The sequence below is a fragment of the Methylobacterium sp. ap11 genome (assembly GCF_900110515.1).
GTDB lineage: Bacteria > Pseudomonadota > Alphaproteobacteria > Rhizobiales > Beijerinckiaceae > Methylobacterium > Methylobacterium ajmalii.
This window is the reverse complement of sequence record NZ_FOEB01000015.1, coordinates 1-54,752: the sequence shown is the minus strand read 5'-3', so window position 1 is coordinate 54,752 and position 54,752 is coordinate 1. Positions and strand designations below refer to the sequence as shown.

55 protein-coding genes and 1 tRNA gene (1 of these 56 running past the window's edge) are annotated in these 54,752 nt (G+C 71.5%); 28 read left to right on the top strand and 28 right to left on the bottom strand.

Going from position 1 to position 54,752, the window contains the following annotated elements; all coding sequences use genetic code 11:
- A protein-coding gene (putA, locus tag BMX97_RS20620; RefSeq protein ID WP_091753156.1) for a bifunctional proline dehydrogenase/L-glutamate gamma-semialdehyde dehydrogenase PutA crosses the window boundary here: on the bottom strand, positions 1-794 show its 5' end (the start). The gene continues 2,296 nt to the left of window position 1, outside the view; the window shows 794 of its 3,090 coding nt (coding positions 1-794); the start codon lies at positions 792-794; its stop codon lies off the left edge, out of view.
- Positions 795-917: 123 nt separating this feature from the next.
- Between putA and BMX97_RS20615 the strand changes: the two genes are divergently transcribed.
- Complete coding sequence (locus tag BMX97_RS20615; RefSeq protein WP_091753155.1) at positions 918-1,382, top strand: Lrp/AsnC ligand binding domain-containing protein; 465 nt, start codon at positions 918-920, stop codon at positions 1,380-1,382.
- Between the two features lie 197 nt (positions 1,383-1,579).
- Here the strand turns inward: BMX97_RS20615 and BMX97_RS20610 are convergent, their stop codons facing one another.
- From BMX97_RS20610 to BMX97_RS20595, 4 genes are read right to left on the bottom strand one after another with little or no spacing between them, the layout of a single operon-like run.
- Positions 1,580-2,422, bottom strand: coding sequence for a class I SAM-dependent methyltransferase (locus tag BMX97_RS20610; RefSeq protein WP_091753154.1), 843 nt, complete (start codon positions 2,420-2,422; stop codon positions 1,580-1,582).
- Complete coding sequence (locus BMX97_RS20605; protein ID WP_091753153.1) at positions 2,419-3,459, bottom strand: glycosyltransferase family 4 protein; 1,041 nt, start codon at positions 3,457-3,459, stop codon at positions 2,419-2,421. The genes BMX97_RS20610 and BMX97_RS20605 overlap by 4 nt, the downstream gene beginning before the upstream one ends.
- Positions 3,459-3,860 (bottom strand): 6-pyruvoyl trahydropterin synthase family protein, encoded by a 402-nt coding sequence (locus BMX97_RS20600; RefSeq protein WP_091753152.1) that lies wholly within the window; start codon positions 3,858-3,860, stop codon positions 3,459-3,461. Before BMX97_RS20600 ends, BMX97_RS20605 begins: the two co-directional genes overlap by 1 nt.
- A 36-nt stretch (positions 3,861-3,896) precedes the next feature.
- The gene (locus BMX97_RS20595; protein WP_091753227.1) at positions 3,897-4,748 is read right to left on the bottom strand and encodes a zinc-dependent alcohol dehydrogenase; all 852 of its coding nucleotides are present in this window, start codon (positions 4,746-4,748) and stop codon (positions 3,897-3,899) included.
- A 126-nt stretch (positions 4,749-4,874) separates the two neighbouring features.
- Here BMX97_RS20595 and mdoH point away from each other — a divergent pair, with 126 nt between their 5' ends.
- The 4 genes from mdoH to BMX97_RS20575 all read left to right on the top strand — a co-directional run bounded on the left by mdoH (position 4,875) and on the right by BMX97_RS20575 (position 10,270).
- Positions 4,875-6,659, top strand: coding sequence for a glucans biosynthesis glucosyltransferase MdoH (gene mdoH, locus BMX97_RS20590; RefSeq protein ID WP_091753151.1), 1,785 nt, complete (start codon positions 4,875-4,877; stop codon positions 6,657-6,659).
- A gap of 81 nt (positions 6,660-6,740) precedes the next feature.
- On the top strand, positions 6,741-8,060 hold the full coding sequence (gene rlmN / locus BMX97_RS20585; RefSeq protein ID WP_091753150.1) for a dual-specificity RNA methyltransferase RlmN: 1,320 nt from the start codon (positions 6,741-6,743) through the stop codon (positions 8,058-8,060).
- Positions 8,061-8,073: 13 nt separating this feature from the next.
- A complete protein-coding gene (locus tag BMX97_RS20580; RefSeq protein ID WP_091753149.1) occupies positions 8,074-8,571 on the top strand; it encodes a hypothetical protein in 498 nt (165 codons plus the stop codon).
- A gap of 175 nt (positions 8,572-8,746) precedes the next feature.
- Positions 8,747-10,270 carry a sensor domain-containing diguanylate cyclase gene (locus BMX97_RS20575; RefSeq protein ID WP_091753148.1) on the top strand — a complete coding sequence of 508 codons (1,524 nt, stop codon included), beginning with the start codon at positions 8,747-8,749 and terminating at the stop codon, positions 10,268-10,270.
- 4 nt (positions 10,271-10,274) lie between these two features.
- Here the strand turns inward: BMX97_RS20575 and BMX97_RS20570 are convergent, their stop codons facing one another.
- The 3 genes from BMX97_RS20570 to BMX97_RS20560 form a co-directional block, all read right to left on the bottom strand.
- On the bottom strand, positions 10,275-10,910 hold the full coding sequence (locus BMX97_RS20570) for a LysE family translocator (protein ID WP_060848158.1): 636 nt from the start codon (positions 10,908-10,910) through the stop codon (positions 10,275-10,277).
- Positions 10,911-11,043: 133 nt separating this feature from the next.
- Entirely contained in the window at positions 11,044-12,306 is a 1,263-nt protein-coding gene (locus BMX97_RS20565; RefSeq protein ID WP_091753147.1) for a porin, read from the bottom strand.
- 280 nt (positions 12,307-12,586) lie between these two features.
- Complete coding sequence (locus tag BMX97_RS20560; RefSeq protein WP_091753146.1) at positions 12,587-13,465, bottom strand: LysR substrate-binding domain-containing protein; 879 nt, start codon at positions 13,463-13,465, stop codon at positions 12,587-12,589.
- Between the two features lie 104 nt (positions 13,466-13,569).
- On the opposite strand from BMX97_RS20560, the gene BMX97_RS20555 reads away from it, so the two are divergent.
- The 4 genes from BMX97_RS20555 (at position 13,570) to BMX97_RS20540 (ending at position 16,689) form a co-directional block, all read left to right on the top strand.
- Positions 13,570-13,836: a DUF1127 domain-containing protein gene (locus BMX97_RS20555; RefSeq protein ID WP_244538550.1), complete on the top strand. Its 267-nt coding sequence runs from the start codon at positions 13,570-13,572 to the stop codon at positions 13,834-13,836.
- A 124-nt stretch (positions 13,837-13,960) separates the two neighbouring features.
- Positions 13,961-15,091: a zinc-dependent alcohol dehydrogenase family protein gene (locus BMX97_RS20550; protein ID WP_177202294.1), complete on the top strand. Its 1,131-nt coding sequence runs from the start codon at positions 13,961-13,963 to the stop codon at positions 15,089-15,091.
- A gap of 223 nt (positions 15,092-15,314) precedes the next feature.
- Positions 15,315-15,752 carry a tellurite resistance TerB family protein gene (locus tag BMX97_RS20545; RefSeq protein ID WP_060848154.1) on the top strand — a complete coding sequence of 146 codons (438 nt, stop codon included), beginning with the start codon at positions 15,315-15,317 and terminating at the stop codon, positions 15,750-15,752.
- 61 nt (positions 15,753-15,813) lie between these two features.
- Positions 15,814-16,689 (top strand): NAD(P)-dependent oxidoreductase, encoded by an 876-nt coding sequence (locus tag BMX97_RS20540; protein WP_091753144.1) that lies wholly within the window; start codon positions 15,814-15,816, stop codon positions 16,687-16,689.
- Positions 16,690-16,816: 127 nt separating this feature from the next.
- Here the strand turns inward: BMX97_RS20540 and BMX97_RS33820 are convergent, their stop codons facing one another.
- Positions 16,817-17,683: a hypothetical protein gene (locus BMX97_RS33820; protein WP_244538549.1), complete on the bottom strand. Its 867-nt coding sequence runs from the start codon at positions 17,681-17,683 to the stop codon at positions 16,817-16,819.
- 235 nt (positions 17,684-17,918) lie between these two features.
- Here BMX97_RS33820 and BMX97_RS20525 point away from each other — a divergent pair, with 235 nt between their 5' ends.
- Both BMX97_RS20525 and BMX97_RS32955 read left to right on the top strand, forming a co-directional pair.
- Positions 17,919-18,293 carry a hypothetical protein gene (locus BMX97_RS20525; protein WP_244538548.1) on the top strand — a complete coding sequence of 125 codons (375 nt, stop codon included), beginning with the start codon at positions 17,919-17,921 and terminating at the stop codon, positions 18,291-18,293.
- Between the two features lie 193 nt (positions 18,294-18,486).
- Entirely contained in the window at positions 18,487-18,663 is a 177-nt protein-coding gene (locus BMX97_RS32955) for a hypothetical protein (protein WP_177202293.1), read from the top strand.
- 112 nt (positions 18,664-18,775) lie between these two features.
- Here the strand turns inward: BMX97_RS32955 and BMX97_RS20520 are convergent, their stop codons facing one another.
- Both BMX97_RS20520 and BMX97_RS20515 read right to left on the bottom strand, forming a co-directional pair.
- The gene (locus BMX97_RS20520) at positions 18,776-19,804 is read right to left on the bottom strand and encodes a Hint domain-containing protein (protein ID WP_177202292.1); all 1,029 of its coding nucleotides are present in this window, start codon (positions 19,802-19,804) and stop codon (positions 18,776-18,778) included.
- 568 nt (positions 19,805-20,372) lie between these two features.
- On the bottom strand, positions 20,373-20,627 hold the full coding sequence (locus tag BMX97_RS20515) for a hypothetical protein (RefSeq protein WP_091753140.1): 255 nt from the start codon (positions 20,625-20,627) through the stop codon (positions 20,373-20,375).
- 77 nt (positions 20,628-20,704) lie between these two features.
- Between BMX97_RS20515 and BMX97_RS20510 the strand changes: the two genes are divergently transcribed.
- Both BMX97_RS20510 and BMX97_RS32220 read left to right on the top strand, forming a co-directional pair.
- Complete coding sequence (locus BMX97_RS20510; protein WP_244538547.1) at positions 20,705-20,872, top strand: DUF4113 domain-containing protein; 168 nt, start codon at positions 20,705-20,707, stop codon at positions 20,870-20,872.
- Positions 20,873-21,079: 207 nt separating this feature from the next.
- Complete coding sequence (locus BMX97_RS32220; protein ID WP_143074666.1) at positions 21,080-21,565, top strand: hypothetical protein; 486 nt, start codon at positions 21,080-21,082, stop codon at positions 21,563-21,565.
- Between the two features lie 859 nt (positions 21,566-22,424).
- Here the strand turns inward: BMX97_RS32220 and BMX97_RS32215 are convergent.
- The 5 genes from BMX97_RS32215 to BMX97_RS20495 form a co-directional block, all read right to left on the bottom strand.
- The gene (locus BMX97_RS32215) at positions 22,425-23,030 is read right to left on the bottom strand and encodes a hypothetical protein (RefSeq protein ID WP_143074665.1); all 606 of its coding nucleotides are present in this window, start codon (positions 23,028-23,030) and stop codon (positions 22,425-22,427) included.
- Positions 23,005-23,187: a hypothetical protein gene (locus BMX97_RS32210; RefSeq protein ID WP_143074664.1), complete on the bottom strand. Its 183-nt coding sequence runs from the start codon at positions 23,185-23,187 to the stop codon at positions 23,005-23,007. The genes BMX97_RS32215 and BMX97_RS32210 overlap by 26 nt, the downstream gene beginning before the upstream one ends.
- A gap of 32 nt (positions 23,188-23,219) precedes the next feature.
- Complete coding sequence (locus BMX97_RS20505) at positions 23,220-23,525, bottom strand: hypothetical protein (protein ID WP_091753139.1); 306 nt, start codon at positions 23,523-23,525, stop codon at positions 23,220-23,222.
- A gap of 62 nt (positions 23,526-23,587) precedes the next feature.
- Positions 23,588-23,947 (bottom strand): hypothetical protein, encoded by a 360-nt coding sequence (locus tag BMX97_RS33345; RefSeq protein ID WP_091753138.1) that lies wholly within the window; start codon positions 23,945-23,947, stop codon positions 23,588-23,590.
- A 90-nt stretch (positions 23,948-24,037) separates the two neighbouring features.
- A tRNA-Gln gene (locus tag BMX97_RS20495) sits at positions 24,038-24,112 on the bottom strand.
- Between the two features lie 200 nt (positions 24,113-24,312).
- Between BMX97_RS20495 and BMX97_RS20490 the strand changes: the two genes are divergently transcribed.
- Positions 24,313-25,068, top strand: a complete 756-nt coding sequence (locus BMX97_RS20490; RefSeq protein ID WP_091753137.1) for an SDR family oxidoreductase — start codon at positions 24,313-24,315, stop codon at positions 25,066-25,068.
- Positions 25,069-25,282: 214 nt separating this feature from the next.
- Positions 25,283-26,896 carry a peptide chain release factor 3 gene (locus BMX97_RS20485; protein ID WP_091753136.1) on the top strand — a complete coding sequence of 538 codons (1,614 nt, stop codon included), beginning with the start codon at positions 25,283-25,285 and terminating at the stop codon, positions 26,894-26,896.
- A 42-nt stretch (positions 26,897-26,938) separates the two neighbouring features.
- Here the strand turns inward: BMX97_RS20485 and BMX97_RS20480 are convergent, their stop codons facing one another.
- Both BMX97_RS20480 and BMX97_RS20475 read right to left on the bottom strand, forming a co-directional pair.
- Positions 26,939-27,391, bottom strand: a complete 453-nt coding sequence (locus BMX97_RS20480; protein ID WP_091753135.1) for a response regulator — start codon at positions 27,389-27,391, stop codon at positions 26,939-26,941.
- 57 nt (positions 27,392-27,448) lie between these two features.
- Complete coding sequence (locus BMX97_RS20475; protein WP_091753134.1) at positions 27,449-27,919, bottom strand: BLUF domain-containing protein; 471 nt, start codon at positions 27,917-27,919, stop codon at positions 27,449-27,451.
- Positions 27,920-28,152: 233 nt separating this feature from the next.
- Between BMX97_RS20475 and BMX97_RS20470 the strand changes: the two genes are divergently transcribed.
- The 3 genes from BMX97_RS20470 to BMX97_RS20460 all read left to right on the top strand — a co-directional run bounded on the left by BMX97_RS20470 (position 28,153) and on the right by BMX97_RS20460 (position 33,364).
- Entirely contained in the window at positions 28,153-29,526 is a 1,374-nt protein-coding gene (locus BMX97_RS20470; RefSeq protein WP_091753133.1) for a flagellar hook protein FlgE, read from the top strand.
- A 142-nt stretch (positions 29,527-29,668) separates the two neighbouring features.
- Positions 29,669-31,540 carry a flagellar hook-associated protein FlgK gene (gene flgK, locus BMX97_RS20465; protein WP_091753132.1) on the top strand — a complete coding sequence of 624 codons (1,872 nt, stop codon included), beginning with the start codon at positions 29,669-29,671 and terminating at the stop codon, positions 31,538-31,540.
- 15 nt (positions 31,541-31,555) lie between these two features.
- Positions 31,556-33,364, top strand: a complete 1,809-nt coding sequence (locus tag BMX97_RS20460; protein ID WP_091753131.1) for a hypothetical protein — start codon at positions 31,556-31,558, stop codon at positions 33,362-33,364.
- 597 nt (positions 33,365-33,961) lie between these two features.
- Here BMX97_RS20460 and BMX97_RS20455 read toward each other — a convergent pair.
- From BMX97_RS20455 to BMX97_RS20440, 4 genes are all read right to left on the bottom strand, one after another.
- Complete coding sequence (locus BMX97_RS20455; protein WP_348273128.1) at positions 33,962-34,126, bottom strand: hypothetical protein; 165 nt, start codon at positions 34,124-34,126, stop codon at positions 33,962-33,964.
- 112 nt (positions 34,127-34,238) lie between these two features.
- A complete protein-coding gene (locus BMX97_RS20450) occupies positions 34,239-35,147 on the bottom strand; it encodes a LysR substrate-binding domain-containing protein (protein ID WP_177202291.1) in 909 nt (302 codons plus the stop codon).
- A gap of 110 nt (positions 35,148-35,257) precedes the next feature.
- Positions 35,258-35,848: a glutathione S-transferase family protein gene (locus tag BMX97_RS20445; RefSeq protein WP_091753129.1), complete on the bottom strand. Its 591-nt coding sequence runs from the start codon at positions 35,846-35,848 to the stop codon at positions 35,258-35,260.
- A 15-nt stretch (positions 35,849-35,863) separates the two neighbouring features.
- Positions 35,864-37,087 (bottom strand): ABC transporter substrate-binding protein, encoded by a 1,224-nt coding sequence (locus tag BMX97_RS20440; RefSeq protein WP_091753128.1) that lies wholly within the window; start codon positions 37,085-37,087, stop codon positions 35,864-35,866.
- A 300-nt stretch (positions 37,088-37,387) separates the two neighbouring features.
- Here BMX97_RS20440 and BMX97_RS20435 point away from each other — a divergent pair, with 300 nt between their 5' ends.
- A complete protein-coding gene (locus tag BMX97_RS20435) occupies positions 37,388-38,593 on the top strand; it encodes an iron-containing alcohol dehydrogenase (RefSeq protein ID WP_091753127.1) in 1,206 nt (401 codons plus the stop codon).
- Positions 38,594-39,072: 479 nt separating this feature from the next.
- Positions 39,073-39,411 carry a porin gene (locus BMX97_RS20430; protein ID WP_244538546.1) on the top strand — a complete coding sequence of 113 codons (339 nt, stop codon included), beginning with the start codon at positions 39,073-39,075 and terminating at the stop codon, positions 39,409-39,411.
- A 7-nt stretch (positions 39,412-39,418) separates the two neighbouring features.
- On the opposite strand, the gene BMX97_RS20425 is transcribed toward BMX97_RS20430, so the two are convergent.
- Genes BMX97_RS20425 through BMX97_RS20415 form a run of 3 tightly spaced genes read right to left on the bottom strand, consistent with a single transcriptional unit; the run spans position 39,419 to position 41,420 of the window.
- Positions 39,419-39,895: a hypothetical protein gene (locus BMX97_RS20425; protein ID WP_091753125.1), complete on the bottom strand. Its 477-nt coding sequence runs from the start codon at positions 39,893-39,895 to the stop codon at positions 39,419-39,421.
- The gene (locus tag BMX97_RS20420; protein ID WP_091753124.1) at positions 39,888-40,247 is read right to left on the bottom strand and encodes a rod-binding protein; all 360 of its coding nucleotides are present in this window, start codon (positions 40,245-40,247) and stop codon (positions 39,888-39,890) included. Before BMX97_RS20420 ends, BMX97_RS20425 begins: the two co-directional genes overlap by 8 nt.
- Before the next feature lie 54 nt (positions 40,248-40,301).
- Positions 40,302-41,420: a flagellar basal body P-ring protein FlgI gene (locus BMX97_RS20415; protein WP_091753123.1), complete on the bottom strand. Its 1,119-nt coding sequence runs from the start codon at positions 41,418-41,420 to the stop codon at positions 40,302-40,304.
- Positions 41,421-41,654: 234 nt separating this feature from the next.
- On the opposite strand from BMX97_RS20415, the gene BMX97_RS20410 reads away from it, so the two are divergent.
- From BMX97_RS20410 to dksA, 5 genes are all read left to right on the top strand, one after another.
- Positions 41,655-42,071, top strand: coding sequence for a flagellar assembly protein FliX (locus tag BMX97_RS20410; protein WP_091753122.1), 417 nt, complete (start codon positions 41,655-41,657; stop codon positions 42,069-42,071).
- 433 nt (positions 42,072-42,504) lie between these two features.
- Entirely contained in the window at positions 42,505-44,184 is a 1,680-nt protein-coding gene (locus BMX97_RS20405) for a methyl-accepting chemotaxis protein (protein ID WP_091753121.1), read from the top strand.
- Positions 44,185-44,297: 113 nt separating this feature from the next.
- Complete coding sequence (locus BMX97_RS20400; protein ID WP_091753120.1) at positions 44,298-45,674, top strand: MBOAT family O-acyltransferase; 1,377 nt, start codon at positions 44,298-44,300, stop codon at positions 45,672-45,674.
- A gap of 12 nt (positions 45,675-45,686) precedes the next feature.
- A complete protein-coding gene (locus tag BMX97_RS20395) occupies positions 45,687-46,724 on the top strand; it encodes a hypothetical protein (protein WP_091753119.1) in 1,038 nt (345 codons plus the stop codon).
- Positions 46,725-46,884: 160 nt separating this feature from the next.
- Positions 46,885-47,304: an RNA polymerase-binding protein DksA gene (gene dksA, locus BMX97_RS20390; protein ID WP_060847286.1), complete on the top strand. Its 420-nt coding sequence runs from the start codon at positions 46,885-46,887 to the stop codon at positions 47,302-47,304.
- Positions 47,305-47,617: 313 nt separating this feature from the next.
- On the opposite strand, the gene BMX97_RS20385 is transcribed toward dksA, so the two are convergent.
- The 3 genes from BMX97_RS20385 to BMX97_RS20375 form a co-directional block, all read right to left on the bottom strand.
- Positions 47,618-48,676: an alpha/beta hydrolase gene (locus BMX97_RS20385; protein WP_091753118.1), complete on the bottom strand. Its 1,059-nt coding sequence runs from the start codon at positions 48,674-48,676 to the stop codon at positions 47,618-47,620.
- A 193-nt stretch (positions 48,677-48,869) separates the two neighbouring features.
- Positions 48,870-51,032 carry an OmpA family protein gene (locus BMX97_RS20380; protein WP_091753117.1) on the bottom strand — a complete coding sequence of 721 codons (2,163 nt, stop codon included), beginning with the start codon at positions 51,030-51,032 and terminating at the stop codon, positions 48,870-48,872.
- A 287-nt stretch (positions 51,033-51,319) separates the two neighbouring features.
- The gene (locus BMX97_RS20375) at positions 51,320-52,345 is read right to left on the bottom strand and encodes a DUF2865 domain-containing protein (protein ID WP_091753116.1); all 1,026 of its coding nucleotides are present in this window, start codon (positions 52,343-52,345) and stop codon (positions 51,320-51,322) included.
- Between the two features lie 224 nt (positions 52,346-52,569).
- On the opposite strand from BMX97_RS20375, the gene BMX97_RS20370 reads away from it, so the two are divergent.
- The 3 genes from BMX97_RS20370 to minD form a co-directional block, all read left to right on the top strand.
- Positions 52,570-53,112, top strand: coding sequence for a CreA family protein (locus BMX97_RS20370; protein ID WP_091753115.1), 543 nt, complete (start codon positions 52,570-52,572; stop codon positions 53,110-53,112).
- A 208-nt stretch (positions 53,113-53,320) separates the two neighbouring features.
- Positions 53,321-54,118 (top strand): septum site-determining protein MinC, encoded by a 798-nt coding sequence (minC, locus tag BMX97_RS20365; protein WP_091753225.1) that lies wholly within the window; start codon positions 53,321-53,323, stop codon positions 54,116-54,118.
- Positions 54,119-54,253: 135 nt separating this feature from the next.
- The coding region (minD, locus tag BMX97_RS20360; protein WP_091753224.1) for a septum site-determining protein MinD at positions 54,254-54,752 on the top strand (499 nt) is incomplete at its 3' end.

Here is a 54,752-nt window from a genome sequence, read left to right as displayed (position 1 = left end):
GCGAGGTCGAGGAGCACCGGCACCAATTCGGCCATCACCCGCTCGCGGCCGACCGCCTCGTAGCGCGGATGCAGCGCCGAGAGCTTGACCGAGATGCCCGGCCGGTCGGGCAGCGGGTTGTTGCCGGCGGCGCGCCCGATCGCCTCGATGGCGGCGGCATAGGACTCCCGGTAGGCCCGGGCGTCCTCGGCGGTGCGGGCGCCCTCGCCCAGCATGTCGAAGGAGTAGCGGTAGAGCCGGCCCTGTCCGCTCGCCGAGCGCTTGAGCGCCGCCTCGATCGTCTCGCCGAGGACGAAATGCCCGCCCATCACCCTCATCGCCTGGCGGGCGGCCTGGCGCACGGCGGGAAGCCCCAGCCGCTTGGCGAGGCCGGCCAGGATGCCCTCCGGGGTGTCGCCGGGCTGGATGATCCGGGCCGAGAGGCCGAGCGCCCAGGCCGAGGAGCGCACCAGCAGGGCGTCCGAGCGGGTGGCGTGCTGCTCGAACCCGCCGAAGCGCAGCTTGTCCTCGATCAGCCGGTCGGCGGTGGCGGCGTCGGGCACCCGCAGCAGGGCCTCGGCCAGCACCATCAGGGCCAGCCCCTCCTTGGTCGAGAGCGAGTATTCGCGCAGCATCGCCTCGACGCCGCCGAGACCCCCGGTCTCCTGTCGGATCGCCCCGACGAGGTCGCGGGCGAGCGCGTCGACCTTCGCCTCGCGCTCCGGCGGCAGGCTCGCCCGCTCCAGGAAGGTGCGGGCCAGGGCGGCATCGTCGGCAGCGTAGGGGGCGTGGAAGACGGGGAGCGCGGCGGGCATCGGGGCGGTTCCGGCGGGGCGGCTGAACGATCCCCAGCGTATTCGCCCTTTCGCCGCGCTTCGATGGCGCTTATCGGGGCTTTGCCGCAGGATCGGCGGTAAAACCGGGCTTTGGCGGAGAGAATGACGGACGGGCTCGACCGGGTCGATCGGCAGATCCTGAGGATCCTCCAGCGCGAGGGGCGAATCCCGAACGTCGAGCTCGCCGAGCGGGTCGGGCTGTCGCCCACCGCCACCGGCGAGCGGCTGCGCCGGCTGCAGAAGGACGGGGTGATCACGGGTTTCGGCGCGCGGCTCGACCCGCAGCGCCTCGGCCTGAGCCTGCTCGTCTTCGTCGAGGTCTCCCTCGACAAGACCACGCCCGACGCCTTCGCCCGCTTCGCCGCCGCGGTGCGCCGCGCCCCGGAGGTCCTGGAATGCCACATGGTCGGCGGCGGGTTCGACTACCTGGTCAAAGCCAGGGTCGCCGACATGCCGGCCTATCGCCGCTTCCTCGGCGAGGGGCTCTTGTCGCTGCCCGGCGTCAACAACACCCGGACCTACGCGGTGATGGAGGAGGTGAAGAGCGACGGGGTGCTGCCCCTGTGACGCGATCTCGGTGCGATCTATCCGGATAACGATGACGGATGTCTCCCCTCTCCCGTCCGGGTAAGACGGTCGGGGGAAACCCGCGCTCGGCTCGTCTCGCGAGGGGTTCACACCCGTCCGATCAGTCCCGGACCGCACAGCCGGGACCGGCACGGCACCACGGATGGCCTCGCTGCTCGATCCGCTCCGACGGCCCGTCAGGCCGACGGCGGCACCGCCAGCAGGTCCCGGTGTCCGATCACCGCCCCCGTCCCGGGCGCCCGCCGGGCCTCGCGCCACGCCTCGGCGGCCTCCGCTGTGACCCGTCCGGTCTCGGCCGCCGCCCGGGCGGTGCCCTCGGCGAGCTGGTGCAGCAGGGCGGCCTCGCCCGGTCCGAGGCGCCAGGGGCTGCTCGCGGTCTCGACCGCGTAGCCGTGGGCCTGGAAGGTCCGGGCCAGGGCCTCGGTCGCGGCCGGGCCGAGCGAGGGCCCGAAGCCCTTGTCGCCGCCCTGGTGGGCGAGGAAGGCGGCGTGGATCGCGGCGTCGGCCGGGTGGGGCGGCGTCCAGTGCTCCGCCCCGTCATAGGTGAGCGCGGTGTAGAAGACGGCGCCCGCCGTCGCGACCGCCCGCGCCAGGGCGGCGATCCAGGCCTCCGACACGAGGTCGAACAACGCCGCCGCGGTGACGAGGTGCGGCGCCTCCGCGAGCGCCGCCTCCGGACCGGCGGCGAGGTCGAGGGCCCGGAACCGGACGGCGATCCGGGCGCCACCCCGGTGCAGGACCAGCCCGTCGCCGGCCGCCTCCGCCCGCTCGGCCCAGGCCGCGAGTCGGGACCGGGCGGCGATGAGCAGGGCCGGATCGTGGTCGACCAGCACCCAGTCCTGGTCCGGGCCGAGATGCGGCGCCAGCGCCCGCAGGTTCGAGCCGCTGCCGCAGCCGAGATCGACCGCCCGCACCGGCCCCCGGAGCACCCGGGCGAGCGCGGCGACGAGGCCCGGATCGCGGGCGGCGTGGTCGGCGGGCTCGCGCAGGGCGAGCCAGTCGGGGCTGAAGCCGCTCATGGTGTCCTCAGGGCTGCGGCGATGGCGGCCGCGGTGTCGGGCCAGTCCGGCAGGCGCTGCCCGGCCGCCCAGGACGCGGCGGCGGCCTCGGCCCGACGGGCGGGATCGGCGATGAGGTCGCGCAGCGCCGCCGCGAGGGCAGGGGCGTCCCCGGGCGGCACCGTGCGGCCGGCGCCCGCCGGCACCGTCTCGGCGGCGGCCCCCCCGGTGGTGGCGACGAGGGGCAGGCCCCGGGCCAGCGCCTCCGTCAGCGCCATGCCGTAGCCCTCGAACAGCGAGGCCGAGACCGCGATGTCGGCCCCGGCATGGAGGGCGTCGAGGGTCTCCGGCGCCACCGCGCCGGCGAGCGTGATACGCCCGGCGAGGCCCGCCGCGGCGATCTGCGCGCGCAGGGACGCGGCGCTCTCCGGCGCCCGGTCGAGGCTGCCCGCGACGGTGAGCGACCAGTCGAGGTCGGCGAGCGTCGCGAGCGCCCGCACCAGGACGTCGTAGCCCTTGCGCGGGCTCACGGTCCCGACGGCGAGCAACCGGACGGACGCGCCGGTGCGCGGCGCCACACGAGCGGCCGGAGCGGTGCCGGGCTCCGCCACGGTGATCCGCTCCGGTGCCACGCCGAACTCGGCGGTGAGCAGCCGGGCGGTGTAGCGGCTCGTCGCGACGACGCGGCTCGCCAGCGCCAGCGCCGCCCGCTCGCCCGCCACCAGGGCAGCGGTGCGCTCGGGTGCCAGCCCGGTCTCGTAGCCGAGGGGGTGGTGGACCAAAGCCGCCATCGGCCGCCCGACGGCGCGGATCAGCTCCGGCGGCAGCGCGCCGTAGGCCAGCCCGTCGACGAGGAGCGCGGCCTGTGCCGGAACCTCCGCCAGCGCGGCCCGCGTGCGGGCGAGGTCGTCGGCGCCCGGATCCGGGAAGCCGTCCGGCAGCCGCAACGGCTCGGCCGCGACGTCGAGGGCCGGCAGATGCCGGAGGATCCGGCGCGCATAGGCGTAGCCCCCGGTCGGGGCCGCCAGGTCGCCCGGGACGGCGAGGACGAGGCGCATCAGCCGAGCGGCGCCTCGAACCAGGCCCGCGCGAGGTGGGATTCGTGCAGGGTCACGCGGATGCGGCTCACCCCCTCGCCGCCGGGGCCGAGGTCGCCGGCCCGGGCGGCGGCGGCCATCGCCCGGTGGATGTGGCCGCTCAGGAACTCGGTGGTGGTGTTCTCTCCGGCGAATTCCGGCACCTCGTCGAGGTTGCGGTAGTTGAGCGGCGCCAGCACCGTCTTCAGCGCCTCGCTCGCCCGGCCGATATCGACCACCACCCCGTCCGGGGTCAGGCTCTCGCGGAAGAACGCCACGTCGACCACGAAGGTCGCCCCGTGCAGGGCCTGCGCCGGCCCGAACAGATCGCCCCGGAAGCTGTGGGCGATCATCACGTGGTCGCGGACTTCGACGGCGTACATGGGCGGGTTCCTCAGGAGCGGATCACGGGTAGCGGATCACGGGTAGCGGATCACCGTGCACAGGCCCGGCGCGCCGGGCTTGAGCAGGCGGGGGAGGGCGGCGGGCAGGTCGGCGAAGGCGACCTCCTCGGTGAGGAGGGCGTCGAGGCGCTCGTCGCGCAGCAGGTCGAGGGCCTTGAGCAGGCGCCGCCGGTGGCTCCAGCGCGGGCGGCGCGAGGCCGCCACCGCCCCGACCTGGCTGCCGACGAGGCGCAGGCGCCGGGCGTGGAAGGCGAGGCCGAGAGGGGCCGCGACCGGCTCGGTGCCGTACCAGCTCAGTTCGACCACCGCCGCCTCGTCGCCGGCGAGCGAGAGGGCGAGGTCGAGGCCGGCCGCGCTGGCGCTGGCATGGACCACGAGGTCGGCCTCCGGCCGGGCCGCCCCGGGCAGGGCGAAGGCGAGACCCAGCGCCCGGGCCGTCGCCGCGCGGGCGGGATCGCGGTCGATCAGCTCGACCTCCGCCCCCGGCAGGCCGGCGCAGAGATGGGCGACGAGGAGCCCGACCACGCCGCCGCCGACCACCGCGATCCGGTCGCCCGGTCCGGCGCCCGAATCCCACACCGCGTTCAGCGCCGTCTCCATGTTGGCGGCGAGCACCGCGCGGCGCGGCGGCAGATCCGGGGGCAGCGGGCAGAGCGTCGCCCGGGGGGCGACGAACCCCTCCTGGTGCGGCTGGAGCGCGAAGACGTGACCGCCCTCCTGCGTCTCGCCGACCGCGCAATAGCCGTACTTGACCGGGAACGGGAACTCGCCGCCTTGCGCCGGGGCGCGCATCCGCCCGGCCACCGCCGCGGGCACCCGGCCCTCGAAGACCAGCCGCTCGGTGCCGCGGCTCAGCGCCGTCCACAGGGTGCGCACGCGCACCTCGTCGGGATCGGGCGCCGGCAGGCGCTCGTGTCGCAGCTCCGCTTGCCCGGCCGCGCTATACCAGAGCGCCCGCACGGTCTCCGCCGTGCCGCCCTCGGATGCCTGACGATGCCGCAAACCGACTCCTCGGTGCTCGCCCGCGCGGAGAGTTCCGCCCGCGCTCCTCTCACGACGCCGACGGGCCTGCAAGCCTGCACCACCCTGCGCCGCCGCCGTCTCGCGGTGCTCGGGCTGACCCTCGTCACCGGCCTCGCCTTCGCGGCCGCGCTGGCCGCGGTGCTGGCCCAGGACGGGTTCGACGGGCTCGACCTCGCGCTGCTGGCCTGCGGGATCGCCACCCTGCCCTGGACGGTGCTCGGCGTCTGGAACGCCGCGATCGGCTACCTGCTGCTGCGGGCCGGCCGGGCCGGCCTGCTTGCCGCCGCGCCCCACGCCGCGGCCGGGGAGGCGCAGACGCCGCTCCACCTGACGACTGCCGTGGTGATGACCCTGCGCAACGAGGACCCGGCCCGGGCGCTGTCGCGCCTCGCCCTGGTGCGCGAGAGCCTGGAGCGTACCGGGGAGGGGGCGGCGTTCCGCTACCACGTGCTGAGCGACAGCGACCGGCCCGAGGTGGCGCAAGCGGAGGAGGACTGGGTCGCGGCCTGGCGCGCCGGCCTGCCCGAGGCGGAGGCCGCCCGCATCCGCTACCGGCGCCGCGCCGACAACGCGGGCTACAAGGCCGGCAACCTGCAGGAGTTCTGCGCCGGCAGCGACGCCGACCTGATGCTGCCCCTCGACGCCGACAGCCTGATGACCGGCCCGGCGATCCTGCGCCTCGTGCGGATCATGCAGGCCCATCCGCGCCTCGGCATCCTCCAGAGCCTCGCGGTCGGTGCTCCCGCCGCCAGCGCCTTCGCGCGGCTGTTCCAGTTCGGCATGCGCCACGGCATGCTGCCCTACACGCTCGGCGCCGCCTGGTGGGGGGCGGAATGCGGCCCGTTCTGGGGCCACAACGCGGTGGTGCGCATCGCCCCCTTCGCGGCGCATTGCCGGCTGCCCGCCTTGCGCGGCGGCGGCGCGGTGCTGTCGCACGACCAGGTCGAGGCGGTGCTGATGCGCCGGGCCGGCTACGAGGTCCGGGTGCTGCCGATCGAGGAGGGCAGCTTTGAGGACAACCCGCCGACGCTCCTCGACCACCTCGCCCGCGACGCCCGCTGGTGCCGGGGCAACCTGCAGTACCTGCGCCTGCCGCCGATGCCGGGCCTCCTGCCGATGAGCCGGTTCCAGCTCGTCTGGGCGGTGCTGATGTTCCTCAACCCGCCGGCCCTGACCCTGGCGCTCCTGCTCCTGCCGTGGCGCGCCGCGACCCATGACGGCCCGGCCGCGGGCGCGGCCGCGCTCTACCTCGTCTGGCTCCTGCTCTCGCTCGCCCCCAAGCTCGCCGGCTATGCCGCCGTGCTGGCCGACCGGGAGGCCCGTGCGGCCCATGGCGGCGGCGCCCGCTTCCTCGCCGGGATGCTGGCCGAGGTCGCGGCCTCGTTCCTGCTGCTCGGCGCCTCGTCGGTGCGGCTCACCGGCGCGATGATCGGGCTCGCGCTCGGCCGGGCCGGGAGCTGGAGCGCCCAGGACCGGGACGCGCGGGGCCTGCGCTGGGGCGAGGGATTGGCCGCCCTGCCCGGCGTCACGCTGTTCGGGCTCCTCGTCTGCGGCGCGCTCGCCCTCGTCTCGCCGGCGCTGCTCGCCTGGAGCCTGCCGCTGACGCTCGGCAGCCTCCTGGCGGTGCCGTTCTGCGTCCTCACGGCGGCGCCGGAGGCGGGGCGCGCCATGGTGCGGGCGGGCCTCTGCGCCACCCGGGAGGAGATCGCGCCGCCCTGGGAGATCGCCCGGCTCGGCGAGGGGCGGGCGGCGTGATTGCCCGCGGGCCATCGCGTTTCGGCCCGATTGCCCTTATATGCCCGGTTCAATCCGTTTCATCCGAAGGTCAGAAGTATCATGGCGACGGCGTCGTTCGACTCCGCCCGGCGCGGGAATGGCGCTGGTCCCACCGAGGCCCATCCCGGTCCGGCTCCCGCGATCGAGAAGACCCCCGAGATCCGTCCCGAGGCGCTGGAGGCCACCGGCCCGACCTCGCTCGTCGGCCTCACCCGCGAGGCCCTGAAGGGCCGGCTCGCCGCCATCGGCGTGCCCGAGCGCGAGCAGCGCATGCGCGCCGGCCAGCTCTGGCACTGGATCAACGTGCGGGGGGCCGCGTCCTTCGACGAGATGACCAACGTCAGCAAGGTGCTGAAAGGGCAGCTCGCCGGCATCCACACCCTCGACCGGCCCGAGGTGGTGAGCGAGCAGGTGTCGCGCGACGGCACCCGCAAGTGGCTGATCCGCATGCCGCCGACCGGCAAGCACGACCACAACCGCGGCGCCGAGATCGAGTGCGTCTACATCCCGGCCAACGACCGCGGCACGCTCTGCGTCTCGTCGCAGGTCGGCTGCACCCTGACCTGCTCGTTCTGCCACACCGGCACGCAGCGCCTGGTGCGCAACCTGTCGTGCCAGGAGATCGTCTCGCAGCTCGTCGTGGCCCGCGACCGCCTCGGCGACTGGCCGGGTAGGACGCCACCGAAGGGCGCCTTCGTGCCGGTCGACGGCTCGCGCTTCGTCTCGAACATCGTCTTCATGGGCATGGGCGAGCCGCTCTACAACGTCGACAACGTCATCGACGCGGTCGGCGTGATGAGCGACCACGAGGGGCTCGGCCTCTCGCGCCGGCGCATCACCGTCTCGACCTCCGGCGTGGTGCCGCAATTCGAGCGCCTCGGCATTGAGGCCAACGCCATGCTGGCGATCTCGCTCCACGCCGTGCGCGACGAGTTGCGCAACGAACTGGTGCCGCTCAACCGCAAGTACCCGATCCGCGACCTGCTCCAGGCCTGCCGCGACTATCCGGGCGTGTCGAACGCGCGCCGCATCACCTTCGAGTACGTGATGCTGAAGGGCGTCAACGATTCCGACGGCGACGCGCGCGAACTGGTGCGCCTGCTCAAGGGCATTCCGGCCAAGATCAACCTGATCCCGTTCAACCCCTGGCCCGGCTCGAAGTACGAGTGCTCGGACTGGGAGCGGATCGAGCGCTTCTCCGAGATCGTGTTCAACGCCGGCTACGCCTCGCCGGTGCGCACGCCGCGGGGCCGCGACATCCTGGCGGCCTGCGGCCAGCTCAAGAGCGAGACCGAGAAGCTGCGCGCCCGCGCCCGGATGATGCTGGAAGAGGGCATCGGCGCCGAGGGCGTCTATGCCGGCGCCCACGACGACGACTGAGCGGGCCCAAGGCATGTCCCTCGGGCGCCTCCTCGCGGTCGCGACCGCGCTCCTGATGGCGATCGCCTGCGGCGGCCTCGCCCTCGGGATCGGCGTCGTGCTCGATCCGGTCCTGCGCGACCTCCTCGGCACCCTCGGCCTGTCGGGGCTCGAGGCGGTGCTCTCCGACCTCGCCGAGGGCTACGCCCCCGATCCCGGCATGGTCGAGGGTGCGGTCAATCTCGGCCGGGCGATCCTGCTCCTCGTCGCGGTGCCCCCCGCCCTCAACGCCGTCGTCGGCGAGGTGCTGCGGTTCCGCTCGCTCGCCTGGTACGGCGGCGCCACCGGCCTCCTCACCGCGCTCCTGCCCTGGCTGATGCGGGGCGGGGCCGGACCCGCCGGGGCCGGGGAGGGGCGGGTGACGGCGATCCTGTTCTGCGCCGGCGGGGTGGCCGGCCTCGTCTACTGGCTCGCCGCCGGGCGCTTCGCCGGGCGCGGCGCCCCCACGATGTGGGCCGCCCCGCGGCGCTGACCCCCGATCGGGTCGATCGTCCGGTTGCTCTTGTCGAAATGGTAACCGCGTGCGCGAAAGTCGCTCGCGGTCCATGCAACCAATCGGGGCGCCCGTGACGGGCGTGAAAGTCCTGTTTAGAGTTGCGGGCGCGAAGTCGCATCCCGCAGGACGCCTACCCGAGAGACCGTCATCCATGTCGCTGCCGCGTCGCCTCCTCGCCGGCCCGCAGGCCGTCCGGGTCAGCATCGTGCTCGGCCTGCTGGCGCCCCTCGGGATGCTCGTCGTGTCCGGCTTCATGCTCTACGAGATGCGGCGGGACATGTGGCAGCGGGCCGAGGAGACGTCCCGCAGCCTGCTGGAGGTGGTCGAGCGCGACATCGCCCGCAACATCGAGATCACCGACCTGGCGCTGCAGGGCCTCATCGCGAAGGTCGAGAACCCCGCCGTTGCTGGGGCGCCGGAGGACTTGCGGCGGCTGGTGCTGTTCGACCGCGTCGTGACCGCCGACGGCTTCGGCATCCTGGTGCTGTTCGACGAGCACGGCACCGGGATCCTGAACTCGCGCTACCCCTCGAGGGCCGGCGGCACCTTCGAGGACCGCGACTACTTCCAGGTCCACCGGCGCGATCCGGATGCCGGGCTCTACGTCAGCAAGCCCTACCTGTCGCGGCTGTCCGGGGCCTACACGGTGGCGTTCAGCCGGCGCATCGCGAAGCCGGACGGCTCGTTCGGCGGCGTCGCGGTCGCGACGCTGAAGCTGTCCCACTTCACGCAGATCCTCGAGAAGCTCGATCTCGGACGCGACAGCAGCATCAACCTCGTGCGCGAGGACGGCATCCGCATCGTGCGCTTCCCCTACGACGTGCGGGACGTCGGCAGCGACCTCTCGGCGATGCCGAACTTCCAGCGCGTCCTGCGCGAGCGCACCGGCAGCTTCGCCGACTGGGCCGCGCGCGATCGCGTGCACCGGCTCTTCACCTTCAAGCCGGTCGGCAACCTGCCGCTGCTGCTCGCCCTCGGGGTCAGCACCCAGGAGATCGAGGCCGGCTGGCGCGCCAAGGCCCTGGTCATCGGCGGCACGCTGCTCGCGCTCTTCTGCGTCGCGCTGCTGCTCGCCCTGTTGTGCGGTCGCGAGCTGCGCCGCCGCGGCGCCGTCGAGGCCGAGCTCGCCCGCCTCTCCCTCACCGACGGCCTGACCGGGCTGCCGAACCGGCGCCGCTTCGACGGGGCCCTCGACGCGGCCTGGCGGGAGGCCGCCCGCTCCGGCCGGCCGCTGTCGCTGCTGATCGTCGACGCCGACCACTTCAAGCGGATCAACGACCGCCACGGCCACGCCGTCGGCGACGAGGTCCTGCGCGGGCTGGCGCGCTGCCTGTCGGCGGCCATCCACCGGCCGCACGACCTCGTTTGCCGGATCGGCGGCGAGGAATTCGCCCTCCTCCTGCCGGACACCGACGAGGAGGGGGCGGCCCGGGTCGCGGAGCGCCTGCGCGCCGGGGTGGCGACGCTCGCGGTCGACCAGGCGGGCATCCCGGCCGGGACGGTGACGGTGAGCGTCGGCCTCGCCCCGTCCGCGTCCGCCGACACGCCGGCCGACCTGTACCGGGCGGCGGATGCGGCGCTCTACGAGGCCAAGGCGGCCGGCCGCGACCGCGTCTGCCGGGCCTCCGGCCGCCCGGTGCCGACGCATCTGCGCCTCGTCGCCTCCTCCGCGTGAGCGGTCAGCGCACCGTCAGGAGGATGCGGGCCGCGAAGGTCCCGAACAGCCCGGCGAACAGCCAGTCGATTCCCCGCATCAGCCGCGGCCGAGCCTGGAGCGCCCCGGTGACCCGGGCGGCGCCGAGCACCATCAGGATGCCGAGCGGCAGGGCCAGGCCGACGAAGGCGAGGCCCAGGAAGGCGAGCTGGCCGGTCGGGTTCGGCGAATCGGCGCGCACGAATTGCGGCAGGAAGGTCAGGAAGAACAGCACCACCTTGGGATTGGTGAGGTTCACCCCGAGCCCGAGGCAGAAGGTCCGCCACAGGCCGCCCCGCACCGTCTCGGCCCGCACGGTGAGCGCCGAGCCGTGGCGCAGCGCGTCGATGGCGAGCCAGGCGAGGTAGAGCGCGCCGACCACCTTCAGCACCGTGAAGGCGGTGGCCGAGGCGGCGATCAGCGCCGAGATGCCGAGCACCGCGGCGAGCGTGTGGATCAGGGTGCCGAGGCTCGTGCCCAGGACCGTCACGATGCCGGCCCGGCGCCCCGAGCCGATGGTGCGGGCGAGCGTCAGGCTCATGTCGGGCCCGGGGGTGACGAACAGCACCAGGCAGGCGGCGAGGTAGGCGACCAGGGTCGGGGTGTCGGGCAGGACGCTCATCGGGCGGCTTCCGCGGGTGATGCCCGGTCTGTAGCGGTCCGTGCGCCCGGCGCAACTCCCGCACGAACGGGAACGCCCGCCCGGGAGGTCCCGGGCGGGCGCGGAAGGACGGACCCGACGGTCGGGCGGGCGATCAGAAGGTGATGCCGCCCTCGATCATGTAGCGGTCCTGCGAGGTGCGGTTGCCGGTGCGGCCGAAGCCGGTGCCGAGCGTGCCGAAGGCGAGGTCGCCGCGGCTGATGTCGTAGAGCTGCACCCGCGAGTACTCGCCGCGCACGAAGTAGCGGTCGAAGGTGAAGGTCGGGGTGACGGTGAAGGACAGGGCCGAGCTGCCCGCGCCGTAGAGCAGGCTGGTGCCGCCGGCGAAGCGGTCGCCGGTCTGGGCGATGTACTCGACGCGGCCGGCGAGCGCGAAGTTGTCGTTGAAGGCGTAGCTCGCGAGAACCGCGCCGCCGTAGGTCGAGGCGCCCTCGGCTATGCCGATCTTGAAGTCGCGCGCGACGTTCGTGTACTGGAAGTAGGGCGTGATCGTCCACGGCCCGTTCGAGTACGTGTAGTTGATCGACAGGATGCCGCTGTTCTGCTGGAACAGCGGGGTCGCGTAGGAGTAGCGCAGGCTGCGCGACAGCACGTCGGTGCGGTCGAGGTTGAGGCCGCCGTTGATGCCGAAGGTGTTGTTGTCGTCGAGCTTGTAGGTGACGGCGCCGGTCAGCCAGCTGATGTTGCCGGAGAAGAACCCGTCGGTGCCGGCGACCGAGGCCGACCACGGCCCGTCGCTGTAGTTCACCTGCACGCCGTGATTGATGATGTTCTCCTGGTTGAACAGGAGGCCGCGCGAGATGTTCAGGTTCTGGAAGGTGAACGGCGCCTCGGTGCCGATCAGGGTCGGCATGCGGCCGCCCTGGATCGACCAGTTGTCGTTGAAGACGTACTTGCCGAAGGCGACCGGCAGCGGCGTGAACAGCAGGTCGGTCTGGTCGAGGGCGCTGTAGTTCAGGAAGCCGAGCGCCGGGATCGCGTAGGCGCCGGCCTGGACGTAGAACTGGAACGGGCCGTCGGCCTTCTGGATCCAGCCCTGGATGTTGGTGAAGTCGACCCGGGCCGCCCGGTCGCTCGGCAGCGGCGCGGCCGAGAACGGGAACGGGTTGGTCTGGGTGTAGGCGTAGCCGGTGATCGCGCCGCCGACATAGATGTCGCCGAAGCCGCCCAGGGTGAAGCAGGACGGGTTCGGGTTCGGCTTGATCACGCCGCCATAGGCCGGCAGCGACAGGGTCGCCTTGCAGTGCTCGACAACCGCCACCGGGGCAGGGGCCGGGGCGGCCAGGTCGGCGGCCAGGGCGGAGCCGGTCGACAGCAGGGCGACGGTCAGGCTGCTGAGGGTGAAGCGCATTGCCACGGTGAGGAGTCCATCTGGGGCCGGTGACGGCCGGGCCAACTGCGGTCAAGCTGGCAGTATGGCGGGAACGTGGCAAAACCGAATGTTGTGCATCTGCTCAAAAAATATGCAAAATTAGCCATGTTGAGTTCGGGTCTGTTGCTGCGTGTCTTTCCCGCAACGCAACGGCATACTTGCCGCCTGTGTCGACCGCCGAGACCTGGTGACCGTCGGCTCCGTGACGGACGCACCGCCGGACTGGTGAAAGGATTCGGTAACGTGTGACGGCGCGGCGTCGGCCTCACGCCTCCTCGGCCAGCATCCGGCGCAGCCAGTCGAGGAAGGCCGCGGCCTCCGGCGAGAGCGGACGGTCGGGCGCCGGCAGGGCCGCGAAGCCGTTCGCGAAACGGTGGAAGCCTGCGGGCGCGACGAGGCGCCCGGCCGCGAGGTCGTCGCGCACCAGCATCTGCTCGACCAGGGCGACGCCGAGGCCCGACAGCGCCGCCTCGATGCACAGGCCGTTATGCGGAAAGGCGATGTCGCGCGCGGCCGCGAGCTCGCGGCCGGTCGCCGCCTCCCAGGCCGGCCAGGAATGCGGCGTGTGCTCGTGCCGGATCCGGGTCTCGGCGCAGAGGCGCCCGCCCTCCGCCCGGACCGGGTAGGCCGGGGCGCAGACGATGCCGAAGGCGACGTCGCCGAGGCGGATCGCCCGCGCCTCGTCGCGAATCGGCCGGGCGAGCCGGTCCCAGCTCAGCATCAGGTCGGCGCCGTCGTCCCGGGGCGCCCGCGCCGAGGTCATCGAGAGCCGGACCTCCACGGTCGGCCGCTCGCGGTAGAAGCCCGACAGCCGCGGCACCAGCCAGCGCATCGCGAAGGTCGCCCCGCAGGCGAGGTGGACGGTGGCCCCGCGCCCGGCATCGCGCAGCCGCTGGTAGCCCCGCTCCAGCTCGTCGAGCACGCCCGCCACCACGCCACGAAACGCCTCGCCGGCCGGCGTCAGCCGCAGGCCGGTCCCGGCCTTCTCGAACAGGGCGGTGCCGGCCTGCTCCTGCAGCGCCCGCACCTGGCGCGACACCGCCCCGTGGGTGCGACCGAGCTCGTCCGCCGCCTTGGTGACCGAGCCGAGGCGCGCCGTGGCCTCGAAGGCGCGCAGGGAGGCGAGCGGCGGCAGCTGGCGCATGGGGTCCATCCGTGAGCTTTGTGCACGAAGCGCGTGGAAGAACTCAATATACGGCGAGGATCCGCGCGGGTAGGGATGGAGGCGAGACAAGAAGGAGATCCGCCGTGGCCGCCACCGTCATCCCGTTCCCGATGCACCGCCTCGCCGGCGCTCCGCGGACGCTGACCGTGAGCCGCGTGCACGAACCGCGCCTGGCCGGCGTGGCGATCCTGCGGGGCTGGTTGCGCCGCTGGTCGGCCCGACGCGCCCTCTCCCGCGACCTGCCCCGCATGACCGACGCGATGCTCGCCGATGTCGGCCTGAGCCGCCGGGAGGCCGTCGCCGAATCCCGCCGCCCGTTCTGGCGGGCCGGCGCGCACGACGCGGCGTGAGCCGCCCCGGGCCGGCTCCCTCCGGGGCGGCATGCGTCGCGGCCGGTTGACCGCCGGCGGGGCCGCTGCCAGCCTGATCCCGCCGGGGCCCGCATCAAGACGCGTCCCGTCGGGAGGATGAATCGTGCCCCTACGCGTTCGCGCCGCCGTGCTGCACCACGCCCCCGTGGCGCGGCCCTATGCCGAGACCCGGCCGCTGACCATCGAGGCCATCGAGCTCGACCCGCCCGGGCCCGACGAGGTGCTGGTCAAGATCGCGGGCGCGGGGCTGTGCCATTCCGACCTCTCGGTCATCAACGGCGACCGGATCCGGCCGGTGCCGGTGGCGCTCGGCCACGAGGCGTCGGGGGTCGTCGAGGAGCTCGGCCCCGGCGTCACCGATCTCAAGCGCGGCGACCACGTGGTGATGTCGTTCGTGCCGACCTGCGGCGGCTGCGCGCCCTGCCGCGAGGGACGCGGGGCCCTGTGCGAGCCCGGCAACGCCGCCAACGGCCGCGGCACGCTGTTGTCGGGGGCCAAGCGCATCCGCTGCGACGGGGTGGAGGTGAGCCACCACAGCGGCGTCTCGGCCTTCGGCGAGTACGCGGTGATCTCGCGCCGCTCGATCGTGCGGATCGATCCCGACATCCCCCTCGTCGAGGCGGCCCTGTTCGGCTGCGCGGTGATGACCGGCGTCGGCGCGGTGGTGAACACCTGCCGGGTGCAGATGGGCCAGAGCGTCGCGGTGGTGGGCCTGGGCGGCGTCGGCCTCTCGGCGCTGATCGGGGCGGTGGCCAGCGGCGCCGGCCGGGTCGTCGCGGTCGATCTCTCGCAGGACAAGCTCCGGATCGCCCGCGAACTCGGCGCCACCGATGCGTTCCTGGCCTCCGATCCCGATGCGGTCGCGGCGATCCGGGACGCCACCGACGGCGGCGTCGACTACGCCCTGGAGATGGCGGGCTCGGTCAAGGCCTTCGACACCGCCTACCGGATCACCCGCCGGGGCGGCACCACGGCGACCGCCGGCCTCGCCAACCCGAACCACAGCTTCACCCTGCCGCCGGTCGGCCTCGTCGGCGAGGAGCGGGTGGTGCGCGGCAGTTACATGGGCTCCTGCGTCCCGGCCCGCGACATCCCGCGCTACATCGCCATGTACCGCCAGGGCCGCCTGCCGGTGGACAAGCTGATGACCGGCACCCTGACCCTCGACCAGATCAACGAGGGCTTCGACCGGCTCGACCGCGGCGAGGCGATCCGGCAGGTCATCGCCATGTAGGGTCGCCGCCATGTAGAGGGGCCTCGCGCGCGTGTCGGGCGGGGCACGCCGGCGGTTTTTCGTAGGCTGGAGCGCCGTCCTCGGCACTCCGCCGCGCCGCGCGGGCCGGTGCCGCCCTTGCCGGCGGGCGCGGGCGCATGCATCCATCGGCGACCGCGCGCCCGGAGAGGCGCGGGGAGGGCCGCCCGCGGCCGGCCGAGGGACCTTGACCGAAGGACGTGCCATGGGGCTGTTTCAGGATGCCTTCACCCGGGTCGGCCGGGTCGTCATGTCCTATGCGGGCGACACCGCCTTCCTGCACGCCGCCTGCTCGGCGGCCGCCGCCGTGATCCTGGCCGACCAGGAGATCGACGAGCAGGAGATCGAGACGGCGCTCGCCGACCTCAGCAACAACCCGATCCTGCACAAGTCCTACGGCGTGCTGAAGCTCGAGCAGGAGCTGCACGAGGCGATCGCCCGGGCCAAGAGCCGGGCCGGGCGGCTCGAGAACCTGCGCTTCGTCGGCGGCATCGCCGACCGGCCGCTGGAGCAGCGCCAGGACGTCTTCCTCATCGCCGCCGACGTCGCCGACCAGGGCGGCATCAGCGAGCTGGAGCACAAGGCGCTGGACGAGATCGCCGAGGTGCTGTCCGTCGACAAGGCGGCGCTCCTCGGGCTGTGAGGCCCTGACGTCGGGCGATTCCGCCTTATCTCCCGCGCGACGACGCGGGAGACGGATCGCGATGGATGTCGGATTTCTCGGGCTCGGCCGGATGGGCCGGCCGATGGCGCTCAACCTGGTCAAGGCCGGCCACCGGGTCCGGGTGTGGAACCGTTCTCCCGGTGCCGCCGAAGCGCTGCGCGCCCACGGCGCCGAGCCGGTGGCGACACCGGCCGAGGCGTTCCGCGGCGACGCGGCGGTGACGATGCTGGCCGACGACGCCGCGCTGCGCGCCGTCCTCATTGAGGGCGGCCTGCTCGACCAGGCCGAGCGGCCCGGGCTCCACCTCGGCACCAGCACCATCTCGGTCGCGCTCGCCGAGGAACTGGCGGCGGTCCACGGCCGGGCCGGCGTGCCTTATGTTTCCGCCCCGGTCTTCGGCCGGCCGGACGTGGCGGAGGCGGGCAAGCTCAACATCCTGGCCGCCGGCCCCGAGACGGCGATCGCCGCGGCGCAGCCGCTCCTCGACGCGATGGGGGCGAAGACCTGGCGCTTCGGCGAGGCGCCGGCCCGGGCGAACGCCGTCAAGCTCGCCGGCAACATGATGATCGTCGCGGCGATCGAGGCGATGGGCGAGGCCGCGGCGCTCGGCGAGGCCCACGGCGTGCCGGCGGCCGACCTCCTCGACCTCCTGACGAACACCATCTTTTCCGCCCCGGTCTACAGGAACTACGGCGCCTCGATCGCGGCTGCCCGCTACGAGCCGCCGGGCTTCGGGCTGGCGCTCGGCGCCAAGGACGTGCGCCTGGCGCTCGCCGCCGCCGAGGCCGCCCGGGTGCCGATGCCGCTCGCCAGCGTGCTCCGCGACAGCCTGCTCGACGCGCTCGCCCACGGCGACGGCGAGAAGGACCTGGCGGCGCTGGCGACCGTGTCGGCGCGGCGGGCCGGGCGGGGGTAGGGGCGACGCCGCAGGGGACGGCCGATCGGACCCCAGCCCCGGCCGGCGGATCGCGCGGCCGCGACGGCATCACCATCGGAGCGCGCGCTTCTGCGTGAGCGCGGGCCTCGGTGGCCTGGAGCGGCCTTCATCGTTCGCGTGCGGCGACTTGCTTGCTAGAGCGCTTCACGATCGCGTTGCAATCGCGAAGCTCTCTAGGTTTTTGATTTTGCCGCATTTTCGTCGACGAACCGGCATCCACTTCGTCGGAAAATGCTCTAGCATTACAGTTCTTCGGGCTCGGCCCGAGCAGCGTCACGGCGTGATCGCGCGTACTGGCGAGCAACAAGTCTGCATCGACGTAGCCGGCATCGACGAGATGGGTGTCGGGGAGAAGATCGTGGGCCGGCAGGTCGGCATGGATCGACCCGAGTGCGTCGCGGTCGGCGATCGGGGCCAGCGTGGTCGCCACGTGGGTGATCAGGCGTGGGCGATCCGCATCACAGGTCTCGGTGAGGTGGACCCTGTAGCCGATCCATGTCGTGGAACGCTTCTTGGCGTAGTGGGTCTCTGGATCATAGGGCGAGGCGATCATCGGCAGTGACGGTGGAATGCCTTCCGAGGATGTTCGCCCGACAACGCGCGTGGTCTTGGGGCTTGGATGACCCGTGTCGTCTTTCGTGCCAGTCTCGTCATCGACCGAGACGATCTGGACGTTCTGCACCCAGACCCGGTCGAGCAGGATCACGGCCGGGATCTCGCGCAGCCAGGCCGGTGCGTCGGGTAAGAACACGGCCGCCAGGAGCGTGTGTCCGTCGCGGCCGATCTGTTCGGCGTGAGCCCGACGGGCCGCCTCGCCTTGCGGGACGTACGGATCGTCCATAGGTTTGGCGTAACGCTCGCTCCAACTCTCCGCGGCGTGAGCACGCAGCCACCCGGGGGCCGCGACGGCGAGGGCATTGAGGGCGGCACGCAGGGTCTCGGTGGCGCAGCCGAGGCGGTTGAGGCTGCGCACGGCCCCAAGGACGTGCGTGCTGTCGGTGCGCTGACGGCCTCGCGCCACCAGGAGCCGGCGCTCACGGCACAGGGCCAGGAGCGTGTCGAGCAGGAGGGCTCGGGGTGACCGGCCACGAGGCGGGAGCGGAACTCGCTGAGTACCGAGGCATCGAAGCCCGGGGCGGTGAGATCGAGGCCCGGCAGGTCCTTGCAGTCGATGCGGCCACAGGCCGCCTCGGCCGCGCGGCGATCCGATGGAACGCGCGTCGCTGGAGCCGCTCGCCGAGCACGGGTTCAGCGAGGGCAACATGGCCTTCTTCCCCGGGGCGGTGGGCGTGCTGCGCGTCACAGCGTTCTGGCTGAACGGCCACATCGACAACGGCATCACGAAGCCGAACGGCGCCAACGTCCGGGCCGTGTGCTCGGCGCTCGGCGCCCTGGTGATGGGCCAGCTGACCCTCGCCCTGGTGGTCGACGCCTTCACGGGCGAGGCGCCGTCCTTCGTCATCCCGGTCTTCGGGACCCTGACCAACTTCGAGGCGATCTCATGCTACGTCGCGCGCCTCGACGCGGTGGACCGCCGGTCCCGGCTCGGCCGGGCCCTCGCGGCGTTGGAGCGCATGAAGTAGATGGAGCACCTGATCGCACGGCTCCCCCTGCTCTCGTCGATGCCGGCGTTGCAGGTCTTCGTCGGCGGCGTGGTGGCCGTCACCTGCGTCGCCGTGGTGCTGCGCGCCAACAAGGACAAGCGCGAGGTGCCGGCTCCGGCGCCCGGCTCGGTGGGCGATGCCATGGCCATGGTGCATCTGCAAGGGCCGGCCCGTGCTGACGATCCTACGCGACCTGCGGGAGAGCAGTCGGCAGCAGGTCGAGCACCTGGCGCGGATCGCGGAGTGCGTTCGGGTCACGCGCGAGGAGGCGGAGGCCCAGACTGACCTGCTGCGCAGCATCGACCGGGAACAGGTCATCCACAACCGGACCGTCGACCGGCACGAGTAGCACCACGGAACCCGCCCCTTCGTCGAGCCGTTGCTCCGGCGGATTTCCAGACCCGAGACCCCGCCTTCAGCCCCGCCGGCAGCCGCCGAGCGGGGCGTTTTTCGTTTCCGGCCTACGCGGCTCGGTCCTCCGCCTCAGTCGCCGCCGCATCAGGCGTTTCCCAGCGCGGCAGGGATGGCCCGCGCAAGTCCAGTCTCAGGCGCACCGTGCCGATCAGGCCGGCCCACAGGTCCGATGGCAGGCGCGCCCGCCCGCCCGTCCAGCGGTGATCCACCTCGGCGATGTGGAAGCCCTCCGTCAGGCAGGCATCGTCGAGCGCGACATCGCGCGCGGCGTGAAGCCCGTCGTCGAGTGTGAGCCGGCTCAGCGACAGTCCGAGCTGTCGCTGATCCAGGCCAACGGCAGCGTTCCGCGGCGTGTTGGTCGGGGTGACCAGCCACACCTCCTGCGCCGTCGCGGGCAGGAGGAAACAGCCACTCAGTCCCAAACGGACGGGCTGCACGACACGGCCGTCCACCATCAGGTGCGTATCCGCGAACGGCTCGGGCGTCTCGAGGCGCCAGCCCAGCGCCTCGGCGCGTCGGCGGAGCTGGGCACGGGCGGCATCGACGAGGACACCATCCTCGTGGAAGGGCCGGCAGAACTCGGCATGGACGGGCCGATCATCGGGCGCGAGGGCGAGGCCGACGACATCGCTCTCGGCGAAGAAGGCGCGGTTGCCGGCGTCGAGGTAGCTCTCGGCGGGCAGACCCTCGGCGAGCAGGATGTCGTGGCTGTCGAGCTCGACGTGCCAGTAGGTGATGGTATCGACCGTGTCGCGGACGATGGTGGCGCCGTTGACGAGGGCGCTTGCCGGGACGAGCACCTCGCCGAGGAGGTCGAGGCAGACGGCGTGGCCCGGGGAGAGAACGAGGTCGCGGGACGGCCGGTTGTCGCCGAGCGCGTGGGCGCGGATGCGCACGGGCTGGACGCTGTCTGACTGGGGGTGGCGCGCGCAATCAATGGTCCGGTGGCCGAGCCAGACGACCGGTCGCTGGGCGCCGGAGGCGGTGACGGCCTGATCGCCGATCCGCAGATCTTCTACGGCGACCTCGCCGCGGGCGGTCCGGATCAGGGTACCGGCGGTGAAGCAGACGGCCACGACAGACACAGGCACTGAACCCTGTTCAGCTTGCGTGAAGGTCGATTTCGAGGGAAATACTGTGTTGTCTCTGAAGCTCCTCAAATAGGTTACACCAGTAAATGATGAGACCTGTTGAGAGCTGTAATAAAAATTCACATAATTATTATCGTTAGAAAATGGCTAGTAGCTTAGTTGTACTTCGTATCCGACAGAGCCATCGGGATTGCCGGATTGTAATACGAAGCCAGAGACAAAATTAAAAATATTTGCCGTAACGCTAACATTCGAGAATTTCAAAGTGTTATAATCGACGGTGAAAGACCCGCTCACAGGTATTGCGGCTCCACCACCTTGCCGCGCAAGCTGCGTCCCAAATGTGTATGAGTAAACATCTGCCACAGCGTCCTCCCCAGAGGACTCAAATTTCATATTATAGATTTCGCAGGTTGCAATCTGCCCTGAATCATTCCACTCCAGGGTAGCGAACAAACAACAAAAATTAGACCAAACGCAGAACACGACTTGCGCATAAGTCACCCCGCCTTCCACCCGTCCGGCCACGGCACGTTCCTGCCGATGACGAGGGTCATCCGCCGCTCACTTGCTCGGCGAAAACCTCCGGCACCTCACCGAACTGGCCGAGGATCGTCGTGCTCTCCAGTTCGCCCGTCTCGTCGTCTGCCATCATCCGCAGCGCCGCCGCCCCCGGCATCCGGCCGGCGATCGCCTCCGCCCGCTTCAGCGCATCGTTCTCCGTCGGCGCCACGTCCCGGTTGCCCGGCCGCAGCCGCTTTCGGTGGATCTCGAACGTCTGCACCATGAACGTCATCCGCATTCCCATCGCGATCTCCTGATCCTGCCGTCCCCACTCCGCACCGGCCTGAAACTCGACCTAAACCGGGAGAAGTCGGGAAGCTGATGGCGGCGATGGATGCCTGCAACAGCGGTTTCGGTCGCAGCGCCGGGGTGCCGGCGCGGGCGGGGCTCGTCGAGAAGCACACTTGGTCGACGAAGTTCGAGATGCGCTCGCCGCGGTTCACGACCAGACTTAACGAAGTGCCGACAGTGAGCGCGATCGGGGTGTGAGACGCGCCGCGCCCTTTCCGAGGCGAGCAGACGCTCGCGCCGGTCCGCACCCGCCCATCGGACGCTTGAGACTGAGAAAATAAGAACGAAACAAGACTGTGAGCTGAAATCGTTGGAAATACGGCTTTCGACCTAAAATGTGACCAGATAGCGTTTGACTCTGAAACGCTGGCTGATGAAAGTCCGCCACCACTTCGGGAGGTCGGCGTGAAACTGTCTTGCATTGTAGTTGCCTTGGTTCTTTCGTTCGCAGCGCCTGCATGGGCGAAGAATTTCGCATTTCCGCAAAATAATCCGACTGCAACGGTAACAATCCCCGATAAATGGAAAACTAAATCTGTCGAATATGGCTTCGAAGCCAAATCACCAGACAATGATGTTTATTTTTCAATCGAAACTGCTTCTGCTAAATCCATGAAGAAGATGCTGTCCGACAATGTTGCATGGATGAAAACCAACAACATCGTCACGACTGGCAAGCCAAAAGAAAATGATGTTAATCTAGGCGGACTTCAAGGCAAAATGCAGATCATTCCTGCAAAAGACGACAACGGGGCCACTCAAATCATTCTCGTCTACGCCGAGTCGGGCGATCAATTGATATTCATGACATTGTGGGCTTCTGAAGAGGAGCAGAAGGCGAACGATAAGGACATTAACGCTATAATGGGCAGCATCAAGACAATTCAATAAATATTGAGATTGCGTGGCAAGTCGTAAGCCATTGCTGGATCGGGCCTTAGCAGCGTTGCTGGGTTGCCCGGTTCCAAGCGTATGACCGCTAAGCAGATTTCGCCGAAGTGGTTACCAGTTCGGCGCCGAAAATCTGCGACGAAACAAGAACCTAAGCGGGCGAAGCGTTGGCCTGCCAACGCGAGTCTGCTTAGAAGCGAGCCGGCCGCGGTCCCATGACGCGACAACGCCAGCTTCCTCCGCAACAAGGGATCGGCAGCGATCCCCGCCCTGTGCAAACTCTACAGCTCCACCCGCTCCCAGGACGAGATCCGGCACACCTTCGCGGTCGATCGCGACGAGACTGGTAGCCTTCCGCCGCTGCTTCTCACCACCGAGGAGGAGTGGCCCACATGCCTCAAGGCACCGGCCGACGAGGCGCTGCAGCTCCGGCGGCCGCTCCGAGACGAGGTAATGGCCGAGGCGGCGCGAGACGAGCGCTAGAACGGGGTCTGAGCGTCAGGCGGTCGATCATCGACCGGCGGCGCGATCTCGCGCCCTTGCTCGTCGTAGGCGCGGCGCGGATTGCGGCCGCGCCTCACCCCGCATCCCCGCCGTGCATCTCCACGAAGGCCCGGGCCCGATCATAGGCCGACCGGATCAGCCTCGCCTCGAACGGGTCGGTCATGGCGAGATCTTCCCATGCCGGCCACCATGTCACCCGCTGCCGGGCGTGCTCGTGCAGCTCGCTGGCGGCGACGTCGAGGGGCTGGGGATCGGCGGGAGGGTGGGCTATCAACAAGCTTGCCCCGTACGGAAAACGGCGCCTAAGTAATTATCTCAGGCGCCGCTTGGCACTCATCGCTCAATCATTAACGAGTCAAACACATACTGCTTTTGGCGCGTCCCAGCATGCATCAAACTCGGACCCCCCCCCTTTATTTGCAGCCTTCGGATGCTTGAATGGTCTGTGTAAACACAGAACAAGCTCCTCATCGACATCATAACAGGCGACGGGCTTTACATCGTCAAAAAGCCTATCGAGCGCATCTTCAAGTTTGATTCGCTTCTCTTCCGACTTCATACACGACAGCTTAAGCGCTGTCTTGAACATGAACAGCCGAAGAAGCTTTTCAGACGCAGGAGAAATAATGATATTATTATTCTCTAGGCGGGACATGTGTTCGGATGTGACCCCAATCTTTTTGCAAAGCTCTTTGGCTTTCAATCCAATGCACTTGCGCAAAAACTTGATGTCGGCCCCAGAAAGCTTGAGCGAGTGGAGCGCTCTGTTGAGAACAATAGCCCGCAGCAGGCCGTCATAGTCGGGGATATGATAGTCCTCGATTTCGCCCGTCTTATGATTATAGATAATCTGAACGGAATTCCGCAAAATTGCCTTGAAGGGGGCGCCGACAATGTCCGCGTTGAACTCATCAACAGCACGGGTATTTGGCTGCCTAATCCCATGCTGCACAAAGTTCATAACTTCTTCCTTCCTGCTGCTTTTCCACCCCGATGATCCTCACGCGGTACTCTGACGAGACAACGGTCAGGCTGACATTGAGGCCGACGTTTTCGGTTGTTTTCCCGCGCACATCCCACAGGCCGCCCCCCTCGTCGCGGAAGTCGCTGTGGTACACGTGCCCGGTCCTCAAAACATAGTTCACGTCCGTCAGATCGACCCCAGCGGAGCGCATCTGCTCACCGGCTCGAACCGTCCACGAGATGCCATACTCGTGGTCCTGCACGAAGGCGTTGCCGTCCTGACCGCATTCCGCCGCTGCGGCCCGGTCACGCCCTCCCGTCCCAGCACCTCGACGGCGTAGGCGTGCGCCAGGACGGCCGCGGCGACGTCGATGCGGCCCGTCCCCACTTCGACCACCACCGGCTTCGACGGATCCGAGAGATAGGCCGCGACCGCCGCGTCGAGCGCGTCCTCGCCGAGGAGCTTCTGCTTGTAGGCCTCGCCGCCGGTCATCGCTTGGTCTCCCAGGTCGGGATCATGCCCGGCATCTTGAAGGGCTCGTGCCGGTAGGCGGTTCACCTCCCGAGCTTGATCCACTCTGGCGTCACCTCGTGGATGTCGACCGAGAGCGTCACGAGGATCCCGCAGAAATCGCAGCGGATCGTGCCGAGCTCCGGGTGGATCCCGATTAGCCGCAGCGTGTCCCAGCCGGCCTCGTGCGCCTGGACGCCCCACTGGTCGATGAAGGCGCAGAGACGCCCATGCGTCTCGCGCCACTCGTCGGGTCGGAGCCCGCGGCACGGGACGACACCCAGGGAGAGAAGCTGGCGAGACCGCGAGACCAGGTGAGGGTCGTTGCAGGGAGGGGAGAGGAGGCGAGGTCGCCCATGCTGATTCGCGGGGCTCGGGCCGGGGGAGGGGAGCGCCCAGCACATGTGCCGGCTTTTGTGCGTCGGCCATTCACGCTCTGTTCGCAGATGTCCGCATCGTCCGCGGAAGCAAGTGCTGAAGAACAGAGCGGAGAATGGCTGGGGCGCCAGGATTCGAACCTGGGAATGGCGGTACCAAAAACCGCTGCCTTACCGCTTGGCGACGCCCCAACGCGCGGCTGGCGCTTCCATAGCCGGGTGGGCTCGCGCTGGCAACCGGGGCGGCGGGCGGTTCGGGCGTTGCCGTCACGGTGCCGCTCGGCGGTCGGCGCGGGGGAGGGCCTGTCGGGCTCACGTCCGCTCGTGTATGCCGGCAGGAGCGCACAGGCCGGCGAAACGGCGGGCGCGACGAGCGGGGGAGGAGAGGCGCGATGAGCACGCAGAAGGTCGCCCTGGTGACCGGGGCCGGGTCGGGGGTGGGGCGCGCGGTGGCGCTCGGGCTGGCGGAGGCCGGCTACGACGTGGTGCTATCGGGGCGCCGGCCCGAGCCGCTGCAGGCGGTGGCGGGCGAGATCGAGGCCAAGGGCCGGCGCGCGCTGGCGCAGCCGACCGACATCGGCGACGAGGCCTCGGTGGCCGCGCTGTTCGTCCGCGTCGAGGAGATGTTCGGCCGTCTCGACGTGCTGTTCAACAACGCCGGCATCGGCGCGCCGCCGGTCGAGCTCGACGAACTGCCGGTCGCGACCTGGAAGGCGGTGGTCGACACCAACCTCACCGGCGCCTTCCTGTGCACCCAGGGCGCGTTCCGGCTGATGAAGAAGCAGCAGCCGCGCGGCGGCCGCATCATCAACAACGGCTCGATCTCGGCCCACGTGCCGCGGCCGTTCTCGGCGCCCTACACCGCCACCAAGCACGCCATCACGGGCCTCACCCGCTCGACCTCCCTCGACGGGCGCGCCCACGACATCGCCTGCGGCCAGGTCGACATCGGCAACGCCGCCACCGACATGACCGTGCGCATGCAGGCCGGCGTGCCCCAGCCCGACGGCTCGACCCGGCCGGAGCCGACCATGGATGCCAAGCACGTCGCCGACGCGGTGGTCTACATGGCGAGCCTGCCGCTCGACGCCAACGTGCAGTTCATGACCGTGATGGCGACCAAGATGCCGTTCATCGGCCGAGGCTGAGGCGAGGGCGGGGGGGCTTCGCAGCGGGGGCTTTTCGGTCCCGAGAGCCTCCCGGCCCCGGAGCCTCTGGCCCTGCGCCGCCGGCTTGGGGTAGAGAGGCGGCGCGGGCACCGCGTGCCCGCGCGTCCCCGTCCGGGGACCCTTCTCACCTCACCGAAGACCGGGCCCCTACTAGGCCCGCGACAGATTCCCGGGTCCGGGCTAGACACCTCCCATGCTGATGCAGACAGACGCCCCGCGCGCCCCCGCCGATCCGGTCGCCCGGCGCCGCACCTTCGCGATCATCTCGCACCCGGATGCCGGCAAGACCACGCTGACCGAGAAGCTGCTCTTGTTCGGCGGCGCGATCCAGCTCGCCGGCGAGGTCAAGGCCAAGCGCAACCGCGTCTCGACCCGCTCGGACTGGATGGGCATCGAGAAGGAGCGCGGCATCTCGGTCGTCACCTCGGTGATGACGTTCGAGTACGGCGACTGCGTCTTCAACCTGCTCGACACGCCGGGCCACGAGGACTTCTCGGAGGACACCTACCGGACGCTGACCGCGGTCGATTCCGCCGTGATGGTGATCGACGCGGCCAAGGGCATCGAGGCGCGCACCCGCAAGCTGTTCGAGGTCTGCCGCCTGCGCGACATCCCGATCGTCACCTTCGTCAACAAGCTCGACCGCGAATCCCGCGACCCCTTCGACCTCCTCGACGAGATCGAGAAGACGCTGGCCCTCGACGTGGCCCCCGTCACCTGGCCGATCGGGCGCGGGCGGAGCTTTGCCGGCACCTACGACCTGCTGCGCCGGCGCGTCCGCCGGCTCGACGCGGCGGACGATGCCGGCACGGTGCCGGTCTCAGGGATCGACGACCCGCTCTTCGACACCCTGCTGCCGGAGCCCGGCGACGCCGCGACCTGGCGCGAGGAGGCGGAGCTGGCCGAGGGCGGCTGCAAGCCGTTCGACCTCGACGCGTTCCGCGAGGGCCACCTGACCCCGGTGTTCTTCGGCTCCGCCTTGCGCAATTTCGGCGTGCGCGACCTGATCGACGGGCTCGCCGAGGTGGCCCCGCCGCCGCGCGGCCAGGACGCCGACACCCGCGCGGTCTCGCCGACCGAGCCGAAGATGACCGGCTTCGTGTTCAAGATCCAGGCGAACATGGACCCGAACCACCGGGACCGCATCGCCTTCATGCGGGTCTGCTCGGGCAAGCTCAGCCGCGGCATGAAGGCGAGGCTCGTGCGCACCGGCAAGCCGATCTCGCTGTCCTCGCCGCAGTTCTTCTTCGCCCAGGACCGGGCGATCGCCGACGAGGCCTATGCGGGCGACGTCGTCGGCATCCCCAACCACGGGACCCTGCGCATCGGCGACACGCTCACCGAGGGCGAGGAGCTGGTCTTCCGCGGCGTGCCGAGCTTCGCCCCCGAGCTCCTGCGCCGGATCAAACTCACCGACGCGATGAAGGCCAAGAAGCTGCGCGAGGCGCTGCAGCAGATGGCCGAGGAGGGGGTGGTGCAGCTCTTCCTGCCGCAGGACGGCTCGGGCGCCATCGTCGGCGTGGTGGGCGCGCTGCAGCTCGACGTGCTCAAGGAGCGGCTCCAGGCCGAGTACGGCCTGCCGATCGACTACGAGCCGACCCGCTTCACCATCTGCCGCTGGATCGAGGCGCAGGACCAGGCCGAGCTCGACAAGTTCATCGGCTCGCACGGTTCGTCGATGGCGAGCGACCTCGACGGGGCACCGGTCTTCATGGCGACCACGGGCTTCTCGCTCAAGTACGAGGAGGACCGGGCGCCGGCGATCCGCTTCACCGACGTCAAGGACTACCAGAAGCGGCGGGCGTGAGAGGGAGGTCCGGCGCGGCCCCGGGACGGGGCGGCGCCGGGTTCAGAACTTGCCGAGCAGCGGGAAGTCGACGTTGAGGCTGGACAGCGGGCCGACCGGGGTCTCGCGCTTGCGCGGCCGGCCGTTGAGCACCTGCTTGAGCTTGGTTTTCAGCAGCGACAGGTCGAACGGCTTGAGGATGAAGGCGTCCGCCCCGGCGAGGTGGGCGACGTTGATGTCCTCGAAGCTGAACGAAGTCTCGGTCAGGATGAACGGCGTGTTGTGCAGCGCGTCGTCGGCCCGGATCTCGCGCAGGAGCTGGATCCCGTCCATCGGCTCCATGTCGAGGTCGGAGATCACCAGGCCGTAGCGCTTGGTGCGCAGCTGGTCCAGCGCCTGCGGCCCGTCGGTCACGCCCTCGACCTCCGGGAAGCCGAGGCGGTTCATCAGCTCCGTCACCAGGCGGACGAGTTTGGCCTGGTCGTCGACGATCAGGATCGGGGGTGCTTCGCTCATCGGGATCAGCCAGCGGGTTGGGTTTCATGACGGGCCATCGGGGGCTCCCGGCGGCACTTAGACGAACAGGTGGTCGATACCCTGCTTGGCCATCGTGTCGGCCTGGAGAGCCTGGGCCAGCGCGTGGATCGTGCTCGACTTCGGGGTGCCGCGCTGGAGCATCGGTGCCAGGTTGGCCTTCTGGAACAGGGCGTCGTTGGTCGGCGTGCGCAGCACGTAGGCGAACGACGTCACGAATTCCCGCTTGGCGATCTCGCGCCACTCGACGATGTGCACGTCGCGGTGGCGGGAATCCCCGCCGATCCGCTGGAACGTGTCCTGCACCGACATCCGCTCCCCCTCGAGGATCTGGATGAAATAGCCCTGATCGACGATCAGCAGGCTGGTGATCACCGAGAACTCGTTCTTCTTCTGCGCGTGCCGGGCGATCTCGTTGATCTGGCGCAGGCGCGCGGCCGGATCGGCGGAGAGCTGGGCCCGCGAGAAGTAGATCAGGTGGATGAGGCTGCTTCGTTTGCTCGTGCGCATATCCCTGGGGTCCAGCACCGTCCAGACATGCAGGTAAGGGCAAGAGGTTCAACAGCCCGTAAACGTCATGCCCTCTGTCCCGCGGCAGTTTTTGCCGGACGGCGCCGGCCGCGCCCGGCGGGTTTTGCCGCCCCGCTCCGCATCAGCTCAACGATATCAACGGCTTGGCCGTGGCACGCGGCTTGCGGACCCATTCCCCCGGATGACCTTGGCGGAACGGAGCCCTGGGTGAGATGGACGTTTTCGGCGCGCTTCAGACCTCGGTGTCGGGCCTCAAGGCCCAGGCCTTCAGCCTCGAGAACATCTCGGGCAACATCGCGAACTCGCAGACCGTCGGCTACAAGCGGATCGACACCGACTTCGTCGACATGCTGACCGAGCGGCCGGCCAAGCAGCAGGCCGCCGGCGGGGTCGCGGCGTTCTCGCAGCTGACCAACAACCTCCAGGGCGGCGTCGCGGCGACCGGCGTCGCCACCAACATGGCGCTCAGCGGCGACGGCTTCTTCACCGTCCAGACCAAGGGCAGCGACGCGGGCGGCAGCCCGGTCTTCTCGGCCGGCAACCTCTATACCCGCCGCGGCGACTTCGCGGTGGACCGCGACGGCTACCTCGTCAACGGCGCCGGCGCCTACCTGACCGGGCAGAGCCTCGACCCGGCGACCGGCCTCTCGACCGGCAACGGGCCGATCCAGATCTCCGGCACCTCCCTGCCGGCCAAGGCCACGACCAGCATCTCCTACGCGGCGAACCTGCCGAGCACGCCGGCCACCGCCTCGGGCTCGGCGCTGCTGGGCACGCTGCCGGGGGGCGACGCCCGGGTGCTCTCCGGCACCGCGGCGAGCGCCCCGTCGGTGGCGGCCTCCGACACCGCCGCCTTCGTCAAGTCCAGCGTCGCCGGCGGCGAGCTCACGGCCTATTCGGGCACCGGCTCCCCGGTGAGCATGCAGCTGCGCTGGGCCAAGGTCGCGGAGGCCGACGCCACGGCCGGCACCAGCGGCACCTGGAACCTGTTCTACGCCGACCAGACCGCCACCGGGACCTCGGCCGGCACCTGGAAGAACGCCGGCACCGCCTTCGCCTTCAACGGCAGCGGCCAGCTCACCGCACCGACCGGGACCAGCCTCAGAATCCCGGACGTGACGGTGAACGGCACGAAGCTCGGCGCGGTCACGCTGGATTTCGGCACCGGCGGCCTGACCCAGTACGGCGCGGCGGCCGGCGAGGTCACGACCAACACCCTGCAGCAGAACGGCTACGCCGCCGGCACCCTGAACTCGCTGGCGGTAACGAGCGACGGCAAGCTCACCGGCACCTATTCCAACGGCAACAGCGTGGCGCTGGCCCAGGTCGGGGTGGCGCGCTTCAACGCGCCCAACAGCCTCAAGGCGGTCTCGGGCGGCAACTACGCCGAGACGGCGGAATCCGGCGGGGCCCTCTCCGGGCTGGCCGGCGGCACGATCATCGGCGGCAACGTCGAGCAGTCCAACACCGACACGGCCGGCGAGTTCTCGAAGCTCATCGTCACCCAGCAGGCCTACTCGGCCAACACCCGGGTGATGTCGACCGCCCAGCAGATGATGTCCGACCTGATCAACGTGATCCGCTGACGGCGGCTCGCCTCTCATTCCGTTCCGGAGCCGGCCGCACGACGCGGCCGGCTCCGGCCCGCCCGCGAACAGCCGGAGCGCGGCGCGGTCCCGATCAGGGGCGCGGTGGCCCGGCCCCCCTCTGCCTACCCGGATCAGACCGATGTCCCTCAACGCCCTCAACACCGCGACCGCCGGACTGCAGGTGACGCAGGCGGCGATCGGCCTCGTCTCGCAGAACGTCGCCAACGCCGGCACCGCCGGCTACGTCAAGCGCACCCTCACGCCGGTCTCGACCCTGGGGAATTCCGGCGTCGCCACGGGCGCGATCGGCCGGACCCTCGACGCGGTCTCGCTCAAGCAGCTGCGGCTCGAGACCGCCGGGGCGGCCTATACCGGGCTCACCGCCAAGGTGCAGGGCCAGCTCGACGCGCTCTACGGCACGCCCGGGACCGCCTCCGCCCTCGACGGGGTGATGAACGCCTTCACCCAGTCGCTCCAGGCGCTGGCGACCGACCCGACCTCCGCCGCCTCCCGGGCGAGCGCGGTGAGCGCGGCCAAGACCGTCGCCACCACCGTCTCGGGCATCGCGCAAGGGGTGCAGGATCTGCGCAGCGGCCTCGAATCGCAGCTCGGCAGCGAGGTCTCGTCGGCCAGCACCCTGCTCGCCCGGGTCGCCGCGCTCAACGGCAAGATCGCCGGGGCCTCGAAGACCGAGCCCGCCACCGCCGACCTCCTCGACCAGCGCGACCAGGCGATCAACACCCTGTCGCAATACCTCGACGTGACGGTGCGCGAGCAGTCCGACGGCTCGGTCTCCCTGCTCACCGCCTCGGGCGCGACGCTCGTCGACCACGGCGCGGCCGCGAGCCTCGCCTTCGACGGCCGCGGCGCCCTGACGGCGCAGTCGCAGTACACCGGCGATGCGAAGACCCGCGGGGTCGGAACCGTGACGGCGACGACGCCGGCCGGCGCGAGGATCGACCTCGTCGCCACCGGGGCGATCCGCTCCGGCTCGATCGCCGCCGCGGTAAGCTTGCGCGACGACACCCTGGTCCAGGCCCAGCGCCAGCTCGACGACCTCGCGGGCGGCCTGTCGCGGGCGCTGAGCGACCGCCCCGCCACCGGCACCGCGGCCTCCGCGAACGGGCTCTCGGGCTTCGACATCGACCTCACCGGGCTCCAGGCCGGCAACGCCGTGACCCTCGGCGTGCGCAACGCCGCCGGGGTCGGCCGCAACCTGATCCTGATGCCGACGAACGGCGCGGCGCCCGATCCGATCGACCCCCGCCTCACCGACGATCCGACCGCCCTCGTGGTGCCGGTCGACATCTCGGGCGGACCCGCGACCTTCGCGGCCCGGATCGGCGAGGTGCTCGGCACCGGCTTCACCGTGTCGAGCACGCCCGGCGGCGCGGCCGGCGCGGTGCGCATCCTGTCGGACCCGGCCGCCCTCGCGCTGACCGGGGCGAGCGCCTCCGTCACCGTGCCGGCGAGCGCCGCCGACACCAAGGCCGGCACCGGCCAGCTCGCGCTGTTCGTCGATGCCGGGACCGGCGGCGGGGTGTTCACCGGCTCCTTCGAGGGCGGCTCGCACCTGACGGGCTTCGCCCAGCGCCTCGCCGTCAACCCGGCGGTCGCGGCGGATTCCTCCGCGATGGTGGATTACGCCGCCGCGACCGCCTCGGGCGACACCGCCCGGCCCCGCGCCCTCGCGGACGCCCTGACGAGCCGCACCCTGACCTTCTCGGCGGCGAGCGGCATCGGGGGCGTCAGCGCTCCGCGCGCCGCCACGGTCGTCGGCTTCACCCAGTCGGTGATCGACGCCCGCGGCGCCGCCAGCGCCGAGGCCCAGCAGCTCGACGAGGGGCAGCAGATCGCCCTGTCCTCGGCCCAGAGCCGCTTCGGCAAGGAATCCGGGGTCAGCGTGGACGAGGAGATGTCCAAGCTGATCCAGCTCCAGACCGCCTACGGCGCCAATGCCCGGGTGCTGACGGCCGCCCGCGACATGCTCGACACCCTGCTCCGGATCTGACGAGGAAAGCCCGCGATGACCATCGCCCCCTTCGCGGCCGGCAGTGCCGCCGCCGATCTCAACACCCGCCGCCTCGTCGCCATGAAGGCGTCGCTCGGCACGCTCTCGAACCAGCTCTCCAGCGGCCGCACCGCCGACACCTATGGCGGGCTCGGCGCCGGGCGCACCCAGAGCCTCGGCGCCCGCGCCCAGATCAGCGCCCTCGACGGCTTCATCGCGGCCGCCGGCACCGGCGCGAACCGCGTGGCGCTGGCGACCGCCAGCGTGCAGCAGGTCGCGACCCTGGGATCGGCCGCCGCCAGCGGCCTCGTCGGCGCCCAGGCCGCCTCGGGCGCCGGGGCCCGTCCCACCCTGCAGCAGAGCGCGGCGGGCCAGCTCGGCGGTGTCCTCGACGCCCTCAACCAGAGCAACGGCAGCCTCTACATCCTGGGCGGCCGGGTCACCGACCGGCCCCCGGTGGAGACCGCGAGCCGCATCCTCGACGGCGACGCCGAGACCGGCCTCGACGGGGTCAAGGCGGTGATCGCCGAGCGGCAATCGGCCGATCTCGGCACCGGCACGGCGAAGACCGGCCGGCTCGACCTCTCGGCCGCGGGCGCGGCCGTGAGCCTGTCGGAGAGCGCCGACGCCGGCGTGCGGGAGAATTTCGGCTTCACCCTCGGCAGCGTCGTCAGCTCGAACCCGGCCGGCCTCTCGGTCGCGCTCACCGCGGCGACGCCCTCGACCGCGACCCTGTCCTTCGCCAGCCAGCCGCGGGACGGCGACATCGTCCGGGTGACGGTCCGCAACGCCGACGGCAGCCAGGGCTTCGTCGACCTCACCGCCCGGGCGGCGGGAACGAGCGGGGACGACACCTTCGCGATCGGATCCGATGCGGGCGATAGCGCCCGGAACCTCACCGCGGCGCTCGCCGGCAAAACCTTCGCCGGCAAGGCCGTGGTCGGCGCCCAGAGCGCCAGCCCGCCGGGCGCGGCGGCGGCGCTCTCGGGCGGTACCCCGGCCTCGGCCACCGTCACGGTGGGAGCCGGGCTCAAGGCCGGCGACAGCGTCCAGGTCACGCTGGGCCTGCGCGACGGCACCAGCAAGACCCTGAGCCTCAAGGCCGGCGACGGCAGCCAGTCCGGCTCCTTCGCGATCGGCGCGACCGACGCCGCCACCGCCGCCAACCTCTCGGCGGCGCTCGCCGGCGCCCTCGATTCCACGGCCCGGACCGACCTCGCGGCGAGCTCCGCCACCCGGGCGGCGAGCGACTTCTTCGCCGGCTCGTCCTCGCCGGGCCTGAGCCCGCGCCGGGTCGCCACGGATGCCGCCGGCAACGCCGCCGGCTACCTCGCCGATCCGAGCGGCCGCACCGTGATCTGGTACAAGGGCGACGACACCTCCGTCGATCCGCGCCGGACCGCGACCGTGCCGGTCTCCCGCGACCAGTCGGTGGCGATCGGCGTCCAGGCCAACGAGGCGGCGTTCCGCGCGACGCTGAGCGGCCTTGCTGTCCTCGCCACGACCTCGTTCGGCACCACCGAGGCCGACACTCCCCGCTTTACCGCCTACTCGGCCCGGGTGCAGGCCCAGCTGCGGCCCGGCGACGGCCAGCCCTCGGTGCAGGGCATCGCCTCCGAGCTGAGCCTGGCCTCGGCCCAGATCGCCACCCAGAAGACCCAGAACACCGCCACCAAGTCGATGCTGGAGAAGACCGTCGACGGCGTCGAGACGGTCTCGACCGAGGAGACGGCCGCCAAGCTCCTCAGCCTGCAGAACCAGCTCCAGGCGAGCTACCAGGCGACCTCGATGCTCGCGAAGCTGTCACTGACGAACTACCTGTAAGATCGGGGAGGGGCCGGGCGGCGCCTGCACCGCCGCGTCGGCGGTATGAGTTGCACACCGGCTTCGCGATCCCCGGCGGATGAAACGAGGCGGTCATCGTCCATCCCCGTTGCGAGCGTCGAAGGCGGTTTTCGGTCTCGCGCGAGTCCCCCTCTCCCGTGTGGGAGAGGGGACAGGGGTGAGGGTGCTACGGCTCTGAGTAAAGCTCAGACTGTCGTGCTGGCAGCTCAACGGTCGAGTTCTGTTCTGAAGCGTATCACCCTCGCGCGATCTCCGATCGCCCCTGCCCCTCTCCCACACGGGAGAGGGGATCCAGCGCTCAAAAAAGAACGTAAAAATCAATATTTTGGATGATGTTTCCGTTTGGCCGGGGCCAGCGTTTGGAGCCGTGCGGCGAGGTCGGCCGGGATCTTGTCCGCGGCCCACCGGCGGACCACGCGGTCATCGCATTCCGGGATGTCGGCGATTCCCCGCTGCGACCATTGCGGCGGATTCGGCACGTCACGGAGACGATCCGGGTCACGACATGAGCTTGACGAAGGCGGCCCCGGCTCCGAACAGCGCCGCGCCCGCCGCCATGCTGGCGGCCATGATCTGTCAGGGAGCGAGCACGCGGTCGCGTTCCAGCTTCGCCGCTTCGGCCTGAAGCTTGGCCTGCTCGGCCATCAGCTTGCGCTGTTCGGCGATGAACTTTTGCGTTTCCTCGTTCGAGCGAATGACGCGGGCGACCTGTTCGGCGATATCGAGAGCGGCTTCAGCCATCGGGAAGGCCTCTCGGTTGGCGCCTGGACTGTCCATAATGTGCGGAAGCTGATGACCTTTCGTCAAGAAATCACCCGGTTCCGGCTGGTCGCGTTGCGACGCAGCCGCGCCGTCAGGCCTCGCCCCTCTCGTCCCGCGCCCGCGCCAGCACCAGGTCCGTGAAGATCCGCGCATGCGGCATCTCCGGGGCCGGCTCGCGCACGAGGGTCATCGGGGCGCGCGGGGCCGGGCCCGAGATCGCGCGGTAGCGCACCCCCTCGGTGGCCAGCCGCGCCATCGAGCGCGGCACGACGGCGAGCGCGATGCCGGTGGCGACGAGGTTGACCACCGAGGCGAGCTGGGGCGCGTCCTGGGCGATGCGGGGCGAGAACCCGGCCGCCGCGCAGGCCGCCATGATGCCGTCGTAGAGCGCCCGGCCGTTGCGGCGCGGATAGACGATGAAGCCCTCCGTCGACAGCTCCGCCAGGGCGACCGGGCCGGTCTCGCCGGCGAGCCGGTGGGTCGCGGGCAACGCCACCACCATCGGCTCGTCGAACAGGTGGCGGGCCCACAGGTCGTCGACCTCGCCCTCGCCGGGACGCATGAAGGCGACGTCGACCCGGCCGGCCCGGAAGGCGGCGAGCAGGCTCGCGGTCGTCTCCTCGAGGAGCGCGACCCGCACGTCCGGGTAGGCGCTGCGGTAGTCGCGGATCGCCCCGGTCACCAGGGGGTGGAACGAGGCGGACGAGGTGAAGCCGATGCGGATCTCGCCGACGTCGCCGGTCGCGATGCGCAGCGCCCGGCTCTTCGCCGCGTCGACGGCGGCCAGCACCGCCCGGGCGTCGTCCGCGAAGGCGCGGCCCGGCTCGGTCAGGGCCACCCCGCGCGACAGGCGCTGGAGGAGCGCGGTGCCGATCTCGGTCTCGAGGCTCTTGATCTGGTGGCTGAGCGCCGGCTGCGCGATATTCAGCCGCTCCGCCGCCCGGGTGATGCTGAGATCGTCGGCCACCGCGACGAAGTAGCGAAGATGGCGAAGCTCCATCGCGCCGGTTTCCCCCTGACCTCCGGCCCTCGCCGCCGCCGGAACCGTGTCCGTCGGTCCTACGATAGCCCAGGCTCGGGGGAATGGCATGGGGCGCGGACGGCTCGGGGTTATCCGCGCGGCACGGTGTCCCGCACCGACGGGCGGTCGGCTTGCGCATCGCGGAAGGCCGCGACCTTGGGGCAGAGCGAGCGCCAGTCCCGGTCGGGGAAGCGGAAGACCAGGTAGTCCAGGGCCGTGACCGCGGCGATCCCGGCCAAGCCGAAGGGCTCCTGGACGGTCTCGAAGATTGCATCGAGGCGCCGCAGGCCCTCCCGCATGGTGCGGAAGCGCTTCTGGCCGACGAGGCCGGCATCGAAGTCCGGCGCCGACTTGCGGCCGATGATCACCGCCACCGCGGCGTCGAACACCCCGATCGCCACCCCGGCGGCCGAGAGCGCGGCGGGCCCGCCCGCGAGCAGCGCCGGTGTCGTGCCGGCGGCGTCGAGATGGGCGAGGATCAGGAGCGCCTCGGTCAGCCGCGTGCCGTCGTCGGCGACCAGCGCCGGCACGCGGCCGGCCGGGTTGGCGTCGAGGAAGGCCGCGTCGTCGGCCCAGGCGTCGACGAAGGTCGTCTCGACCGCCGTGTTCAGGCCCTTCTCGATCAGCGCCATGCGGACGAGGCGCACGAAGGGCGAGGTCGGGTTGGCGTAGAGCTTCATCGGGGATCCTTCCGGTCAGCCGGCGGTGGTCAGGGGGCAGCCGCTCTTGTCGGCGGGGGTGAACAGCGTGTCCCCGGGGATCGTCTCGATGACGCGGTAGAGATCGGCCTTGCTCTTCGAATCCTTGGGGCTCTTCACCTCGACGAGCATCATGTCCATCACCACCCGGCCGTTCGCCTGGATGCGCGGCTTGCCGTAGAAGCCGTCGTCGATCGGCAGTTCCTTCATGGCCTTGTTGACGGCGCCGGCCTCGTCGGTGCCGGCCTTCTCGACCGCCCGCAGATAGTGGCGCACCGAGGAATAGGCGGCGGCGTGGCCCATGGTCGGCACCACGTTGCCGTTGCGGGCCATCAGGCGCCTGGCCCAGGCGCGGCTTGGCTCGTTGGCGTCCCAGTAGAAGTTCACCGCCATGCGGATGCCCTGCGCCGCGTCGAGGCCGAGCGCCACGGTGTTGTTGGTGAAGACCAGCATCGCCACGACCTTCGAGGTGATGCCGAATTCCCGGGCCTGCTTGATGGTGTTGACGAGGTCCGGCCCGGCATTGGCCAGCCCGATCACGTCGGCGCCCGAGGACTGGGCCTGGATCAGCTGCGAGGAGATGTCGGTGGCGCCGAGCGGGTGTCGGATCTCGCCGACCACCGTGCCGCCCGCCGCCTTCACGGCCTTGCCGGCATCCGCCGCCAGCCCGTGGCCGAAGACGTAATCGGCGGTGATGAAGTACCATTTCTTGCCGCCGCCCTGCACCACGGCGCCCGCCACCGCGTTGGCGAGCTCGCCCGTCGAGGGCACCCACTGCGTGCCGTAGGGCGAGCAGCCGGGGCCCGAGAACTGCGAGGCGTAGCCGCCCGTCACCATCGTGGTGATCTTGCGCTCCTTGGCGTAGGCCTGGACGCCGAGCCCCACCGAGCTGGCGCCGCCGAGCACGAAGGCGGTGACGCCGCGCTGGTCGACGAGCTGGCGGGCCAGCCCCGAGCCGATGTCGGGCTTGTTCTGGTGGTCGACGCCGATCACCTCGATCGGCCGCCCCAGCACCTTGCCGCCGAAATCCTCCGCCGCCATCGTGGCGGCCAGCACCATGTTCGGGCCCCCGTTGCCGGAATACATCCCCGACAGGTCCTCGATCACGCCGATGCGCAAGGGCGTCTCGGCGGCGGAGGCGGGGGCGGTGAATGGGGCGGTCAGCGCTGTTGCGAGCAGGCCGGCGACGGCGAGGCGGCGCGTCCGGGACGGGCGGGGCATGGCGTTTCCTCGGTGGTCGGCACCGGCCGTCTTCGCGCCCGTTCTCGGGCGTCGGGGCGATGCGCGTTGATCGCGACGGTATCGCGGGTCCGATCGATTGCCGTCCAATAGTTTGCGCGACGCCCCGCCATCGTTTCCCGATATGGCAGGCCCGACTTCGGGTGTGACGCTCCGCCATCGTCGCCGGCTATGGCTCGTGCCCGATCTTTGTATTGGACGGAGTGCTCCCGCCCGAGCGACACCGCCGGCACGACCGCGAGGGCCCGACACCACAGGCGCCCCGCCCCCGAGGAGACGCCCATGATCACCAGCTTCTACATGCCGACCCGGATCGTCTCGGGGAGCGGGGCGCTCGCCACCCTCGGCACGCTCGCCCGCGACCTGAAGATGAGCCGGGTGCTGGTCGTGTCCGATCCGGTGATCTCGGCGCAAGGGTTCCACGCCGACGCGCTCGCCGCCCTCTCCGAGGCCGGAATCACCGTCTCGCGCTTCGACGAATGCGGGATCGATGCGCGCTGCTCGCACATCGACGACCAGGGCGAGCGGGTGCGGCGCGATCGCATCGACGGCGTGGTGTGCATCGGCGGCGGCTCGGTGATGTGCACCGGCAAGGGTATCGCCATCGTGGCGACGAACCACAAGCCCATGGCGGAGTGCACCGGCGTCGGGCAGTTCGACCGCAAGGCCCTGCCGATGATCATGGTGCCGACCACCGCCGGCTCCGGCTCGGAGGTGTCGCAATGGACCATCGTCAAGGACGAGGTGCGCCACCTGAAGCTCCTGGGCGGCGGCCCCTTGAGCTTCCCCGACGCCGCGATCCTCGATCCCGTCACCCTGCGCTCGCTGCCGATGCACGTCGCGGCGCTCCCCGCCGTCGACGCCCTGACCCACGGTGTCGAGGCCTACCTGAGCGGCATCGCTTCGCCCCTCACCGACGCGGTGGCGCTCGCCGCCGTGCGACTCCAGGCGGCGTCCCTGCGCGCCTCGATCAACTCCGACGACGACCGGGCGCGGGAGGACAACCTGGTGGCCTCCTGCATGGCCAACATCGCCTGCGGCAACGCCCGGCTCGGCCACGGCCACGCCCTGTCGCTGCCGCTCGAGGGCCATCTCGACCTGCCCCACCCCTACGGCGTCGGGGTCCTGCTGCCGCACGTCGTCACCTTCAACCTCGCGGTGCTGCCCGCCAAGGTGCGCCCGCTCGCCGAGGCGCTGGAGGTCGAGACCGCGGGCCTGTCGCGCCAGGAGACGATCGCCGCCTGCGCCGACGCGATCCGGGCGCTCTACGCCGATATCGGCTTCCCCACCCGCTTCACCCCCGAGCAACTGCCCCGCGACCGGGTGCGCGAGATGGCGCAGCGCGCCGTGCCGGGCCTCTATGCCGGCATCGCCGCCAAGGATTTCGACCCGGCGAGCGCCAACAACCGCACGCTCATCGCCTGCCCGTCGGCGCGCAAGATGACGGTGAGCCAGGCGGAGGAGATCTTCGGGCTTTGCGTCGCATAATCGTTCGGTCCGACCAACGTGTCCGAAACCCTCCGAGTCATCCTGGGGCCGCGCAGCGGAACCCGGGATCCATAACCGCCGCCATTTCAGGAAGAGGCGGACCGCCAACCGCCTCGTTCGGCACCGTCGGCGTTTATGGATCCCGGGTTCTCGTCTTCGACGAGCCCCGGGATGACGTAGAGTGATATCGGCGGATGGGGCAGATCGCTCTGTCGGACAATGAAAAGTCGGACAAAATATCCCATCATCACACCTCGTCCTGAGGTGTTAGTCGATCAAAGATCGGCTGACCTCGAAGGAGGGCTCCAGGGATCGCGGCGACTTCCGGAGCCCTCCTTCGAGGCCTCCGCTTCGCTCCGGCACCTCAGGATGAGATCGCGGGTGGGACGCCACTTCATCAATCCCGTGGGCGTGCTTCGCGAGCCCTGGCGCACCAGCCCGCGCCATGCTTCTCTCCACCCCGGACGGGAGGGCAGGCCTTGCGCACGACATCGATGATCCTGGCGGCCGCCCTCGCCGGTGCGGCCCTGCCGGCCCACGCCCTCGACATCCGCGACCTGCCCATCGCCAAGGCGCCCGAGGCCTGCCCGCACGAGGGGCCGGGCTTCATCCGTTTCGCCCCCGGCGGTCCCTGCACGCGGATCAGCGGGCGTGTGCGGGCCGAGGCCGGGACGCCGGTGCCGGCGCGGCCCGGCGCCGGGCTCGACGGGATGGCCCGGGGCGTCGTCAGCGGCGCCGGCCAGGTCGCGATCGATACCCGCACCCAGACCGAGTACGGCCCGGCCCGGGCCTACATCCGCCTCGGCACCGGGCGCTGAGGCTCCCTCACAGGCTGCGCGAGAGCACCAGCGGCGCGCTGCGGCGGTGGCCGTAGGGCGAGGGGGCCGGGCGGCTGCCGTAGCCGCTCGGTTCGGCGTGGCGGTTGAGCTCGGTCGACAGGGTGCGCAGCAGCCCCTCCGAGACCGACCGGGCGGTCGCCAGCACCGCCTGGTTGGCCGCCACCGCGTCCGAGAAGCGGCCATGGGCCTCGCGCAGGGCCGCGATGCCCTCGGGGGCGAAGCGGGCGAGCGCCACGGCGTTGGCCTTCACCGCCTGGAGGCCCTGCAGGTAGGCGCCGGCGAGCGCGGTCTTCTGCGGCGCCTCGGCCAGGCCCTCGGCGAGCCGCCCGACCCGGATGTGGTCGCTCTCGCGGGCGAGCAGGGCCTCGAGCGCCTGCATGGTGGTGAGCGTCTCGGCGACGAGGCGCGCGGCGGCCTCCGGGTCGGCGATGCGCAGCGGGGCGGGGCGGGCGGCCTCAGACATTCGCGCCTCCCTGCATCCGCAGCATCTCGCGCATCACCTGGTCGCCGATGCCGATGCCGCCGCTCTGCACGATCGACTGGGCGTATTCCTTGTTGAGCATCGAGCGGTAGACCCCGCCGCCGGTGCCGTTCTCGCCGAGCGGGCCGTCGGTGCCCTGCGAGCGGTTGAGCACGTCGAGGCTCTGCTCCAGGAACATCGATTCGAAGTCCTTGGCGGTCTTCTGGATCTTCGCCTTGTCGGCGCTGGCCCCCTGGGGGGCGCTGGCCCCCTGCAGGGCGGAGCCGGCGGCCCCGGCGAGGGCCTGGCCGACCGCGAGGCCCGCGGAGGCGGCGAGGGAAGCGAGGGGAAGCATCGGGGGGTCAGACCTCGTGTCGGGAGAGAACGGTGGGGGAGGACGGGCGCGGGCTCACATCACCTCGATGTCGGCCTGGAGCGCGCCGGAGGCCTTGATCGCCTGGAGGATCGAGATCAGGTCGCGCGGGCCGATGCCGAGGGCGTTGAGCCCGTCGACGAGCTCGCGCAGGGTCACGCCCTCCTTGACTAGGGCGAGCTTGTTCTTCTCGCCGGCATCGACCTTGAGCGCGGTGCGCGGCACCACCACGGTCTCGCCGTTGGAGAACGGGGCGGGCTGGCTCACCTGGGGCTGCTCGGTGATGGTGACGGTGAGGTTGCCCTGCGCCACCGCCACGGTGGAGACCCGCACGTCGCGGCCCATCACGATGATGCCGGAGCGCTCGTCGATCACCACCCGGGCGGTCTGGTCGGGCTCGACCTTCAGCTGCTCGACCTCGGTGAGCAGCCGGATCATGTTGCCCTGGTAGCGCGGCGGCACCTGCAGGGTGACGGTGGAGGGGTCGGTCGGCTCGGCGGTGTCGGCGCCCATGAAGTCGTTGATCGCCGCGGCGATCCGCTTCGAGGTCGTGAAGTCGGGGTTGCGCAGGGACAGGCGCAGGCACTTCTGCTCGTTGAGCTTGAAGGCGATCTCGCGCTCGATCACGGCGCCGTTGGCGATGCGGCCGTTGGTCGGCACGCCGCGGGTGATCTTCGCCGCGTCGCCCTCGGCCTGGAAGCCCGCGATGGCGAGGGACCCTTGGGCCACCGCGTAGGCCTCGCCGTCGGCGGCGAGCAGCGGCGTAACCAGCAGCGTGCCGCCCTGGAGCGACTTGGCGTCGCCGAGCGAGGACACCGTGACGTCGATCCGCGTCCCTTGCGCGGCGAAGGGGGGGAGGTTGGCCGTCACCATCACGGCGGCGAGGTTGGCGGTGCGCATCACGGCGCCGCGGGTGTTGACCCCGAGGCGCTCCAGCATCGCCTGCACCGACTGCTTGGTGAAGGGCGCGTTGTTCAGCGTGTCGCCGGTGCCGTTGAGGCCGACGACGATGCCATAGCCGATGAGCTGGTTGGTCCGCATCCCCTCGACGCTGGCGAGGTCCTTCACCCGCGACAGGGCGAGGGCGGGGCCGGCCGCGAGGAGCAGGACGGGCAGCAGGCAGGAGAGGCAGAGGGCGAGGAGGCGGAGGCGCATGACGGGGTCCCGAAACTCGGGACGTGCCGTTGCCAGGACCGTGCCAGCGCCGATCCCCGGCGTAAGTCTTTGGTAAGGTTACCGATCCGTTGCCGGTCTGGGCGCCGGGGGGTCGATCCGGGCCCGGTCGTTTTCGCCCGGCGGCAAGATCTGCCGCCTCGTTTACGGGGCGTTCACCATACCCGGGCGAGGTTCATGCCGCACACCGAAGACCCGTGACCCGGACCCCATCGCATGCGTGTCGACACCCGCCTCGCGGCCGCTCCCCTGTCGGGAGCCGGGCCGCGCTCCCTGCCGGCAGGCGGCGTGTTCTCCCTCGGGATGGAGGGCGCGCGCGGGCCGACCAGCGCCGGCGGCGCGGTGCCGCTCGCGGGCCTGAGCGCGATCCTGACCCTCCAGTGCCAGGACGAGATCTCCGCCGACCGCCGCCGCCGGGCGACCAAGCGCGGCCACGACCTTCTCGACGGGCTCGACCGCCTCAAGGCGGCGCTGCTCGGCGGACGGGTCGCGGCGAGCGAGCTGCGGGCCATTGCGGGCCGCCTCGCCGAGCGCAACGGCAATACCGGCGACCCACGCCTCGACGACCTGATCGGCCATATCGAGCTGCGCGCGCAGGTCGAGCTCGCCAAGCTCGAGGCCGCGGCCGGCTGAGCCGGCGCCAGCGCGACGTATCGGGACGGTGCGTCCGACCGGGGCGGTGCATTCGGCCGCAGCCGAGACTCGACCGGCATTCGCCCGATGCGTACGTCAGCGCGAGCACCGGGTCCGCCACGCGGCGCGATGCCTCCCGAATTCGTTCGCCGGATCGCCCGGTCCGGTGCGAGACCTTCGGGTCGCGGCCGGCGACGCGCGCCGATGCTCGCCTGAGTGCCCCGGGGCGACCGGCTGAACTTGTCGGACCCTACCGGAACTCCAGTTCAGTCGCTTCATGTCGTCGACGTGACGCTGCGCTGCGCCGCACAAACCAGTTTTTTCGAGGTTCGAGACGTCGCGGCTCCCGCAACGGATTTCGGCCTTTGACTTAGGGTTTTCTTCAAATTTTTATCGAAGAAACGTTCGACCCTGCTGCCGGAGTTCGAGCCCGATGCGCGCCCTTGCCACCATCCGCGGGAAGCTGATCGCGCTTCTCGTCGTCCTCGCGGGCCTGATCGCCGGCTCGCTCGGGGGCGGATGGTGGGCCGTGGGCGCCATGCGGGAGGCCGTCGACCAGATCTACGGCGGCCGTGTCGTGCCCCTGCGCGACCTCAAGGCGGTGGCCGACTTCTACGCCGTGAACATCGTCGACACCTCGCACAAGCGCCGCGGGGGCAGCGTGTCCTGGGCGGATGGCCTGCGCAACGTCGAGCAGGCGATGGCGCAGGTCGACGTCCACTGGTCGGCCTACCGCAACAAGGCGATGAGCCCGCGCGAGACCGGAATCGCCCGCGAGGTCGAGGGCGCGATGGCGGCGGCGAAACCGGCGGTGACGCGCCTCGTCGGCCTCCTGCGCGCCGAGGACGCCGCCGGGCTCGCCGCCTTCGTGACGCGCGACCTCTATCCGGCGATCGACCCGATCTCCGACGCGGTCGGCAAGCTCGTCGACCTGCAGCTCGACGAGGCCCGGGAGGGCAAGCTCGCCGCCGACCGCCTCTACGAGTTCCTCGCCGCGACCGCCCTGGCGGTGATGCTGGTGGCGGCCGCGGCGATTGCCGGTGCGGCCTGGATCGTGCTCGCCGGCGTCTCGACGCCGCTCACCCGCATCACCGGCCAGATGCGCGCCCTCTCGGACGGCGACCTCGCGGTGGCGGTGACGGACGGTGCCAAGCGTGATGAGATCGGCACCCTCGCCCGCGCCCTGCAGGTGTTCAAGGACGCCCTGATCGCCAAGCGCGAGGCCGACCGGGCCGCCGCCGGGGAGGCCGACGCCAAGCTGCGCCGCGCCGCCCATCTCGACGCCCTGATGCGGGCCTTCGAGACCCGGGTGACGGCCCTGAGCCGCGGCGTCGCGACCGCGGCGGCCGGCATGGAATCGGCGGCCGGCAGCATGGCGGACACCGCCGAGGCGACGACCGGGCAGTCCGTGACCGTCGCGGCGGTCGCCGAGCAGACCTCGGCCAACGTCCAGACTGTGGCGAGCGCCACCGAGGAACTCGCCGCCTCGATCCAGGAGATCACCGGCCAGGTCGGCCTGTCCGCCCGCATGGCGGTCGCCGCCCGCGAGGAGACGCAGCGCACCGACGCGGTGGTCCAGTCCCTGGCGACCGGCGTCCGGGCGATCGGCGACGTGATCGGGCTGATCTCCGGCATCGCCGCCCAGACCAACCTGCTCGCGCTCAACGCCACCATCGAGGCGGCGCGGGCGGGCCCGGCCGGCCGCGGCTTCGCGGTGGTGGCCGCCGAGGTCAAGGCGCTGGCCGAGCAGACCGCCAAGGCGACCGAGGAAATCGCCGCCCAGATCGGCGCGATCCAGGCCGGCACCGGCGGCGCGGTCGAGGCCATCGCGGCGATCGGCCGGCGGATCGGCGAGATGGATTCCATCGCCACCGGCGTCGCGGCGGCGATGGAGGAGCAGGGGGCGGCGACCCAGGAGATCGCCCGCAACGTGCAGGAGGCCTCCCGCGGCACGCTCACGGTGACGCAGTCCATCGCCACGGTACGCGACGGCGCCGGACAGACCGGGGACGCGGCCGGCGAGGTGCTGGGGGCCGCCCAGGCGATGTCGCGCTCCGCCGAGGAGCTGCAGCGCGAGGTGATCGGCTTCCTCGGCGAGGTGCGGGCGGCGTGAGCCGCTGGCCGGCCCTCCGTTGACGCACCTCCCCCGATCTCCCACAACGGCGCCCGCTTGAAGACGGGCGGCCGTGGCGTCGCCGAAGAGGTCTGCGACACCCCCCGGCCGCGATGCTGTTCAACTCCTTCCCGTTCCTGTTCGGCTTCCTGCCGGTCGCGCTCGCGCTGCACGCGATCGTGGCGCTGCACCGCCCGGCCTGGCGCCTGCCGCTCCTCGTGGTGCTCTCGCTGGTCTTCTACGGCTGGTGGGACCCGCGCTTCGTGCCGCTGCTCGCGGCCTCGATCGGGCTGAACTGGCTCGTCGCGCGCCGGTTCGGGCACAGCCGCGCGGTCGTGCTGATCCCGCTCGCCATCGCGGCGAACCTCGCGGTTTTGGCGCTGTTCAAGTATGCCGGGTTCCTCGCGGGCCTCGCCGCGCTCCTGCCGGGGCTGCACGACCTCGCCCGGCCGAGCCTCGCGCTCCCGCTCGGTATCTCGTTCTTCACCTTCCACCACGTGATGTACCTCACCGACCTGCGCGCCGGCCGGGCGCCGCAGATGAGCCTCACGCGCTACGCGCTCTACATCGCGTTCTTTCCCCAGGTGCTCGCTGGCCCGCTGGTGCGCTGGAGCGAGATCCTCCACCAGTTCGACGAGAAGCCCTATGCCCGCCCGGATGCCGCCGAGCGGATCGGGCGCGGGCTGATGCTGCTCTGCCTCGGGCTCGCCAAGAAGGTGTTCCTCGGCGATCCGCTGGCGGCCTACGCCAACCCGGTCTTCCAGGCCGCCGCCGAGGGCAAGGTGGTCAGCGTCGTCGACGCCTGGCAGGGCACGCTCGCCTTCACGTTCCAGATCTACTTCGACTTCTCGGGCTACACCGACATGGCGCTGGGTCTCGCGCTGCTGTTCGGCATCGTGCTGCCGCAGAACTTCGACGTGCCCTACCGCGCGACCTCGCTGCAGGATTTCTGGCGGCGCTGGCACATGACCCTGTCGCGCTTCCTGCGCGACTACCTCTACATCCCCTTCGGCGGCAACCGCCGGGGCCTCGCCGTCCAGCTCGCCGCGCTCTTCGCCACCATGACGCTCGGCGGCCTGTGGCACGGCGCCGGCCTCACCTTCGTGGCCTGGGGGGCGGCGCACGGCGCCGGGCTCGGGATCGGGCTCCTGTGGCGCCGTGCCGGCCTGCGGATGCCGGCGCTCGTCGGCTGGGCCCTGACCTTCCTGTTCGTGGCCCTGACCTGGGTGCTGTTTCGCGCCACCAGCTTCGAGGCGGCGATGGCCGTGTTCAAGGGCCTGGCCGGCCTCGCGCCGGTCGGCCACGGCTTCAAGTGGCGGGCCTTCGTGCCCGCCGCCCTGGTGGCGCTGATCGGCCCGACCGCCTGGGTGGCGGTCCACCGCCTGCCGCCGCGGCCGGCCCTGGCGGTCGCTTTCGCGGTGCTCCTCGTCGCGGTGCTGCTGCGCATCGGCGACGACGTCAACTACGAGTTCATCTACTTCCAGTTCTGAGGGGCCGATCCGATGCGCGCTGACCCCTCGGTCGCGGAAACCCCACCCGTCGCCTGGCGGCGTTTCGCCGTCACCCTCGTGGCCGCCGCCGCCCTCCTGCTCGCCGGCTACCTCGCCCTGGCGCTGGCGGTCGATCCCTACGACACCGGCCGGCCCCGGCTCCTCGCCCGCGACGGCGTGCGCCCGCAGGGGCCCCGCACCGCGACGGCGAGCCGGGGCCGCGACCCGGCCTTCACGGCGGCGATCGTGGGCAACTCGCACATCCAGCTCGTCGCCCCGGCCCGCCTGCGCGCGGCGACCGGGATCCCGTTCGTGCAGCTCTCGGTGCCGGGCACCGGCCCGGGCGAGCAGCTCCTCGTCGCCGGGTACTTCCTGCGCCACCATCCGCACGCGCGGGCCCTGGTGCTCGGGATCGATTCGGCCTGGTGCACCGGCGATCCCGCCCTGCCGCCCTTGAAGCCGTTCCCGTCCTGGCTGCTCGCCGACGACGCCCTCGGCTACCTGCGCGGGCTCCTGCGCATCCGCGTCGCCGCCGAGGTGGTCAACCGCATCGGCTGGGCCTCGCGCAAGGCCCCGCGCCGGGCGGTGCCGGACGGCTACTGGGATTACGAGCCGGACTACCTCGCCCTCGGCGCCCCCGACGGGCCGGGCTGGGAGGGGTTCCGCACCCGGCGCGCGCCCGACGACCCCGATCCGAACTCGGGCGGACCCGCCTTTCCGGCCGCCGAGCGCCTGCGCGCCCTGGCGCGGGGCCTCGATCCCGCGACCCGGCTCGTCGTGGTCTTCCCGCCGGTCCACGCCCCGGCGCAGGACCGGGCGGGCACGCCCCGGGCGGCGGCCTCCGCCGCCTGCCGGGCGGCGCTGGCGGCGGCGGTGGCGCCGCGGGGCCGGGTGGTCGACTGGTCCGGCGACCGGCCCGAGACGCACGACCCCGCGCTGTTCTTCGATGCCACCCACTACCGCCAGCCGCTCGCCCGCCGCCTCGAGGCCGACATCGCCGCCGCCCTTTCGGGACCCCGGGGGGAGGGCGCAGAAGCCCCGCGACCGTGACACGTTTGCCGCAGGGGGGCGCCGTCCCCTGGTCCGCTCCTTGCGTGCCGAGGTTCAGACATTGTGGTGGCGTGCGGCCTCTATTATAGGGCAGCGCCAAGTGGGCCACGGCCATCACATCGGCCGCGGTCTTGACAACATCGGTTATCCGAGGGGCGCGATGGCGAAGATCGTGATCGAGGAGGGCTATGCCCCCAATGACGCCGAGCCCTTCATGAACGAGCGTCAGCGGGAGTATTTTCGCCGCAAGCTTCAGGGGTGGAAGCAAGACATTCTGCGCGAGGCGCAGGACACCCTGGTGGCGTTGCAGAGCGAGAACGAGAATCATCCCGACCTGACCGATCGCGCCTCGTCCGAGACCGATCGGGCGATCGAGTTGCGCGCCCGCGACCGGCAGCGCAAGCTGATCGCCAAGATCGATGCCGCGCTCTCGCGCATCGAGGACGGCTCCTACGGTTACTGCGAGGAGACCGGCGAGCCGATCTCGCTCAAGCGCCTGGAAGCCCGCCCGATCGCGACGCTGTCGCTCGAGGCCCAGGAGCGCCACGAGCGGCGCGAGCGGGTCTACCGGGACGATTGAGGCTCCGCGCCCCCGAGGCGCACGTCCCAATGGAGCACGGGCGGGCCCGTGCTCCATGCCGGTATGCCAGCCCGACTCGGGACGGAGCAGGCGCAGCGGGATTTTTTTCCGCGCACCGCTCGCCCGCGAAAAGCTGCGGCAAGCCACCTGGCCCCACGATCATGGCCCGCGACCGGGACCGCTTCGCCGCGACCCTCGCCGGTGCCGTCGTCGCCCACACCCGACAAGACCTGGGTGGACTGGAGCCGCGCGCGGGGAGAGGGCATGTTCCGCGCCCTTCCCTGTCCCGGCCGGGGCTTCGCCCCGATCCGGCTCAGCGCGCGAGGTGCCGGTCGAAGAACCGGGCGATCTCCTCGAACACCGCCTTCGTCTCCGGCGCGGTGTCGTCGCGGATGTAGTGGGCGTGCGACTGGCCCTCGCCGACCTGCAGGAAGGCCTCGACCCCGGCCTCGCGCAGCTTGCGGTGGACCCGCACGGTGTTCGACAGCAGCAGGTCGCGGGTGCCGGTCGTCAGGATCGTCGGCGGGAAGCCGTGCATGTCGCCGTAGACCGGCGACAGCATCGGGTCCTTGAGGTCGTGGCCGTTGGCGTAGACCTTGGCGCCGGCGTCGCAGAAGCCGTCGGGCGAGACCAGCACGTTGTCGAGCATCGCGTTGGTGACGAAGCTGTCGCCGACCTTGGTCGTGTCCGACATCGGCGTGCCGGGCGCGATCGCGGCGGGGAGCGGCAGCCCCTCCTGCTTGGCGCGCAGGACCATCGCCAGGGTCAGCGCGCCGCCGGCCGAGGTGCCGAAGATCGCGGTCTTCTTCGGGTCGGTCGTGCGGGTGACCGCCTTCCAGACGGTCATCGCGTCGTCGTGGGCGGCCGGATAGGTCGCCTCGGGCGGCATGCGGTAATCGACCGAGATCACCTTGAAGCGGCCGAACCCGGCCATGAAGATCGCCTCGGGCAGCCCGGCCTCGCCGGGATTGAGCACGTAGCAGCCGCCATGGACGTGGACGAGGACCCGGTCGCGGTTCTCCGGCGCGATGTCCTTCGGGGTGACGATGTAGGCCCGCACCCCGTCGATGGTGGTCGGCTCGATTCCGACCTTCAGCCGCTCGAGCATGCCGGGCACGAGCTTGCGCAGGGCGGCCGCCCCGGCCTCGGCCACCGGCTTCCACTCCTCGCCGGTCCTGGGCTGGATGTTCCAGTTGCTGCGCAGGGGCGCGCCGACGATCTTCGCCATCTGCGGGCTGACGTCGGCCGGCACCGGCACGCTCTTGGCCGGCACTTCCAGGGGTGGCGGCGCCTGGGCCGCGACGGCCGTGGCGACGAGCGCGCCCGCGAGGGCGCCGCCCCACCGGCCGAGCCGGCGTGCATGGACGGTCATGGGTGTCTCCTCCTGCGAAGGCCCGCTTCCGCCGTCTCGCGCGGCGGGTCGCGGCCTGCCCCCATCAATCTAGGCGGTGCGCCCTGTTAGGCCAACGCATCGTCGATCCGCGCGGTTCGCGTATCGTCGAAACGGAAACGGGCCGCCCCGGTGAGGGGCGGCCCGCGTCTCTCGTGTGCGGCTGCTGCCGGCGCTATTGCTGCTGCTGGGCCGGCTGACCCTGCTGCTGGATCAGCGGGGTGATGCGCCGCACGGTGACCCGGCGGTTCTCCCGCGAGGCGCTCTGCGTGTTCACCTTCAGGTACTGCTCGCCGTAGCCTTGGGTGGTCAGGTTCTCGGGCGGCACCTTGAAGTCGCGGGTCAGCACCTCGGCCACCGACTGGGCGCGCCGGTCGGAGAGCGAGAGGTTGTCGACGTCGTTGCCGACCGCGTCGGTGTAGCCCTCGATGAGGAAGACCTCCTGCGGGTTGTTCTGGATCGCCTGGTTGATCGCCGCCGCGATGGTGGCAAGGCGCCGGGCCTGGTCCGGCGTCACCTGCCACGAGCCGGTGTCGAAGGTGATCGTGTCGATGTCGACGCTGCGCATCCGGGCGCGCAGGGTCGGGCTGGAGCGCACCTGGTCCAGGGTGTAGCGCCGCTCGATCGGGGCCACCGGCGGGGCGGTCAGCGCCTCGTAGATCGCGCCCTCGTCGGCCCGGTCCGCCTCGACCACGTAGCGGTCGCGGGGGATGCGGATGTCGGGCGGCGGCAGCACCACCACGTCCTGCTCGATCGACCGCGGCGGGCCCGCGTAGGAGTTGTCGATCAGCACCACCTCGCGCCCGTCCGGCCCGCGGCGGTAGCGCCGCAGCAGGCGGCCGTCGTCGTCCACCACGGTGAAGACCTGGTAGCCGCCGGGGCGGTCGATGATCGTCACCGTGTCGCGGCCGCGGCGCTCGATGCGGGCGTCGCGGTCGAGCAGGCGGAACCGCTCGGTCTCGTCGTGGCGCAGGAAGTAGCGGTCGTCGTCGCGCACGATGACCCGGCCGGGCTCGCGGATGATCAGGCGGCCGCCCTCGTTGTACTCGCGCCGGGCCCGCCGGACGTCGTCGTAGCTGCGCACGTCGATGTCGCCGCGGCGGAAGCCGCCCGGGACGTAGTCCGGCGCGTCGCGGCGATAGCCGCCGGGCAGGTCGCCGCGGTCGTCGACGCCCCGCCGGTCGCCGTCGCGGCGATCGGGGTCGCGGCGATCGAAGTCGCGCGGATCGCCGTTGCGCCGGTCGAAGTCGCGCGGATCACCGTTGCGGCGGTCCTGGTCGCGGGGATCGCGCCGGTCGAAGCCGCGCTCGTCGCGGCCGTCGGGCCCACCGGGCCCGCCGGGTACGAAGGGACGGCCGGGCACGCCGGGCCGCTGGTTGGGCGGCAGCGGCGCGTCGTTCGGGCCGGCGCCGGGCGCGTCCGGCCGGCCGGGTCCGCGACCGGGCTCGCCCGGCTGCGGTGCACCGGGCGGCGGAGCCGCGCGGCCGGGGGCCGGGGGCTGACCGGGCGCGGGCGGCTGGCCCGGGCCGCGCTGGCCCGGAGCATCGGGGCCGCGGCGGTCGTCGGGACGCTCGTCGCGGCGGTCCGGCCGGCCGTCGGGCGCCGGACGGTCGCGCGGATCGGGACGGCCTGCGGGGCCGCGATCCTGCGCAGGAGCCGGCGGCCGGCCGGGCTCGTCGCCGCGCGGGCCGCGCGGCTCCTGGCGGTCGGGGCGCTGATCGGGCCGATCCGGCCGATCGGGACGCTCCTGCCGGTCGGGGCGGTCCGGCCGATCGGGCCTCTCCTGACGGTCGGGCCGATCCGGGCGTTCCGGGCGGCCCTGCGGGCCGCGCTCCTGCGGCTCCGGCCGCTCGCGCTGCTGGGGTTCGGGACGTTCGCGGGGTGGCGTCGGGCGCTCGCGCGGCTCCTGCCGCTCGGGCCGCTCTTGCCGGGGCTCGGGCCGCTCCTGCCGGGGCTCGGGGCGTTCTTGCCGGGGCTCGGGCCGCTCGCGGGGCTCGGGGCGGGGCGCCGGGCGCTCCTGCCGCGGCTCGGGGCGCTCCTGTCGGGGTTCCGGCCGCTCCTGTCTCGGCTCGGGTCGCTCGCGCGGCTCCGGCCGCTCCGCCGGACCCCGCTCCGGGCGCGGGCCCCCGCGCTCGCCGCCCGGGCCGCCGGGTCCACGCTCGCCGGGACCACCAGGGCCGCCCGGACCGCCGCCGGGTCCGCCCCGCTCTCCCGGCCCGCCCTGGGCCAGCCGGATCACGTCGTCGCCCCGCGCCGCCACCTGGCTCGCGAGAAGGGGCTGAAGCAGCAGCGCCGGCAGGATCGTGCCGGTCAGCAGCAGCGCGCGGGCAGGGCGCATCAGGAAAAACCTCTCGTCCGTCGTCGGTCCCTTCGAACACCTTGACGGCGAGTTGGTTCCCTCGCTCGGTTCCCCTCGGTCAGCCGGCCCGGGCGGCGATCCTAAGCAGATTGCGCCGAAATGGTGACCGGTTCGGCGCCGAAAATCTGCGACAAGACAAGGATCCAAGCGGGCGAAGCGTTGGCCTGCCAACGCAAGTCTGCTTAGAGGCTATCCCACTTGGACCTACTGCCGCGCTTCGTCTCCTGGCGGGGAAGCTTGGCATTATGGCCTACTGGCATAGCCTCTTAGGGGGTCGCGACCGGCGCGGCGCCCGGGGTCGCCACGGTGGCGGCCGCCTGCGGGCCCTCCGCCTTGGCGGTCATCGGCACCGGGATCAGGTTCGGGGCGATGATCCGCACGGCGGGGCGCTCCTCCGGGCCGGCCGGGCGGGCGGCGTCGACGGCCTCGACCGTCTCCTCGACCCGGGTCGCGGCGGTGGCCGCCAGGGCGGCGGCGGCCCGGTCGGCACGGCCGACCAGGGTCAGGCGCACCTTCGGCCGCGACATCGCCTCGGCCTGGGCCGGGGTGACGAAGATGTCGCCCTTGTGGCGCACCAGCATGCTCTCGGCCTTCACCAGGGCCTGGGCCCAGCTCTGCGTGCCCTTGCACGAGCAGTTCGGCACGAAGGCCTTCTGGAACTTGAAGGCGTTCGGCAGGGCCGAGTAGGCGCGCTTGGTCTGGACCGCGGCGGCCTGGGTCAGGCCGTTGTCGGAGGGCGGCATCGAGTAGGCGGCGGCCTCGGCCCCGGGGCAGAGCGCCTGGCACATCTCGTCGGCGCCCTCCCGCCCGTCGGGCAGGTTCGGCATCGGGAAGTAGGCGCCGTCGCACATCCGCACGCAGATCACCTGCGAGCCGCCGCGCCCGAAGCCGTCGGCCGGCTTCGATTGCAAGGCCGCCGGGGTCGGCAGGCCGGTGCAGGATTCCTTCACGGCGGCGATGAGCTGCTCGCGCCGGGCATTCGAGACCTCGCGCGCGCCGGCGCCGTAGCCGGCGTTGAGGGCGCGGATGCGCTGCTCGACCTGGGCGCATTGCGGCGGCCGCATGTCGAAGAACAGGAAGCGCCCGCCCTCGCACCCGATCGACTGCCGGTAGGCGACGAGCTGCTGGATCTCCTCGACCTGGCCGCGGTTCGATTCGCGCTGGAGGCCGGCGAGCTCGGCGCGGAAGCGCTGGCAGGCCGCCGCGCTGGGCTCGGCCAGGGCGGCCTGGCACACGGACAGCGTGGCGAGGATCCCGGCGAGGAGCCGGGCCGTGAAGCGAAGCAGCGGCATGGTGTGCGGGGACCGGCCGGTATGCGGGGACGATCCGCCCGCCGGGGGGCGGACGAGACGAAGGCCGTCCCGCAGGCGCACGGCGCCGAGCGGCAACGCCGGCGGTGAGGCCTGACGTCGACGCCCAAGCGTGGCAGGACGGGACGCCACCGTTCTAGCCTCCCTGGCCGCCGGGCGACAGCCTCCCTACATGCGTTAAGGTTCTTCACTGAAAGGTTGACGCGATGGTGTGGCGGCGGGGTCTCAGGGCTCGCGGTCGGAAGGCTGTTGTGGCGGCGCTCGCCCTCGGGGCGTGCCTCGGGGCGGCGCAGAACGCGGCGCAGGCGCAGGAACCGGACCGGATCTTCGACAAGTCGACGGTCTGGCGGCCGCTGACGCCGAACGACAAGCTCGTCGTCTACGGCATCGACGACCCGGACGTGGACGGCGTCGCCTGCCACTACACCCAGCCGGAGAAGGGCGGCATCAAGGGCACGCTCGGCCTCGCCGAGGAGGTGTCCGACATCTCGCTGTCCTGCCGCCAGGTCGGCCCGGTCAAGTTCAAGGGCAAGATCAAGCAGGGCGAGGTCGTGTTCAGCGAGCGCCGCTCGCTGATCTTCAAGAGCATGCAGATCGTGCGCGGCTGCGACGCCAAGCGCAACACGCTGATCTACATGGTCTACTCGGACAAGGTGGTGCAGGGCTCGCCCAAGAACTCGACCTCGACGGTGCCGCTGATGCCCTGGGGCACCGAGCCGCCGCCGAAATGCGGCGACTTCCTGGGCTGAGGCCCGATCCGTCCGGGAGCCGCGAGGGTGCCAGGAGGGTCCGCGTCCGCGCGGGCCCTTCGTTGTTTCGGATGAGCGCGCGGCGCAGGGCCGCGACCGTGTCGTCCGGGCCGATCCCTGAACGAAACCGCGGCCCCTTCCGCGTCATTAACGATCCGGTAACCACGCTGCGCGCTTCATGGTGGTCGGTAACAACTCGTCAACCGCCGTGACCAGCATCAGCCTCACACGCCCCTCCCTCCCGCTGCGCGGCCGCTCGTTCCGGGCGCTCGTGCTCGCGCCGGAGACGCCGCTCGGCGACTGGTTCTCGCACCTGGATGCCCTGGTGCAGCGCTCGCCGACGCTCTTCTCCGAGCGCGCCGTGATCCTGGACGTCTCGGGCCTCGCCAAGGATTCCCTCCGCGGGGATCCGGCCGGACCCGAGGCGGCCGAGCCCGCCGAGGACGACAAGGATGCCGCGGCGGGAACGCCCGACATCGCCGGCCTCGTCGACGAGCTCAAGCAGCGCGGCATCCGCATCATGGGCGTCGAGAAGGCCGAGCCGGCCTGGCTCGGCCCGGCGCTGCCCCCGCTCCTGAGCGGCGGCCGCCCGGCCGAGATGGCGCCGCCCGAGCCCGCCAAGGAGCCCGAGCTCCCCAAGGAGCCCGAGCCCGTCAAGCCGCCGGAGCCGCGCAAGCCGAACTCCCTCGTCCTCGAGACGCCGCTGCGCTCCGGCCAGTCGGTCTATCACCCCGAGGGCGACGTCACCGTCATGGGCTCGGTCGCCTCCGGCGCCGAGATCCTGGCGGGCGGCTCGATCCACATCTACGGGGCGCTGCGCGGCCGCGCCATCGCCGGGGCCGGGGGCAATCCCCGGGCCCGCATCTGCTGCCGCAAGTTCGAGCCCGAGCTGATCGGCATCGACGGTCTCTTCCGCACCGCCGACACCACCGATCCGAAGCTGCGCAAGAAGGCGGTCCAGGTCTGGCTGGAGGGCGAGACCCTCCGCATGGCCGCCCTCGACTGAGACAGGACGGCCGGACGGGCCATGCGCGGGCGATCGATCGCCCCGACCCGCCCGGCGACACCCGAACAACCCCGTGAGCGTGCGACCCGGACCGGGGCGCCGCCCCATCCCGAAAGCTCGGGGGGAGCATTCTCGATGTCCAAGATCATAGTGGTGACGTCCGGCAAGGGCGGGGTGGGCAAGACCACCACGACGGCGGCGCTCGGCGCCGCTCTCGCCCAGACCGGCCAGAACGTCTGCGTGGTCGACTTCGACGTCGGCCTGCGCAACCTCGACCTCATCATGGGCGCCGAGCGCCGGGTCGTCTACGACCTCATCAACGTCGTCCAGGGCGACGCCAAGCTCCCCCAGGCCCTCATCCGCGACAAGCGCCTCGACACCCTCTCGCTGCTGCCCGCCTCCCAGACCCGCGACAAGGACGCGCTCACCGACGAGGGCGTCGCCCGCGTCATCGGCGAGCTGCGCGAAAAGTTCGACTGGGTGATCTGCGACAGCCCCGCCGGCATCGAGCGCGGCGCCACGCTGGCCATGCGCCACGCCGACATCGCCGTGGTGGTGACCAACCCCGAGGTCTCCTCGGTGCGCGATTCCGACCGGATCATCGGGCTGCTCGATTCGAAGACCGAGCGGGCCG

Excerpts from the sequence above, each read along its gene's own strand:
- BMX97_RS20485 (WP_091753136.1), top strand. The coding sequence starts at position 25,283 with ATGCTGATGCAGACAGACGCCCCGCGCGCCCCCGCCGATCCGGTCGCC.
- BMX97_RS20445 (WP_091753129.1), bottom strand. The coding sequence starts at position 35,848 with ATGAAGCTCTACGCCAACCCGACCTCGCCCTTCGTGCGCCTCGTCCGC.
- BMX97_RS33345 (WP_091753138.1), bottom strand. The coding sequence starts at position 23,947 with ATGTGCTGGGCGCTCCCCTCCCCCGGCCCGAGCCCCGCGAATCAGCAT.
- dksA (WP_060847286.1), top strand. The coding sequence starts at position 46,885 with ATGGCGAAGATCGTGATCGAGGAGGGCTATGCCCCCAATGACGCCGAG.
- BMX97_RS20410 (WP_091753122.1), top strand. The coding sequence starts at position 41,655 with ATGCGTGTCGACACCCGCCTCGCGGCCGCTCCCCTGTCGGGAGCCGGG.
- BMX97_RS20605 (WP_091753153.1), bottom strand. The coding sequence starts at position 3,459 with ATGCGCCTCGTCCTCGCCGTCCCGGGCGACCTGGCGGCCCCGACCGGG.
- BMX97_RS20435 (WP_091753127.1), top strand. The coding sequence starts at position 37,388 with ATGATCACCAGCTTCTACATGCCGACCCGGATCGTCTCGGGGAGCGGG.
- mdoH (WP_091753151.1), top strand. The coding sequence starts at position 4,875 with ATGCCGCAAACCGACTCCTCGGTGCTCGCCCGCGCGGAGAGTTCCGCC.
- BMX97_RS20370 (WP_091753115.1), top strand. The coding sequence starts at position 52,570 with ATGGTGTGGCGGCGGGGTCTCAGGGCTCGCGGTCGGAAGGCTGTTGTG.
- BMX97_RS20450 (WP_177202291.1), bottom strand. The coding sequence starts at position 35,147 with ATGGAGCTTCGCCATCTTCGCTACTTCGTCGCGGTGGCCGACGATCTC.
- BMX97_RS20415 (WP_091753123.1), bottom strand. The coding sequence starts at position 41,420 with ATGCGCCTCCGCCTCCTCGCCCTCTGCCTCTCCTGCCTGCTGCCCGTC.
- BMX97_RS20610 (WP_091753154.1), bottom strand. The coding sequence starts at position 2,422 with ATGAGCGGCTTCAGCCCCGACTGGCTCGCCCTGCGCGAGCCCGCCGAC.
- BMX97_RS20490 (WP_091753137.1), top strand. The coding sequence starts at position 24,313 with ATGAGCACGCAGAAGGTCGCCCTGGTGACCGGGGCCGGGTCGGGGGTG.
- BMX97_RS20525 (WP_244538548.1), top strand. The coding sequence starts at position 17,919 with ATGGAACGCGCGTCGCTGGAGCCGCTCGCCGAGCACGGGTTCAGCGAG.
- BMX97_RS20385 (WP_091753118.1), bottom strand. The coding sequence starts at position 48,676 with ATGACCGTCCATGCACGCCGGCTCGGCCGGTGGGGCGGCGCCCTCGCG.
- BMX97_RS20515 (WP_091753140.1), bottom strand. The coding sequence starts at position 20,627 with ATGGGAATGCGGATGACGTTCATGGTGCAGACGTTCGAGATCCACCGA.
- BMX97_RS20575 (WP_091753148.1), top strand. The coding sequence starts at position 8,747 with ATGTCGCTGCCGCGTCGCCTCCTCGCCGGCCCGCAGGCCGTCCGGGTC.
- BMX97_RS20510 (WP_244538547.1), top strand. The coding sequence starts at position 20,705 with ATGGCGGCGATGGATGCCTGCAACAGCGGTTTCGGTCGCAGCGCCGGG.
- rlmN (WP_091753150.1), top strand. The coding sequence starts at position 6,741 with ATGGCGACGGCGTCGTTCGACTCCGCCCGGCGCGGGAATGGCGCTGGT.
- BMX97_RS20560 (WP_091753146.1), bottom strand. The coding sequence starts at position 13,465 with ATGCGCCAGCTGCCGCCGCTCGCCTCCCTGCGCGCCTTCGAGGCCACG.
- BMX97_RS20540 (WP_091753144.1), top strand. The coding sequence starts at position 15,814 with ATGGATGTCGGATTTCTCGGGCTCGGCCGGATGGGCCGGCCGATGGCG.
- BMX97_RS20440 (WP_091753128.1), bottom strand. The coding sequence starts at position 37,087 with ATGCCCCGCCCGTCCCGGACGCGCCGCCTCGCCGTCGCCGGCCTGCTC.
- BMX97_RS20580 (WP_091753149.1), top strand. The coding sequence starts at position 8,074 with ATGTCCCTCGGGCGCCTCCTCGCGGTCGCGACCGCGCTCCTGATGGCG.
- BMX97_RS20615 (WP_091753155.1), top strand. The coding sequence starts at position 918 with ATGACGGACGGGCTCGACCGGGTCGATCGGCAGATCCTGAGGATCCTC.
- BMX97_RS20405 (WP_091753121.1), top strand. The coding sequence starts at position 42,505 with ATGCGCGCCCTTGCCACCATCCGCGGGAAGCTGATCGCGCTTCTCGTC.
- BMX97_RS20460 (WP_091753131.1), top strand. The coding sequence starts at position 31,556 with ATGACCATCGCCCCCTTCGCGGCCGGCAGTGCCGCCGCCGATCTCAAC.
- BMX97_RS20545 (WP_060848154.1), top strand. The coding sequence starts at position 15,315 with ATGGGGCTGTTTCAGGATGCCTTCACCCGGGTCGGCCGGGTCGTCATG.
- BMX97_RS20470 (WP_091753133.1), top strand. The coding sequence starts at position 28,153 with ATGGACGTTTTCGGCGCGCTTCAGACCTCGGTGTCGGGCCTCAAGGCC.
- BMX97_RS20480 (WP_091753135.1), bottom strand. The coding sequence starts at position 27,391 with ATGAGCGAAGCACCCCCGATCCTGATCGTCGACGACCAGGCCAAACTC.
- BMX97_RS20505 (WP_091753139.1), bottom strand. The coding sequence starts at position 23,525 with ATGACCGGCGGCGAGGCCTACAAGCAGAAGCTCCTCGGCGAGGACGCG.
- BMX97_RS20425 (WP_091753125.1), bottom strand. The coding sequence starts at position 39,895 with ATGTCTGAGGCCGCCCGCCCCGCCCCGCTGCGCATCGCCGACCCGGAG.
- BMX97_RS20400 (WP_091753120.1), top strand. The coding sequence starts at position 44,298 with ATGCTGTTCAACTCCTTCCCGTTCCTGTTCGGCTTCCTGCCGGTCGCG.
- BMX97_RS20420 (WP_091753124.1), bottom strand. The coding sequence starts at position 40,247 with ATGCTTCCCCTCGCTTCCCTCGCCGCCTCCGCGGGCCTCGCGGTCGGC.
- BMX97_RS20375 (WP_091753116.1), bottom strand. The coding sequence starts at position 52,345 with ATGCCGCTGCTTCGCTTCACGGCCCGGCTCCTCGCCGGGATCCTCGCC.
- BMX97_RS32215 (WP_143074665.1), bottom strand. The coding sequence starts at position 23,030 with ATGAACTTTGTGCAGCATGGGATTAGGCAGCCAAATACCCGTGCTGTT.
- BMX97_RS20395 (WP_091753119.1), top strand. The coding sequence starts at position 45,687 with ATGCGCGCTGACCCCTCGGTCGCGGAAACCCCACCCGTCGCCTGGCGG.
- BMX97_RS20475 (WP_091753134.1), bottom strand. The coding sequence starts at position 27,919 with ATGCGCACGAGCAAACGAAGCAGCCTCATCCACCTGATCTACTTCTCG.
- BMX97_RS20570 (WP_060848158.1), bottom strand. The coding sequence starts at position 10,910 with ATGAGCGTCCTGCCCGACACCCCGACCCTGGTCGCCTACCTCGCCGCC.
- BMX97_RS20455 (WP_348273128.1), bottom strand. The coding sequence starts at position 34,126 with ATGGCTGAAGCCGCTCTCGATATCGCCGAACAGGTCGCCCGCGTCATT.
- flgK (WP_091753132.1), top strand. The coding sequence starts at position 29,669 with ATGTCCCTCAACGCCCTCAACACCGCGACCGCCGGACTGCAGGTGACG.
- BMX97_RS20380 (WP_091753117.1), bottom strand. The coding sequence starts at position 51,032 with ATGCGCCCTGCCCGCGCGCTGCTGCTGACCGGCACGATCCTGCCGGCG.
- BMX97_RS20600 (WP_091753152.1), bottom strand. The coding sequence starts at position 3,860 with ATGTACGCCGTCGAAGTCCGCGACCACGTGATGATCGCCCACAGCTTC.